The 45,378-nt window shown below is 44.4% G+C and carries 43 protein-coding genes, 1 tRNA gene and 1 pseudogene (1 of these 45 cut by a window edge); 9 read left to right on the forward strand and 36 right to left on the reverse strand.

Going from position 1 to position 45,378, the window contains the following annotated elements; all coding sequences use genetic code 11:
- Positions 1-2,022 carry the 5' portion of a carboxy terminal-processing peptidase gene (locus KN811_RS09415; protein ID WP_187966862.1) on the reverse strand. Its footprint begins 111 nt before the window's first position, so only the first 2,022 of its 2,133 coding nucleotides appear in the window; its start codon is at positions 2,020-2,022; the stop codon falls past the left edge of the window.
- A gap of 463 nt (positions 2,023-2,485) precedes the next feature.
- On the opposite strand from KN811_RS09415, the gene surE reads away from it, so the two are divergent.
- From surE to KN811_RS09440, 5 genes are all read left to right on the forward strand, one after another.
- Positions 2,486-3,262, forward strand: coding sequence for a 5'/3'-nucleotidase SurE (surE, locus tag KN811_RS09420; RefSeq protein ID WP_187966863.1), 777 nt, complete (start codon positions 2,486-2,488; stop codon positions 3,260-3,262).
- Positions 3,255-3,542 (forward strand): hypothetical protein, encoded by a 288-nt coding sequence (locus tag KN811_RS09425; protein WP_187966864.1) that lies wholly within the window; start codon positions 3,255-3,257, stop codon positions 3,540-3,542. Before surE ends, KN811_RS09425 begins: the two co-directional genes overlap by 8 nt.
- Before the next feature lie 80 nt (positions 3,543-3,622).
- A complete protein-coding gene (gene lpxB / locus KN811_RS09430; RefSeq protein ID WP_187966865.1) occupies positions 3,623-4,765 on the forward strand; it encodes a lipid-A-disaccharide synthase in 1,143 nt (380 codons plus the stop codon).
- Positions 4,766-4,845: 80 nt separating this feature from the next.
- Positions 4,846-5,409 (forward strand): C40 family peptidase, encoded by a 564-nt coding sequence (locus KN811_RS09435; RefSeq protein WP_187966866.1) that lies wholly within the window; start codon positions 4,846-4,848, stop codon positions 5,407-5,409.
- Positions 5,410-5,562: 153 nt separating this feature from the next.
- Complete coding sequence (locus KN811_RS09440; protein ID WP_187966867.1) at positions 5,563-7,575, forward strand: ComEC/Rec2 family competence protein; 2,013 nt, start codon at positions 5,563-5,565, stop codon at positions 7,573-7,575.
- Between the two features lie 7 nt (positions 7,576-7,582).
- Here KN811_RS09440 and KN811_RS09445 read toward each other — a convergent pair whose 3' ends face one another.
- Both KN811_RS09445 and KN811_RS09450 read right to left on the reverse strand, forming a co-directional pair.
- Positions 7,583-8,944 carry a peptide MFS transporter gene (locus KN811_RS09445; RefSeq protein WP_187966868.1) on the reverse strand — a complete coding sequence of 454 codons (1,362 nt, stop codon included), beginning with the start codon at positions 8,942-8,944 and terminating at the stop codon, positions 7,583-7,585.
- 18 nt (positions 8,945-8,962) lie between these two features.
- Positions 8,963-11,128, reverse strand: coding sequence for a S9 family peptidase (locus KN811_RS09450; protein ID WP_187966869.1), 2,166 nt, complete (start codon positions 11,126-11,128; stop codon positions 8,963-8,965).
- A 254-nt stretch (positions 11,129-11,382) separates the two neighbouring features.
- Here KN811_RS09450 and KN811_RS09455 point away from each other — a divergent pair, with 254 nt between their 5' ends.
- Together KN811_RS09455 and KN811_RS09460 are read left to right on the forward strand one after the other, a co-directional pair.
- The gene (locus KN811_RS09455; protein ID WP_187966870.1) at positions 11,383-12,702 is read left to right on the forward strand and encodes a hydroxymethylglutaryl-CoA reductase, degradative; all 1,320 of its coding nucleotides are present in this window, start codon (positions 11,383-11,385) and stop codon (positions 12,700-12,702) included.
- A gap of 113 nt (positions 12,703-12,815) precedes the next feature.
- On the forward strand, positions 12,816-13,742 hold the full coding sequence (locus KN811_RS09460) for a GYDIA family GHMP kinase (RefSeq protein ID WP_187966871.1): 927 nt from the start codon (positions 12,816-12,818) through the stop codon (positions 13,740-13,742).
- Positions 13,743-13,760: 18 nt separating this feature from the next.
- On the opposite strand, the gene KN811_RS09465 is transcribed toward KN811_RS09460, so the two are convergent.
- The 11 genes from KN811_RS09465 to KN811_RS09515 form a co-directional block, all read right to left on the reverse strand.
- Positions 13,761-13,913 carry an SsrA-binding protein gene (locus tag KN811_RS09465; protein ID WP_187966872.1) on the reverse strand — a complete coding sequence of 51 codons (153 nt, stop codon included), beginning with the start codon at positions 13,911-13,913 and terminating at the stop codon, positions 13,761-13,763.
- Positions 13,914-13,984: 71 nt separating this feature from the next.
- Positions 13,985-15,421 (reverse strand): M56 family metallopeptidase, encoded by a 1,437-nt coding sequence (locus KN811_RS09470; RefSeq protein ID WP_187966873.1) that lies wholly within the window; start codon positions 15,419-15,421, stop codon positions 13,985-13,987.
- Positions 15,421-15,780 carry a BlaI/MecI/CopY family transcriptional regulator gene (locus KN811_RS09475; RefSeq protein ID WP_187966874.1) on the reverse strand — a complete coding sequence of 120 codons (360 nt, stop codon included), beginning with the start codon at positions 15,778-15,780 and terminating at the stop codon, positions 15,421-15,423. The genes KN811_RS09470 and KN811_RS09475 overlap by 1 nt, the downstream gene beginning before the upstream one ends.
- Before the next feature lie 165 nt (positions 15,781-15,945).
- Complete coding sequence (locus KN811_RS09480) at positions 15,946-16,425, reverse strand: GNAT family N-acetyltransferase (protein WP_187966702.1); 480 nt, start codon at positions 16,423-16,425, stop codon at positions 15,946-15,948.
- A gap of 129 nt (positions 16,426-16,554) precedes the next feature.
- Complete coding sequence (locus KN811_RS09485; protein ID WP_187966703.1) at positions 16,555-18,666, reverse strand: peptidylprolyl isomerase; 2,112 nt, start codon at positions 18,664-18,666, stop codon at positions 16,555-16,557.
- A 186-nt stretch (positions 18,667-18,852) separates the two neighbouring features.
- The gene (locus KN811_RS09490) at positions 18,853-20,127 is read right to left on the reverse strand and encodes a hemolysin family protein (protein WP_187966704.1); all 1,275 of its coding nucleotides are present in this window, start codon (positions 20,125-20,127) and stop codon (positions 18,853-18,855) included.
- Positions 20,128-20,163: 36 nt separating this feature from the next.
- Complete coding sequence (locus KN811_RS09495) at positions 20,164-20,367, reverse strand: hypothetical protein (protein WP_187966705.1); 204 nt, start codon at positions 20,365-20,367, stop codon at positions 20,164-20,166.
- Between the two features lie 177 nt (positions 20,368-20,544).
- Positions 20,545-21,168, reverse strand: coding sequence for an LPS export ABC transporter periplasmic protein LptC (lptC, locus tag KN811_RS09500; protein ID WP_187966706.1), 624 nt, complete (start codon positions 21,166-21,168; stop codon positions 20,545-20,547).
- Positions 21,169-21,179: 11 nt separating this feature from the next.
- Complete coding sequence (locus KN811_RS09505; protein WP_247716444.1) at positions 21,180-22,472, reverse strand: tetratricopeptide repeat protein; 1,293 nt, start codon at positions 22,470-22,472, stop codon at positions 21,180-21,182.
- A 104-nt stretch (positions 22,473-22,576) separates the two neighbouring features.
- Positions 22,577-23,875: a BamG family beta-barrel-assembly machinery protein gene (gene bamG, locus KN811_RS09510; protein ID WP_187966708.1), complete on the reverse strand. Its 1,299-nt coding sequence runs from the start codon at positions 23,873-23,875 to the stop codon at positions 22,577-22,579.
- Positions 23,872-24,603, reverse strand: coding sequence for a type III pantothenate kinase (locus KN811_RS09515; RefSeq protein WP_187966709.1), 732 nt, complete (start codon positions 24,601-24,603; stop codon positions 23,872-23,874). The genes bamG and KN811_RS09515 overlap by 4 nt, the downstream gene beginning before the upstream one ends.
- 100 nt (positions 24,604-24,703) lie before the next feature.
- Here KN811_RS09515 and KN811_RS09520 point away from each other — a divergent pair.
- Positions 24,704-24,776, forward strand: a tRNA-Phe gene (locus KN811_RS09520).
- Positions 24,777-25,365: 589 nt separating this feature from the next.
- Here the strand turns inward: KN811_RS09520 and KN811_RS21830 are convergent.
- From KN811_RS21830 to KN811_RS09630, 22 genes and pseudogenes are all read right to left on the reverse strand, one after another.
- Positions 25,366-26,292 (reverse strand): annotated as a pseudogene (locus KN811_RS21830) (recombinase family protein); the annotation flags it as partial.
- 223 nt (positions 26,293-26,515) lie between these two features.
- Positions 26,516-26,677, reverse strand: coding sequence for a hypothetical protein (locus tag KN811_RS09530; protein ID WP_187966710.1), 162 nt, complete (start codon positions 26,675-26,677; stop codon positions 26,516-26,518).
- 83 nt (positions 26,678-26,760) lie between these two features.
- Entirely contained in the window at positions 26,761-27,819 is a 1,059-nt protein-coding gene (locus tag KN811_RS09535; protein ID WP_187966711.1) for a hypothetical protein, read from the reverse strand.
- Between the two features lie 32 nt (positions 27,820-27,851).
- Complete coding sequence (locus tag KN811_RS09540) at positions 27,852-28,637, reverse strand: hypothetical protein (protein ID WP_187966712.1); 786 nt, start codon at positions 28,635-28,637, stop codon at positions 27,852-27,854.
- Between the two features lie 35 nt (positions 28,638-28,672).
- Entirely contained in the window at positions 28,673-29,500 is an 828-nt protein-coding gene (traN, locus tag KN811_RS09545) for a conjugative transposon protein TraN (protein ID WP_247716445.1), read from the reverse strand.
- A gap of 11 nt (positions 29,501-29,511) precedes the next feature.
- The gene (gene traM, locus KN811_RS09550; RefSeq protein WP_187966713.1) at positions 29,512-30,780 is read right to left on the reverse strand and encodes a conjugative transposon protein TraM; all 1,269 of its coding nucleotides are present in this window, start codon (positions 30,778-30,780) and stop codon (positions 29,512-29,514) included.
- A complete protein-coding gene (locus tag KN811_RS09555) occupies positions 30,777-31,139 on the reverse strand; it encodes a hypothetical protein (protein WP_187966714.1) in 363 nt (120 codons plus the stop codon). Before KN811_RS09555 ends, traM begins: the two co-directional genes overlap by 4 nt.
- 16 nt (positions 31,140-31,155) lie before the next feature.
- Positions 31,156-31,776 carry a conjugative transposon protein TraK gene (traK, locus tag KN811_RS09560; protein ID WP_187966715.1) on the reverse strand — a complete coding sequence of 207 codons (621 nt, stop codon included), beginning with the start codon at positions 31,774-31,776 and terminating at the stop codon, positions 31,156-31,158.
- A 65-nt stretch (positions 31,777-31,841) separates the two neighbouring features.
- Positions 31,842-33,050: a conjugative transposon protein TraJ gene (gene traJ, locus KN811_RS09565; protein ID WP_187966716.1), complete on the reverse strand. Its 1,209-nt coding sequence runs from the start codon at positions 33,048-33,050 to the stop codon at positions 31,842-31,844.
- 19 nt (positions 33,051-33,069) lie between these two features.
- Positions 33,070-33,717, reverse strand: a complete 648-nt coding sequence (locus tag KN811_RS09570) for a TerB family tellurite resistance protein (RefSeq protein WP_187966731.1) — start codon at positions 33,715-33,717, stop codon at positions 33,070-33,072.
- A gap of 4 nt (positions 33,718-33,721) precedes the next feature.
- Positions 33,722-34,378: a hypothetical protein gene (locus KN811_RS09575; protein ID WP_187966717.1), complete on the reverse strand. Its 657-nt coding sequence runs from the start codon at positions 34,376-34,378 to the stop codon at positions 33,722-33,724.
- A 16-nt stretch (positions 34,379-34,394) separates the two neighbouring features.
- Positions 34,395-35,093, reverse strand: coding sequence for a conjugal transfer protein TraI (locus KN811_RS09580; protein WP_187966718.1), 699 nt, complete (start codon positions 35,091-35,093; stop codon positions 34,395-34,397).
- Between the two features lie 98 nt (positions 35,094-35,191).
- Positions 35,192-37,672 (reverse strand): TraG family conjugative transposon ATPase, encoded by a 2,481-nt coding sequence (locus KN811_RS09585; protein ID WP_187966719.1) that lies wholly within the window; start codon positions 37,670-37,672, stop codon positions 35,192-35,194.
- 33 nt (positions 37,673-37,705) lie between these two features.
- A complete protein-coding gene (locus KN811_RS09590) occupies positions 37,706-38,035 on the reverse strand; it encodes a DUF4133 domain-containing protein (protein ID WP_187966720.1) in 330 nt (109 codons plus the stop codon).
- 18 nt (positions 38,036-38,053) lie between these two features.
- The gene (locus tag KN811_RS09595) at positions 38,054-38,551 is read right to left on the reverse strand and encodes a hypothetical protein (RefSeq protein ID WP_187966721.1); all 498 of its coding nucleotides are present in this window, start codon (positions 38,549-38,551) and stop codon (positions 38,054-38,056) included.
- 37 nt (positions 38,552-38,588) lie between these two features.
- Positions 38,589-39,032, reverse strand: coding sequence for a hypothetical protein (locus KN811_RS09600; RefSeq protein WP_187966722.1), 444 nt, complete (start codon positions 39,030-39,032; stop codon positions 38,589-38,591).
- 84 nt (positions 39,033-39,116) lie between these two features.
- Positions 39,117-39,434: a DUF4134 domain-containing protein gene (locus tag KN811_RS09605; protein ID WP_187966723.1), complete on the reverse strand. Its 318-nt coding sequence runs from the start codon at positions 39,432-39,434 to the stop codon at positions 39,117-39,119.
- A gap of 151 nt (positions 39,435-39,585) precedes the next feature.
- On the reverse strand, positions 39,586-40,038 hold the full coding sequence (locus tag KN811_RS09610) for a hypothetical protein (protein WP_187966724.1): 453 nt from the start codon (positions 40,036-40,038) through the stop codon (positions 39,586-39,588).
- Positions 40,039-40,387: 349 nt separating this feature from the next.
- Positions 40,388-41,059 (reverse strand): hypothetical protein, encoded by a 672-nt coding sequence (locus KN811_RS09615; RefSeq protein ID WP_187966725.1) that lies wholly within the window; start codon positions 41,057-41,059, stop codon positions 40,388-40,390.
- Between the two features lie 98 nt (positions 41,060-41,157).
- Positions 41,158-42,027 carry a helix-turn-helix domain-containing protein gene (locus KN811_RS09620; protein WP_187966726.1) on the reverse strand — a complete coding sequence of 290 codons (870 nt, stop codon included), beginning with the start codon at positions 42,025-42,027 and terminating at the stop codon, positions 41,158-41,160.
- 10 nt (positions 42,028-42,037) lie between these two features.
- Positions 42,038-42,289: a hypothetical protein gene (locus KN811_RS09625; protein ID WP_187966727.1), complete on the reverse strand. Its 252-nt coding sequence runs from the start codon at positions 42,287-42,289 to the stop codon at positions 42,038-42,040.
- Positions 42,290-42,295: 6 nt separating this feature from the next.
- Complete coding sequence (locus tag KN811_RS09630; protein ID WP_187966728.1) at positions 42,296-42,973, reverse strand: hypothetical protein; 678 nt, start codon at positions 42,971-42,973, stop codon at positions 42,296-42,298.
- 347 nt (positions 42,974-43,320) lie between these two features.
- Here KN811_RS09630 and KN811_RS09635 point away from each other — a divergent pair, with 347 nt between their 5' ends.
- Entirely contained in the window at positions 43,321-44,856 is a 1,536-nt protein-coding gene (locus tag KN811_RS09635; protein ID WP_187966729.1) for an AraC family transcriptional regulator, read from the forward strand.
- Positions 44,857-45,378 lie beyond the last annotated feature (522 nt).

Consider the following 45,378-nt stretch of genomic DNA (forward strand, 5'->3'; position numbering starts at 1 on the left):
ACTTTTTCGTCTATCCCGGAGTACCGTATCTTTTTCCATCAGGGCTTCCTCATACGGCAGTGAACGGTAGGTCAGATCGGTCTTGTAATCAGACAACGCGTCAAAGCGTTTTGCCCTTTTCTCGTCCTGGTCTATCGCTTTCCTGTAACTTTCGTAATTCAGGGAATATTGGTTTTCGTCCTGTTTTTCCTTTACCCATTGCGCATTTTCATCGATCAGGGCCAGTTGTGGATTTCCAGCCATTCTTTCCTTGCTTTTGGCCACGGTATAATCGTAGTTCACATAACCGTCCCAGGCCTGGTAACTGGCCGGATCTATCTTATCCCATGGCAGTGGGTTTTCCTGATCTTTTTCTCCTATGTTTATATAGCTGTACCTGTCGGGGATCGGGATATCGCTTTTTACACCTTCCAACTGCGTGGAACCTCCGTTGATCCGGTAGAATTTCTGCGTGGTCAGTTTCAGGGCGCCTACATCGCCAAAATCGTTTTTCTGGCTGAGGAACTGGTTCAGGTCTATGACGTTCTGTACCGTTCCTTTTCCATAGGTCTGTTTACTTCCTATCACTACTGCCCGTTTGTAATCCTGCATAGCAGCGGCCAGTATTTCGGAAGCGGAAGCAGACAGTTCGTTGACCAGTATCACCAGCGGGCCGTCCCACTGCACGCGTTTATCGGTATCGGAAAGGACCTCTTTTCGCTTCCCGGACGATTTTACCTGTACGATAGGCCCGTCTTTAATAAAGAAACCGGCCATGTCCACAACGGTCTTGAGCGAACCTCCGCCGTTACCTCTCAGGTCGAGTACCAGGCCTTCCATTCCCTCTTTTTTCAGTCTCTCTATTTCTTGCTCTACATCCGATGCCGCGTTACGGTCATTGTAATTGTCGAAATCTATATAAAACTTGGGCAGGTTGATCACTCCAAATACCTTTGCACCCTTTTTCACTATGGACGACTTGGCATAAGATTCTTCCAGTTCCACCACATCACGGACAATGGAAATTACCTCGGTAGTACCATCTACCTTTTTCAGTGTAAGTTTCACCTCCGAACCTTTCGGGCCCTTGATGAGTTTTACGGCATCGTCGAGGCGCATGCCTATAATATCCACAGGTTCTTCATCGCCCTGGCCTACGCGGAGTATCTCATCTCCTACCTCAACTTCATTTCCCCGCCATGCAGGGCCTCCCGAAATGATCTCTACGATCTTTATCCTGTCGTTCTTTCTTTGTAACCTCGCCCCTATTCCTTCGAATTTTCCGGACATGCTGGTATCGAAGCGGTCTTTTTCTTCAGGAGCAAAATAATAAGTATGCGGGTCAAATTCCGATACTATGGCATTGAGGTACATTACAAACCAGTCTTTGCGCTCCAGGTCGTCTACCAGGTCGAAGAAGTCGTCCTGATTTTTAAGTGTAGACTCCCGGGCTTCCTTTTCTACTTCTTCGGGAGATTTCATGGTATAGCCGGCATCCTCTTCTTTCTTACCCTCTTCTTCCTCTATCCGGCTCACATAACTGGAGAGTGCGGAAAATTTGAGATATTTTCTCCACCTGTCCTTCAGCTCCTTTTTGGAAGAGACATAAGACAGGTTGTCATAATCCATGTCTATGTTTTCGTTTTTCGAAAAATCAAACGGTTTTTCGAGTATCTCCTTGTATACTTCCCGGCCTTCTCCCATTCGTTTCACAAAACGGGTATATACCAGCTCGAAAAAAGTAATATCCGACTCTTTGATCTGGTCGTCTATCTGATCGCGATAGACCTCGAACTCCTCCATATCCGATTGCAGGAAATAGCGTTTGGAAGGGTCCAGCATACGGATATATTGATCAAATACCTTTTCTGAAAAACTATCGTCCATTTCAGAAGGGTTAAAGTGCCCTTTTTCAAGCACATAAGAGATAAGCTGTATGAGCAGTTTGTCTTTATCCGGGTTATCAAATGTCTTGTTCGTAAAACTACAGGAGGCTGCCGATATGAGCAGCGCTGCCAGTAAATACACAAAATTCCTTTTCATCTGTTTAATTTTTTTGCTTTGGATCATGTGCCCCGTTTTTTACACATAAAAAACAAGGTTACACATTGGCGGAGTACTTCATTTCATAAAAACCACCCCTCATTTCTGAAACATGCCGGCAAGGATAAGTACATTTCCTTGTTCCGGCACATTTTCGAAACCTCTAAATTACTGAAAAAATTATGCCACTATGATACAATGATACTAAATTTTTTGTTAAACAAGTGCTTCGGCTTTAGTTTATCCTGAGCTTGTCTGTACTGAGCCCTTCGGTAAACTCAGGATAAACTAAAGTCGAAGTGTGACATGCTAAGCCTGTCGAAATATCGAAGGGCTCAGTAACCAAAACCAGCAATCTACAACTTGTAACATGCAACCTGAAACCTTGAACTTTGAACTTTGAACCTGAAACCTTGAACCAAAAATGTGTATTTTAGCAACACAATTTAAGCGAAAGACTTCTATGAAAAAGAAACCCCTTATACTGGTAACGAATGACGACGGCATCGCAGCGCCGGGCATACGGGCCCTGATCGAAGTAATGAAGACCCTGGGCGATGTGATCGTCGTGGCACCCGACAGTCCGCAATCGGGCAAAGGGCATGCCGTTACCATCGATGCCACCCTGTTCTGCAACAAGATAAATATCGACGATCAGGTCACCGAAGAGTATAGCTGCTCCGGTACCCCGGCAGACTGTGTAAAGCTCGCCGTGAACGAGATCCTGAAAAAGAAGCCGGATATTTGTGTGAGCGGCATTAATCACGGTTCCAATTCTTCTGTAAATGTCATTTACTCCGGGACCATGAGCGCCGCAGTAGAAGCTGGTATAGAAGGTATTCCCGCTATCGGCTTTTCTCTTTGCGATTTTTCGTGGGATGCCGATTTCGAAGCCATCAAGGCCTATGTAAAAAACATAACGGCCAATGCACTGAACAACGGGATACCCAAGGGGGTAGTACTCAATGTCAATTTCCCGAAGCTGGAAAAAGAAAACATCAAAGGCATTAAGATATGCCGCCAGGCCAATGCGAGGTGGGTGGAAGAATTTGACAAACGAACCAATCCGCAGGGCCGGGAATATTACTGGCTTACGGGTAAGTTCGTCAATCAGGACAAAGGAGAGGACACCGATGAGTGGGCACTGGCCAATGGATACATTTCCGTGGTCCCCGTACAGTTCGACCTCACCGCCCATCATGCCATACAAACTCTCAACACCTGGAACCTGAATGATTAAAAAAGAGATCGCCATAGGATTTGCCGTAGGGGTCATTGCCAATATTTTTGGCTCCCTGCTTTACATTCTGCTATTTTTCGGTCTCGGGATCGTGGAAACCCTGAAAGAAGCCCATAAAGCAGGTCATTTTGGCAGTATACTGGCGCTCGGTGCACTGCTCAACCTCTTTGCCTTTTTCGGTTTCCTGAAGATCAAACGCGACCACAGGGCCAAAGGGGTATTGCTGGCCACCATATGTACGGCGATTATTATTCTCATATACAAGGTATTTTTGGTATAAAAACTGACAGATAACAGGTGACGGATGAGAGGTGTATGCATCGGTCACCGGTCATCAGTCTTCCGTCTAAAAATAAATACATGAAATATTACATCATAGCAGGAGAGGCTTCCGGGGACCTTCATGCCTCCAATCTCATGAAAGCCCTGAAAGCGCAGGACAAAGAGGCCGTTTTCCGTTTTTGGGGAGGAGACCTCATGCAGGCCGTGGGCGGCACCCTGGTGAAACATTACAGGGACCTCGCTTTTATGGGATTTGCAGAAGTACTGATGAATATAAAGACCATCTTTAAAAACATTGCTTTCTGCAAAAAAGACATTACCTCTTTTGCACCCGATGTGATCATTTTTGTGGACTATCCCGGATTTAATATGCGTATTGCCAAATGGGCCAGGACCGAAGGGTACAGAACGCACTATTACATCTCCCCACAGTTGTGGGCCTGGAAGGAGAACAGGATAAAAGCCATCAAAAAGGATATTGACGAAATGTATGTCATCCTTCCTTTTGAAAAGGACTTTTACGAAAAAAAACACGATTTTCCTGTCCATTTTGTAGGGCACCCCCTGATCGATGCCATTGCGCAGTATCCCAGGGTAGACGAATCCCAGTTCCGGGAAACCCATAAGCTCGACCCTGAAAAGCCCATCATCGCCCTGCTCCCGGGAAGCCGGAAACAGGAAATACGAAAAATGCTCTCCGTAATGCTCGAAATGGCTCCGCTCTTCAAGGCCTACCAGTTTGTCATTGCCGGGGCACCGGGACAGGATGCTGAATTTTACCGGCCTTTTATCACCGATGCCAACATCGGTTTTGTAAACAACAGGACCTACGACCTCCTCAGCGTTTCTTTTGCTGCCCTGGTCACCAGTGGCACCGCCACTCTGGAAACCGCCCTGTTCAAGGTTCCGGAGATCGTTTGTTATCGCGGCAACTGGTTTTCTTATCAGATCGCCAAGCGGATCATTACCCTGAAATACATTTCCCTGGTCAACCTGGTCATGGACAAGGAAGTGGTGACCGAACTCATACAGGGCGACCTCAACCGGGACCGCCTCCGCGAAGAACTCAACAAGATCCTGGACGATAAAAAACGCAGGCAGATCTTCAGTGATTACCACGAACTGGAAAAGAAACTGGGCGGAAGGGGAGCAAGTGAGCAAACAGCCAGGCTTATTATCTCCGGGGCCGGTAATCGGTATTCGGTGAACGGGGGTCGGTAGATGTGTTGATCCCGGTTTAACACACCTCCTTTTAAAAAAACACGTAATTTTTATTACTTTAGCCCAAATTAGTTCTGCACATGCGGCGAATTTGTTTTATTTTATGTCTCCTCTTGTCTTTTGGTGCCTGTAAGTCCAGGAAAAAGGCGCTTTCGAAAAAACCGAGGATAGTGACTGTTGAGGGTAGCCCGGCAACGAAGGCCGTGCACGTAGAAGTCTGGCCGTCAGACAGGGCTGAAGAAGACAACAAATCCGCAAATAATACCCAGGTCAACCAGATCATAAAAACAGCTATTTCCTACAATGGTACGAAATACAGGTACGGAGGCACTACCCGGAAAGGAATGGACTGCTCCGGGCTGGTATATACATCCTTCAAGGAACACAATATAGCCCTTCAACGCGCTTCGTATATGATGGCCACCCAGGGAGAGAGAATAAAGTTGAAGAAGGTCCAAAAAGGAGACCTCCTCTTCTTTAAAACGGGAAGAAGAAACCGGATAAACCACGTAGGATTGGTCGTTGAAGTCAAAGGCAATAATATTCGTTTTATCCACTCCACCACCTCCCGAGGTGTTTTGGTCTCTTCTCTTCGGGAAGGTTACTGGAACCACGCATTTATCGAAGCCCGGAGGATTTTGTAGATACTCGGTGATCGGTGATCAGAGGTCGGTAAACGGTAATCGGTATCGTTTGACCACCGATTACTGAATACCGATCACCGAATACCGAATACCTCCCTTCGGAAGTTCCGTATATTTTCTTTAAATTTAGGCATGCTATCCGGGAATTTAAACATGCTTAAATTGCTTGTCTTTCTCGTCGCCGGGATCGTTTTCGGGTTTTATACCGATATTCCGAAGGCTGTTGTTATTACGGGGTTTTTGTCCCTGCTCCTGCTCCTTGGATTTTTGCATTTTTATATTTCCCGGACACTTTCGCAAGCCAATTATTATTTCGGCCTTACCGCATTCGCCCTTGTTTTTTGTATCGGTGTATTTGCTGTTAACATTAAAAAACCGGGATACAGTTCCCGTCATTACAGCCACTACATCCGGGGAGGGGACCATATTGTTTTTGTCCCGATAAAACAGCTAAAACCCGGAATATACCATCATCGTTATGAAGCTGAGATCAGGAAAGCCAACGGGCACAAGGCTTCCGGAAAGGTACTCGTACATATTGCCAGGGACAGCAGCTCAAAAACACCGGCCATCGGGTATGAATACCAGGCCCGGACCACATTACACAAGATCTCCCCGCCACGGAATCCGCATCAGTTCAATTACAAGGAATACCTTCGAAAACAGCACATCTACCATCAGCTATCCCTGAGGAGCAAAGACCTGTTCCTGCTTCCCGGAACGGGGCAAACCCCTTACACCTATGCGGCTTCCATAAGGCTACGCGTGCTTACGGCCCTGAAAGCACATGGCTTTGGCGGGGATACCCTGGCGGTTATCAACGCTCTTTTACTGGGACAGCGACAGGATATTTCAGAAAAGGTATACCAGGATTACGCGTCGGCCGGCGCCATACATATCCTTGCTATTTCCGGACTTCATGTAGGGATTTTGCTTCTTTTTCTCCATTTCCTGTTAAAACCACTGGAACAGCTACGGTATGGAAAAAACCTTAAGTTAGTCTTTATCCTGCTGATATTATGGAGCTTTGCATTTATCGCCGGATTGCCGGCTTCTGCGGTAAGGGCGGTAAGCATGTTCTCGTTCGTGGCCCTCGCACTTCGATCGGGGCGTACGGCAGATATTCGCAATGTATTACTGGTATCTATGTTCTTTCTACTCCTGGCAAGACCCGCTTTTTTATTCGACGCCGGTTTTCAGCTCAGTTACACTGCCGTATTTTCCATCGTCTGGTTTCAACCCGTATTTTATGGTTGCTGGAAACCGAAATGGAAGGCGGCCGATTGGTTCTGGAAGCTGACAACAGTCTCTATTGCAGCTCAGTTGGGCGTTTTACCATTAAGCCTGTATTATTTTCATCAGTTCCCGGGCCTGTTCTTCCTGTCCAACCTGGTTATTGTTCCCCTGCTGGGCATTATTCTGGGGGCAGGTATCCTGGTCATTGCACTGGCCTTATTACAGCTTCTCCCCTCTTTTCTGGCCGAAGGGTACGCCCTGGTTATCACTTCCATGAACCACCTGGTGTCCTGGATCGCCAAGCAGGAAAGTTTTATTTTCAGGGATATTCCTTTTGACTGGCGGTTGCTTGTGTCGTTTTACCTGCTCCTGCCCGCCCTGTTCTTCACACTTCAGAAAGTAACATTCCGGAGGGCCTCTATGCTTCTAATGGCCATTCTCTGTATACAAGTTGCTTTTGTTTACCATCGCTACGCAGCGTCAGTTACGGATAAATTTGTTATTTTTCACAGGAACAGAGATACCCGAATGGCCTGGCAACAGGGAGAACATCTTACGATATATACCCGGGAAAAGGACCTCGATCCGGACGATGCCGTGCTGCAAAACTATACGGTATCGGAAAGGATACAAAGTATACAAACAAAAATCCCGGGCAACCTATACGAATTTAACGGGCAACAGCTACTTTACATCGACAGCCTGGGCATATACGAGGTAAAAGGATTACAGGCCGACTACATCCTCCTGGGGGGTTCCCCGGAAATAAACCTGGAAAGAGTGTTATACCTCTACCACCCGAAAATGGTCATTGCGGATGGCAGCAATTATCCCTCTCTGATCAAACGGTGGAAAGCCAGTTGTAAAAAAGAAAAACTCCCTTTTCACAGTACTTATGAAAAGGGAGCTTTTATCCTTAATAAAAAGTAATTTTATATCAATCCCGGGCCACGGCGCCTTCTCCTTCTTCAGCTCCATGAGTAAGCCTTTTCAGGGGTTTTAACAGCAGGATCACCACCAGGCCTATGAGCGTCCAGATCACAGCAATCCCGGTAAATACTTCAAAATCTCCGAGGTCTTGCGCCAGTTTGCCGATTTCCCCGGCCACCTTGTTGCCGAGCCCTGTTGCCGCCCAGTACAGCCCCATGATCATGGATGCATATTTGAGGGGGGCCAGTTTGGTAATGAACGAAAGCGATACCGGCGAAGCACACAGCTCCCCGACCGTGTGAAAGAGATATGCCAGGATCAGCCAGTACATGGCGGAAGACCCGGTAGTTTCGTACTGCACGGAAGCCGCACTCATAAACCCGAAACCCAGGGCCATGACAATGATTCCTACGGCCATTTTAAAAAGCGAGGAAGCCTCCTTGCCCATATGTTTCCATTTTAACCAAAGCGTCCCCACAACCGTTGCCAGTGTAATAATAAAGAAGGAATTCACCGACTGGAACACGGAAGCAGGTATCTCTCCCAGACCGAAGAACATTCTGTTGGTTTTTTCCTTGGCATACAGGTTCATCAATCCGCCGGCCTGTTCAAAGGCTGCCCAGAAGAGTATAATGAGAACGAAAGACAACAGCAATACTTTTACCCTGTCCTTTTCTATACTGGTGAGGGGTTTTTCCAGTATTTTCCGGTCCTTTTCATTTTTGACGGATATGAGGTCACCTACATTTTTCAGGTACTTTTGCCCCCAAATGTAGACGATCTGCCCCAGGAACATCCCTATGGCCGCCAGCCCGAAACCGTAATGCCAGTTGATCTGTTCTCCGACATAACCACAAATGATAGGTGCGGCAAACCCTCCTATGTTTATCCCCATATAGAAAATATAGAACCCGAGGTCCCTTCTTTCGTCTTTCGGTTTATACAGTCCGCCCACCATGGAGGAGATATTGGGTTTGAGCCCTCCTACCCCGAGTATGATGAAGAAACATCCTATGTAGAAAGATATTTCTGAATTAAGGGCCAGGATCGAATGTCCTATACACAACAATACACCACCCACCATTACTGTTTTTTTCTGGCCCAGCACTCTGTCTGCCAGCCAGCCGCCGGGAATGGAGGCTACATACACCAGCATGGTATACCATCCGTAGAGCGAAAGCGCCTCTTCATTTGTCCAGCCAAAACCAGGGTTTTTGGAAGTGGTTTCCGAAACCAGAAACAGGGTAAACAGCGCCCGCATCCCGTAGTAACTGAAGCGCTCCCACATTTCCGTAAAAAATAAGATATACAATCCTGCCGGATGTCCGAACAGTTCCCTCTTGTGCGCTGGTTTCGATATGTTAGTCATGTAAATATATTTGTGTTCCTATAAATTTTTCTTGATGAAGTTTGTCATTTTGGTATAAAGGTGAAGTCGTGTATTACCACCGAAAATGCCGTGATTTTTATCGGGGTAAATGGCCCAGTCGAATTGTTTGTTGGCCTGTACCAGGGCTTCTACCATCCGCATGGTGTTCTGCACATGCACATTGTCATCTGCCGTGCCATGCACCAGGAGGTAGGCTCCTTTCAGCTTTTCGACATGGTTTATCGGGGAATTTTCGTCATAGCCCGAGGCATTTTCCTGCGGGGTCTGCATATACCTTTCGGTGTAGATGGTGTCGTAAAACCTCCAGTTGGTTACCGGGGCCACGGCAATGGCCATCTTAAAGACATCGTTACCCTTGAGAATACAGTTAGAAGACATAAAACCGCCATAGCTCCATCCCCAGATACCGATCCTGTCGGCATCGATATAAGGTCTTTTACCAAACTCGCGGGCTGCTTCTATCTGGTCTTCCACTTCGTATTTTCCGAGTTCCTTATAGGTCATCTTTTTAAAGGCAGCGCCTTTGAAACCGGTACCCCTTCCATCTACACAGGCCACGATATATCCCTGCTGGGCCAGCATTTGGTACCAGTAGTCATTCAATGATCCCCATCTGTTGGCCACCTGCTGCGAACCCGGGCCGCTGTATTGCCACATCAGTAAAGGGTATTTTTTATCAGGGTCAAAATCGGCCGGTTTTATCATCCACATGTTCAGGTCATAGCCATTGATATGTATAGTAGAAAATTCCTTTTCGGGTAACCCGTATGCTTTCACTTTTTGCACCAGCGCATCGTTGTTTACAATTTCCTTCAGCTCCTTGCCGTTTTTGGCATTGTTCAGGGTATACCTCGGAGGTGTATTGACATTGGAAAACGAATTGATAAAATAGCTAAAATCCGCACTGAAAGTAGCGCTGTTGGTCCCTTGCCGGGAAGACAGGCGCTGTTTTTTACGCCCGTTCAGCTTAATGGCATAGACATCCCTGTTTATGGAGCCGTTCTCTACGGACTGGTAGAATATTCTTCCGGTCCTGGCATCATAACCGTAGTAATTGGTCACTTCCCACGGCCCACTGGTGACCTGGCGGATGAGTTTGCCGTCTTTGGCATAGTGATAGATGTGGTTATATCCGTCTTTCTCGCTGGTCCAGATAAAGCTGTTGTCTTTCAGGAAGGTGAGATTGTCTGTAATATCGATATATGCATCGTCCGTTTCGTGGAGGACCACTTCGGAAGCCTTGTCCTTTACATTATAAAACACCAGGTCCAGAGCGTTCTGGTGACGGTTTATCACCTGTGCGCTCAATATGTCCTTGTCATTCGTCCATTTTATCCGGGGAATGTAATGGGCGTTGTTCAGCTCAACCTCTTCGGTCCCTTCATTCTCCAGGTCGTAAACAAAAAGTGAGACTTCGGCATTCTTTTCGCCTGCCTTGGGGTATTTGAATTCCTGTTCTGACGGATACAGCTCGGTGCCGTAAATATCCATGGTAAATTGCGGCACTTCACTTTCATCAAACTTAATATAGGCGATATGGGTCCCGGAAGCATTCCATTGAAATGCACGTACAAAGCTAAATTCTTCTTCGTATACCCAGTCTGCAATACCGTTGATGATCTTGTTCTTTTCACCGTCGTTAGTGATCTGGTCGGTCTTTCCGGTTTCCAGGTCCTTGATATAGATGTCGTTCTTATAAACAAAAGCCACTTTTTTACCATCCGGCGAAAAAGTGGGCTCCTGTATTTTGTGATCTGCTATTTTCTGCGTTTTCCCGCTTTTAATATCATACATATAATATATTCCCAGCCTCGAATGGCGGTATACAGGCTCTATATCGGTAGCCAGTAACATCCTGGATTCGTCGGCACTAAAGGTATAAGAGGTAAAATGGGAAATGCCGTCCAGATCTTCCGTAGAGACTATTGTTTCTACCTTCTCCAGGGTACTGTAGTCATATTTATCTACGGTTATGGTCTTCGACTCGCGGTCCATGTTGAGAATGGAATACTGCTTGCCGTTTTTCATGGAATGGAGAACGTCCATGCCTTTCGTACTGAAAGTTCCGTTCCAGATCTCTTCTAACGTGATTTGCTTGTCCTGTGCGGTAAGAGAAGTTGCCAGTCCTGTGAACAGTAAGGATAAGATGAAATATTTTCTCATTTAGGTTCGGGTTATTATCAATACACAAAAAAATATGCCAAGTATACTATTTTTTTTGCGAAAATATAAACTTTTTCAGTTAAACCGTGATATTTCGGATTTTTTCGTGCCAGAGGGGTAAATATTAACATACAACATACCCGAAATTCTTTAGTATCTTTGCCGGGACGAACTTCTGATTTACGAATTACGAGTGACGAATTTACGATTTATGGCATTCGTAAATCGTAAATCTAAAACCGTAATTCACCAAGATGAAGCAACCCGTAGAAGGATTTTCCAAACTCACCAAAGACCAGAAAATAGACTGGCTGTCCAAGGCCTATTTTGCCAACCCCGGAAAGGCGGTGACCATTTTCAAGAAGTATTGGAACGACGACGAAAAACTCCAGAAGCTGCACGATGAATTTATAGAGAATACTATTACCAACTACTACCTGCCACTGGGTATAGCCCCCAACTTCCTGATCAACGAAAAACTCTATACCATTCCGATGGCCATAGAGGAAAGTTCGGTAGTTGCTGCGGCAGGAAAAGCGGCCAAGTTCTGGTCTAAACGGGGCGGGTTCCGGGCAGAAGTGATCGCTACGGAAAAAATAGGACAGGTCCATTTTATATACAAGGGCCGTCCGGATACGCTCCGGGATTATTTTGAGCATATAAAACCCAAATTGCTCAGCGACACTGCTTCTCTCAGTGAAAACATGGAAAAGAGGGGCGGCGGTATTAACAAGATAGAATTACGGGACAAGACCGATGAACTGAAAGACTATTACCAACTCCACTGCACTTTCGAGACCCTGGACGCCATGGGAGCGAATTTTATCAATTCCTGCCTGGAACAGTTTGCCAAAACCTTTAAGGACGGAGCATTGGAGTATACGGCTTTCAGTGAGGAAGAAAAACAGATACAGGTAGTGATGAGCATTTTGTCTAACTACGTCCCCGATTGCCGTGTAAGGGCTGAAGTTTCCTGCAAGATAGTGGAGCTGAACGAAGACCATATGCCGCCACAGGAATTTGCCGATAAATTTGTCCGCGCCGTAGAAATTGCCAGGATAGAGCCCTACCGGGCGGTAACCCACAATAAAGGGGTAATGAACGGCATCGATGCCGTAGTCCTGGCTACGGGAAACGATTTCCGCGCCGTAGAAGCCGGTATACATGCTTATGCATCTAAAGACGGAAGGTACACCAGCCTCACCCGAGCTTCTATTGAAGGCGATACCTTCCGGCTCGAAATAGAGATCCCCCTGGCACTGGGCACGGTGGGCGGGCTCACCAGCCTGCACCCCCTGGTAAAACTCTCCCTCGAAATGCTGGGCAACCCTTCCGCGCCGGAGCTGATGCAAATTGTTGCGGTAGCAGGACTGGCCCAGAATTTTGCCGCCATCCGCTCGCTGGTCACTACGGGTATCCAAAAGGGGCACATGAAAATGCACCTGCTCAATATTCTCAACCAACTCCATGCTACTGAGGAAGAAAAAGAACATTTTGTTCACTATTTCAAAGACAAAACAGCAACACACCGTTCAGTCACGGAGGCATTTTACAAACTGCGGGAAAAAGCGTAGAAGAAAGTTAGAAGTCGGAGGTCCGAAGTCTGAAGTTGAGGGTCGGGAGACCGATGTATCTTTGGTCACTGATCAGCAATCATCCTTCATCGGACATCAATCATCCATCAAATATGAGAAAACACTTTTACAGCAACGGAAAATTACTGCTCACCGGGGAATACGCAGTCCTCGACGGTGCCTTGTGCCTTGCTGTTCCTACCTCCTACGGACAATCGCTCACCATAGAAGCGGGAGAAAAAGGGAAACTCTCCTGGACCAGTACCGATGAAAAAAGACATCCCTGGTTTGCACATACTTTTGATCTCCGGCAAGACCTCTTACATTCAGATCTATTAACAGAAAAGGACGCAACAGCCCAAAGGCTCAGGGAACTCTTCCGCGCTGCACAACAACTGAATCCCGACTTTCTGGTTGGCGCAGAAGGCTATGAGGCCACTGCCAAACTCGGCTTTCCCCGTAACTGGGGCCTGGGTTCCTCCTCCACCCTGGTCAGCAATATTGCGGAATGGGCAGGGGTTGATCCTTATGAATTACTGTGGCGTACTTTTTCGGGAAGCGGGTATGATATTGCCTGTGCCCGGCACAACACTCCGGTGCTCTACCGGGTCCTTGACCGGAAACCGGATGCCGAACCCGTAAATTTCAACCCTCCGTTCAGGGAACACTTGTTCTTTGTGCACCTCAACCAGAAACAGGACAGCCGGGAAGGCATAAAAAGATATAAAAGCATTGCTACGGATAAAAAAGAAGCCCTAAAAGAAATTTCCGGGATCACCGGGCAGATCACGGTGTGTTCCACATTGGAAGCATTCGAATCGCTCCTGGAACGCCACGAACAGATCATCTCTTCGCTTATACAACTTCCCACAGCCGGGGAAAAGCTGTTTCCGGATTATCCCGGACAAATAAAGAGCCTGGGCGCCTGGGGCGGCGATTTTGTCCTGGCCACGGCACGAAGCAACCCGGAAGCCTATTTTAAAAGTAAGGGATACACCACCGTAATACCCTACGGGAACATGGTCCTGGAAACTACTTAAGTTATTCCCGAAACCGGTTCAATCCAGGGCATTTTTAGTGACATAGGCCCGCCATCCTATGATGGCCAACTGCCATTTTTTGGCCTTTGCAATATCCAGTTGTCTTTTGCTGAAAGACGGGAGTATGACCTTGTTCAGCCGGGCTAAGAATTTGAAAAACTGCTTTTTCATATGTACAAGGTATTAAAAAAACTGCTTTGGTGTGTTTTTTTTAATATCTTATCCCTTCGGGAACCGGATTGTTATTCTTCTTTAATCGTGATCTCGACAACTCCGTCGGCACCATCTTCCCCATACTTCTCTATCGCTTCTTTATCCTTAAAAAGGGTAGTCTTCTCAGTCCTGGACAGATCAAGGGTATTAATGTCGAAACCCTTTTTCATCAGTTTGCCATTCACAGCTATCCGTGGTTGTTTACCATCTACGGATTGCACCCCTACCTTCACTTTCCAGGGACTTGAAGTTTTTATATCTGTTACCACATCATCACCTGAAGAACTTTTTATTTTGTCATATTTGACGGGGTATTGCTCTTCCGATTTCATGTATTCCATCTCAGGATTCTTTTTCAGGTATTCTTCCGTAAAAATCTCTATAACCCCGTTCTTTCCTTTTGCTCCATACTTTTCAACAGCCACCTTCTTATTTTCTATAACCCTCATCAAACGCCCCTTTATAGAATTTATATCAAAATCTTCCCCCGCGAACTTGCCATCAACTATTATTGGCAGTTTACCATCTTTAGACACATGAACGGTGTCAGTGACGGTAATAGTCTCCTCAACGGCACTTACTTTCCAGGGGGTTTTCTTTTCCTGCGCTTCTATTTTTGTATTTACAATAAGCAGGAATACAGTCAATACCGGGATCACGACCCCGTATTTCCACAATTGTTTTCGGCTTGAATTGTTCTTGTTTAACATCACTACTCGTTTTTTGATGGATGAATTAAAAAATGTGTTAGTTAAAGCTATATAATTTTTATACGCTTCCGTCTGGCCTAACAACAGGTACTGATAGTCCTTTTTATTTATGCCTTTCCGTACGGCATCACGGTCTGCCAGGTATTCCAGGTTTGCGGAGACCATTCTTTTATACAGCCATACCACAGGATTACACCACTGGAACACCATAAACAGCTGCAAAAGGATCATATCCAGGGAATGTTTTTGCCATGCATGGACTTTTTCATGTTCCAGGATGGCGTTCAGTTCTTTTTTATCGGTATACATGGACGGATTATATACGATAAGGTTAAAAAAGGAAAACGGCATGGTATTACGGGTGGTCTCGGCCAGTACAAAACCCTCCTGCCGGTCTTTTTCACATCCCGAAAGAAATCGTTTCAGGGACCATAATTGCAACAGGAGCCTGCCTGCAAAGAAAGCTGCTCCGGATATATAGATCCAGAAGATCACACTCCATATATCCGGCATGGCAGTGATATCCCGGACATCCGGGTTACCTGTTGGTCCTGCGGGGATATAGTTTACAGGAGCCCCTTCTACCATTCTTGTAATAGTTAAAAAGGGAAGCATTACGGACAGGGCCATTCCGGTGAGCAGGAAATAACGGTTGAGTTTGAAAAAGGTCTCCCGGTGCAGGAATATCCGGTAGCACAGGTAAAACAAGGTGATGAACCCGGCACTCTTAAACGTGTAAATAAGAAAATCTTCCATTATTTTTTGTTTTCGATCCGTCGAATGATCTCCCTGAGCTCTTCGGCACTTATTTTTTCTTCTTCGGCAAAAAAGGAAACCAGGCTTTTATAGGAGTTATTAAAATAATCGGTCATAGCACTGTGGATAAATTTTTTGCGGTACTCCTCTTTCTGCACTATGGGATGGTACTGATAGGTATTGCCATAAGCTACATGCCCCACATACCCCTTTTCCTCCAGGTTACGGATTATGGTAGAGAGCGTGTTATAGTGTGGCTTATTATCCCCGAATTCGGCCAGGATATCTTTTACAAAGGCCTTTTCGAGCTTCCAAAGCATTTTCATTACTTCTTCTTCTTTATTGGTCAGTTTCTGCATGACTTGTTCTTTAATTGGATTTTACAGGATGATCAAAGCACTATACAAACATATAACTATTTTTTTAGTTATACAACTATAAAAATAGTTAATAAACGATAAAAACAGGATTTTGTTCTTTACCAGGGCCCGTACGGAGTCTTTATCTGAACAACCAGTTGTTGTTTACAGGCTTTTTTCCATCACCACGGTGTCCTCGCCTTTATAAGGGACCCTGGCCAACGGTTTCCATCCGGACCCGGCATAGAGAGATTCAGCTGTAAAAGTATAGGTATAGATCGAGGAAAATCCTTCTTTTTTGGCGAGGCGTTCTATTTCATCCAACAGTATTTGCCCCATGCCCCTGTAGCTCTTTTCGGTATACAGCAGGGCCACCCACGGGCTATACGCCTTAAACCTTTCATGGACCTTCAGCAGGTTCACTTTACGGGCAAGCCCGCCCGTAGCGATCACCCTGCCTTTAATTTCCAGGACCAGCTGAAAAAGTACATCCTCTCCGGGTTTAGCAGTAAGCCTCCTTAAAGTTTTCTCTACCGGAGTACTCCACTCCGCCGCATACCAGTCTGCAATCCTGGATATCAATTGTTTTTCCGTAGCGTGCAGCTTCCTGACGGTGATATGCTGTTGTTCGGGACGATCATCCATTTTTAGCTTTATTTTCCCGGGCTTGTGGGACATCACTATAAAAATAGATGATTTTCTGTATTTTATCCAAATAAAAAAACCTTCCGCCATTGTTGACGGAAGGTTTTTATCATTTTATCTGTTTTTTTTCTAATAGAACATGGCCCTGTTGTCTTCTATATCGGCAGACTCCTTGAGCGCATTGAACACTCTGACATCTGCCGAACTTCTGTTCGTAGATTTCAGGGTATTCGCATAAGTGCCATAGTTATCCAGGGGAGATGCATTGGTCTTTTTAGTAACCCTGACCATATAGGCACCATCACGTCCTTCTATAACCCCGGAGGTAACTCCTTCTTCAAGGGCAAAAGCAGCTCCTACCACTTTCGGCTCCCTTCCTGCACCGCTGATAGACGGGCTCTTCATATTAACACCGGTTGCGGAGGCTACATTCACTTTGTTGGATTTGGCAAATTCCTCCAGGGATGAAGTATTGCTGTTTTCTTCGATCCACCTGGCCTTCTTTTGTTTCCGGATAATAGGGGTTACCACAGCAGATACGTCTTTTGCCTTGGCCACACCTTTTTTTCGTTTATTGGTAAGCTGTGCGATGATATATCCGGACGCCACATCAAAACGCTTGATATCTCCATCTTCGGTCTCATCTTTGAAGGCCCATTGTACCACCGATCTCTGATTTCCAATACCGATCAGTTGTTCATCCATGGCCTTGAGGTTCTTTACCGGGCGTATCTGCAAGCTCTTTTCCTTAGCCACTTCGGTAAAGTTGCCGTCCGTGGCTTCCATTTCGAACTTTGTCGCCTCGGTAAAGAGATCGTTCATCGTTTTTTCAGAAGGTTCTATCTCCCGGGCTATCGTAGCGATCTGTACCACATCTCTTTTATCCTCTACTTTTATTACATGAAAGCCAAAATCTGTCTCAACCATTCCTATTTTTCCTGTGGGATTGGCAAATACAAAATCGTTAAAGGGCTTTGCCATCTGGCCTGCGGTAAAGTATCCGAGGTCTCCTCCCCTGGGTCCTGTGGGGCCATCTGAGTTTTCCCTCGCCAGGGCGGCAAAATCGGCATCGCTTTTCTGCACCTCGGCTAAAACTTCTTTTGCTTTGGCTCCGGCTTCTTCTTTACTTCTGGTTACATCGGGATTGGCCCTTGCAGAACCCACATACTGTATTAGTATATGACTCGCTTTAGCACTTCCGTTGGCTTTTCTGTTCAGCATCCTTGACAATTTGTAGTAACCATTGTCTTTATACGGACCGTATACCTCACCTGCACCCAGGTTAAAAAGGGTATCGGCTACTGAAGCCGGCAGACTGGCCTTGGCCACATAAGTGGAATCGAACTTAATATCGGAATTGGCATTTACAAACCCTTCTACATCCGTAGTGGTCCGGAAGCCGGGAACGGTATCGTTCTTTTCTGTGGTATTGTTGTATTCTACCCTGTTATCGAGAAGGCCGGCAACGCCTTCCCTGATCTCAGTTTCGTCTTCTTCAGAGGGCTTTTCTGCGAAATACACATATTGAATATCCCGGGATGCCTCATCCTTGTATTCTTCCTTGTGCCCGTCTATATATTTTTGCACCTCACTTGTTGAAACTGTTACCAGGCTATCTGCGACAGTGCTGTATGGAACTTTTACATACTTTATGTCTACTTTGTCGTTTTCGAGTTTATAGGCGAGTTCTCCTTCTTTCTGCGTCGCTCCCACCCCGGCCTTGATAAGGTTGAGATAGGTTTGTTCCATAGCCGATTTTATAAGGGCATCTTCCTGGAGTTTCCATTGCTCATAGGCGGCAGGATTGTTCAGCCTGAGGTCAGCTATAAACTCTATGAACTTCTGATCGTCAAATACTCCGGCTTCGTTCTGAAAAGTAGTGTCCTGTGCAAAGGCCGGATTGCTTTTTACAACATTGATAATCTGGTCTTTTTCTATGTTTATCCCCAGTTCCTCACATTGCTGGTCGAGCAACTTGCTGCGTAGCTGTCTTTCCCATACCTGGTTTACCACCTGAACCGTAGAGGCCCTTTCTCCGTATTGGCGTGAAAAATATTCCACCTCATCCGCAAATTCCGCCCTGGGCAATGTTTCTCCATTTACCTCCCCAACCGAAGAAGTATTACTTCCGATACCTCCTCCATTCCGGAACAGGTCGGAAATAACAAAGGAAAATAATGCCAGGCCGATAACCAGGATAAGTATCAGCGAACGCTTTCTTATGTTTTCAAGAACTGCCATTTGTCGTTAAAGTTATAAAATTCAGTTCGCGAAAATACCATTTTTTTGCAATAATTAAAACCCGGTGTCCTTTTTTATCAGGGCAGATGCATCATTTTACAGAAAAGATCATACTACGACTGCATGGTTCTGCGGGGTAAGGGTAGTAATCGGTATTTGATAATCTGGGAAAGGACTGGTATGAGGCTATTCTTCTTCGACGATTTCCAGTTGTACGAGGTCTATTTTGGTATTGCCTACTTCCAGGATGGTAAAGTGGTAGTCTCCTATAACCACTTCCTCGCCTTTTCCGGGGATCTCCCCGATATAGTTAACGATAAGTCCTCCCAGTGTTTCGTAATTCTCGTTTTCGGGGAGTTCCAGCTTGTACTCTTCATTGATATAATCCACTTCGAGCCGGGCAGAAAACTTAAATTCCTTTTCGCCGATCTGTTCTTCATACAACGCCACGGTATCGTGTTCATCTTCGATCTCCCCGAACAGCTCTTCAACGATGTCCTCCACGGTGAGTATACCGGAAGTCCCCCCGTATTCATCCAGCACCACGGCTATACTTTTTCGCTTTTTGGTAAGACTGCCGAGTATATCGTTAATAAGCATGGTTTCCGGTACAAATTCCACGGGAAGCATCACATTTTTTATACTTCTCGGTTTTTTGAACAGCTCAAAGGAATGCACATATCCTATAATATTGTCTATGGTATCCTTGTATATCAGTATTTTGGAATATCCGGTTTCGGTAAACAATTTTACCAGGCTTTTCGGCGATTCGTGCAGTTCCACCGCTACAATCTCCGTCCGGGGGACCATCACTTCCCGGGCTTTTACATCGGAGAACTCGAGGGCATTCTGAAAAATCTGTATCTCGGAGTCGATCTCGTCTTCGTCTTCTACTGCCTCCATCTGTTCGGAAATGTAATCGCCCAGTTCCACTTTGCTGAAGGTAAGCTGTACTTCGTCGCCTTTGGTCTTAAAAAAGGCCTTCAGGATAAAGTCGGATATGCGGATCACCAGTTCGGAGATAAAAGAGAACAGCATATAAAAAATATATGCAGGAAAGGCAAATACCCGCAATAGTTTATTGGCATATACCTGGAAGAACACCTTGGGCAGAAATTCGCCGGTAATGAGAATGACAAATGTAGAGATCAGGGTCTGTACAAGGATGATCCGCAGCGGAAGTTCGCCCGCACCCATATAACCCGGGTATATTCTGCTTACAATAAGTTCGCCCATATAAAAACCATACACCACCAGGGCAATATTATTACCCACAAGCATGGTGGCGATGAACTTGGAGGGCTTTACCGTAAGTTTTGTGAGTACTTTGGCCAGCCAGCCTTCCTGCTTCTTTTCTATTTCTATATGTATTTTATTGGAAGATACGTAGGCGATCTCCATTCCGGAAAAAAAAGCGGAAAACAGCAGTGAAACGACGATGATTATGATGGTATAGTCCATAGTTAGCAAAAGCATTCTGTTCTCGGGCCGGTTCTTTTACCGGCGATCATCGTTATTTTTCCTTTGCTCGAACCTCTTTCGGTAGTACCTGCGAAAAAAATACATAAGAATGGATACCACGGCAAAAAAAAGAAAGAGGTAGGCCCTGCTCCTGTCCACATCCCACTTTCTGATCACTTCCACAACAGATAGTACGGCAACCACCAGGTAAACGATTTCGGTAATTCTAAATAACTTCATTCGATCCAAAATTTTCGTATTGCTAAAATGTATAAAAAATACACAGTTGTTACACAAAGATATACAAAGCGGTGGGAAATCGGTATTCGGTGATCGGTATTCAGTAATCAGTATTTGGTGGTCAGGGGTTAATATTCTGTGATCTATACCGATCATCGAATACCAACAGTCCCGGTTTTACCCTTCGTTCTCTCCGGAAGGCTCAATGTTTTCCAGACTATCTTCTTCAGACACTTCTATGTCCTTTACCCCGTCTACCTTATAGGCTCTTACCTGGCCCTTCCCTTCGTCAAAATCCTGACTGAACTCTATACCTTCTCCATTCATTATAGTCCCGTCTTCGGGATTGGTGTAGATAAACCTTTCTTTGGTAAACACCCATTTATTTTTCTGATCCCAGTAGAGTTGTGATGTTTCCAGTTTTTTTCCGTCATGGGTATGAAGTATTACATTACCGCGAAGGTCGGTCATATCGGTAGCCTGGTAAATGATACCGTAATCGGCGGTGACGGTGCTTTTGTTTTTGTCTTTGTCAAAAAAATCCACTTTAAGGCCTTCGGGAAATTCCTGGTACGGAAATTCCTGGTTGGAAAAGTCTTTACTCAGCGAACTGGTCAATGTGGCTTTGATACGGGCGGAATCGGTGTAGATTAGACGAAAGTTCTCTGCAACACCTACGGGGAAGCGTTGGGGTTCGTCTATTTTGCGGATATCCTCAAAACTGGAATTGCATGAAAAAAACATTGCCACAGCAAAAGCTGTGACAATGCGTTTTAAAATATGATTCAACCTTTGTTTCACTTTCCGGTTTACTAGATGCTGGGAACTTTTACACTTCCACCTATCCAGCAATTGAATTGAATTGTCTTACCGCTCATTCCTGAGCTAAAGATATCCTGTTTGCTGGGCGCTCTTCCTTCGTAGCTGGCTGCAGTCTGTGACGCATGCGATTTTACTGAAGGGTCTACCTGAGCGGCTTTCCTGGCCATTTGTGCTGCTTTCCAGTAAACTGCTCTTTTTTCGAAAGCAGTACTACCACATTGGTTGGCGCTGTTGGCATACAGGTTAGCGATCTGTAAATAGGCTTTTCCGTTGGAAGGCTGAACATCCAGTACTTGCTTAAAGTACTTGTAGGCTGTGGTACCTTTTCCTGCCTGTTTATATTTTACTCCGATCTTGAAAAGGATATCGGCTTTTTTGTAAGAATCTTTTTCCAGGCTTACGGCTTCGTTATAATATTTGATCGCGTCTGAAGAACTTCCTTTCTTATCATTGAGCACCCCGAGGTAATAAGCAGACTTGGAAGACGGCTCTATGGCGTGCAGTGCTTCTACGAGTTTGATAAACATAGGATCGTCTGAACACTCTTTGGCGTCCATCCTTCCGGCAGATCGCTTAAGCCATTGCGCATCGTTCTTCTTGGCTTCGAAATTCTTTTGCAACAGGGGGATCAGGTTTTCACAATCTGCCAGGCTACCCAGCTTGGAATCTATACTACCACCGATCTTGCCGTAAGATTCGGTATTGATCTTGGCATTATTAAACTTTTGCTTGTCTTTGGCGCCAAGCGTTTCTCCGGCTTCTTCTTTGGCCACATACTGGTCGAGTACTTTGGAAAGGCCTGCCAGCTCGCCGTCAATTCGTTCGTTCACTGCATCGTAAGTATCAAATACTTCCTGCAGGTCTTTATTCCCGGCCTCATACTCGTCTACAACGAGAGAAAAGTAGAGGTAAAGCGCTTTAGGATTGCTAAAGTTCTCACGATCGTTCTGGAAAGCATCGTCGAGCAGCCCCAGGATCTCTTTACTATTTCCTGTTTTTTCGTCGTACATCAATAAGGCTTTTTTGGCAAGCACATCGGCCTTGCTGTATCGTTTCGGGAAGTATTTCAACTCACCGTCGTAAACGGACATCAGCGTATTGATATATCCTTTTTGCTCCTCTCCGGAAGTCTTTTTTATCTTATCTTTTAAGATACGTTCTCCATATATATAAGTTGCCGGGTGTATCTCCGGGCAATTGTCAAACACCATTTTCCAAGGCTCATATGCTGCGTCGTAATTCTTCACCTTAGCGTGTTCTCCGAATACGGACAAGTTTGTCATACATTCCGGGTTTTGCGCCTGTGCGAAAGCAAAACCAACGCCCCCAACCAAACCAAATAAAAATAATGTACCCTTCTTTTTCATTTTTTTAGAATTTATTGTGGTTAATCATACTTTCTCTTTACAAACCATTTGTCATTGAGAGACAAACTGATGTTCACTTTTAAATAGTCTTCCTGTATCCTGCCATACGTGGTGGTCCCTCTTCGTCCGAGTTCGACACCTACGTTGATATTGGAAAACATTCCTGCATATTGTAATGAGTTCGTGGTAGGGATTGGGGCTCCTAACGGTAAACCCAGACCAAAAGATATGCCAAAGTCGTTCAGCGGTACATTTTTCACACGCAGACCGGTCTCTTCATAACGTACACCGAGCCTGTAAACAATTCGTTTCCAGTAGTTACTAAAGGAACTGTAATCCGGTATAAAAAAACCTCCGGCCGAAAACCTGGTGGCATCGTCATAGCTTACACCGTCTACCGAAATAAACGGGTTGTCAAATTTACTACTTTTTTTCCATTCGTACTCGGCACCTGCAAACCATTTCCTTTCCTGTCCTATTCCGACACCTACCGTAAATTTTTCAGGCATGTTGAGATCCACCTTCCTAAGGCCCAACGAATCCAGATTGACATTTTCGGTCCTCCCTATGATCCGTCCGTTATTCGGATTCACAGTCGTTACCGAAATGATCCGTGTATTCTCGGAAGTCAGCGTGGTTTCCGGCGCGTACATTACAGATGAACGCAGTGTCAGCTTATCATTGAGTCGGGTCTTGTAGTTCAGTGCCAAGTTGAAGTCGAACCCGCTCAGTTGCGAGGTATTGCTCTCTGTTGTAGGGCGCTGGATATCCTGCACTACCCGGTGATATTCGTTTGTGATCTTCCCGAAGTTATAATTGGCAGTGGCCCCCAGGCTGAAATTATTGGTGATCTTGTATCCTGCTGAGAGGAAGGCCCTGTTGGCCCCTCCTTCTCCTTTAAACTGGTCCAGTGTGGTCTCTGTTCTGTTTTCCAGGTTATACCCTACTGAGGTATAAGGCATTAAACCAAATCCTGCCCCGAGTTTCCCCCGGATCAAAGGAAATCCCAGCGCCAGGTAATCCAAATAGACCGTAGAAGCATTTTCCTTTTGCGTTTTACTTTTGAGGGTTTTGTTGGTATAGGCTCCCCCGACGGAATATACTGTGAGATGCAGGTCGCTGTATGCCGCGGGGTTATTGAGGTTGAGGTGAATACTATCGGAATAAATGCTTATGCCCCCCATGGCCTGGTTTTCTGCCGTCCCTTTGAATCTCTGGTCCCCGATACCGTAAAATGAGTAGGGTGAAGACGATCCTCTCTGCGCATAACCGCTGGTGGCAATACATGCAACTAAAACAATAAATATCTTTCTGATCATTGGTTCTTATTGAGTTCCATAATAAAATTCAACCCCTCCAGGAGGAAATTCGGATTGGCAAATATGCTACTTTTTAATTGTTTTGACAAAAAATCCAGGTCCCCGCCCGTTAAAATAACTGTTAAATGTTGAAATCGTTGCCGGTATTGTGCAATAATCCCATCTATTTCATTTACAACACCATTCAGCACTCCGGATGAGATACTTGTGGCCGTGGAATTGCCTATAACATCTCCCAGCCGGTCAGCATCTATTAACGGTAATTTAGCGGTAAACGTATGCAAGGCCTTATACCTCATCCGGATACCGGGAGAAATGGCCCCGCCGAGATATTCGTTCTTTTCGTTCAGAAAATCATAGGTTATACAGGTCCCGGAATCGATGACCAGAACATTCCTCCCCGGGTATGTCCTGGATGCGGCACTGACAAGTGCCACCCGGTCCGCTCCCAAAGTTTCCGGAGTGGCATACCTGTTACTGAAAGGGAGTACGGGCAAGTTTCCCAGGATATGTAAACGTACTTTTTTTGCCAGGGCCCGAAGGTCATTTTCGGCAATATCAGCTACGGAGGCGACGATCATATCGGTCACCGAAGGATATTTTTCCAGAATCTCCGAATTTTTTTTCAGGAAGTCTCCGGCAGGAAACTTTTCGGCATACAAAACGTCATCTGACTGAAAAACAGCAATTTTTACCAGGGTATTTCCGGCGTCTACAGCTAAGGTCATAATCAAAATTAAGGATGTAAATTTACAAAAGAGTTTTTTTTGCGTTTTTGTTTTGCAATATTTAATTTTGCCCCTATATTTGCAGCCGCAATTAACAGCCGGTACCTTAGCTCAGTTGGTAGAGCAATGGACTGAAAATCCATGTGTCCCTGGTTCGATTCCTGGAGGTACCACGTACCGGGAAAGACGCTCAAAATGAGCGTCTTTTTCTTTTTTACAACCTTTTAAGTTATTGTTTATCAAACACATAAGCTCAATCGCTTTATTGAGCCGGGCGGTTCGACAACCAGTTTCTGAAATCACTAGATTTTCAGGGTATATCGAACCAATAATTTTGCGTTTGACCTCTATATCCTCATTTTCATAGAGCTCGTCGAGGTTACAGAGACTATGTACTGCTTTATCTATAATTGTTTCCATGTCCTTTTCAGGCGCTGATCCCAAAGCAGATAACCGCTTTTCCATTTCATCGATTTTTCGATTGCTTTCTGTTTTAATTTCCTTGTAATCTTCTCCATCAATACTTCCTTTTATAAGAAGTTCTCTTGCCTTGCTTAACCTGTCAGTTTCTTTATTTATCCGATCTAATAGGTTCCTCCTATCTATTTTAATATGATCAGTTTGTGAATTATACAGGTTCTTTAATACCTTTTTAAATACCTCCACTCGTCCCGGCTTTGGTTTCATTTTTTTTAGTTCATTAAGGAAAAGCTGATTGGCATTATCGGCTTTAAAACGTGCACGACAAGGAGCCGCACAATGATAGTAATAGTAATATCCCGAACGCCCTTTAGAAGCACTTCCAGTTAATATTTTCCCACAATCCGGGCAGATCAAAAACCCTCGTAAAGGCAACCGATCATGAGACACTCTCTTGGTACAGGTTTTCCTTCCCCATCCCTTTAATCTATCCTGGACCTGCCAAAAAATGTGTTCAGAGATAATCGGTTGGTGTTGCCCTTCTGCCCATCTACTCTCCTCATCCTTATAGGCCGGGACAATGACTTTGCCACAATATACTGGATTACGAACCATTTCATGGAAACGTGATCGGGAAATCTTTAGTCCTTTTTCCTGGGCCATTCTCCATAATTCGTTGGTTACATACCTGCCTTTTACGATCATTTCAAATACCCATTCGATTATACTGGCATCAGGCTCCTTTAGATCAATATATTTTCGGGAACCTTCTTGACGGTTAATATACCCGGGTGGGGCTATTCCTGTCCATCGACCTTCTTTCTTAGCCCGACGAATACCGTGAAAAATATTTAATCCCCTACGGTCATTTTCTACCTCGGGTGTTGCAAGATAAATAGCCAACATCAATTTGTTTTCAGGAATAGAAGTATCCAAAGGTTGTTCAATGGCCTGTGGTTCCACTTCCATTCTCCTTAGCCAGTTTATCATCTGGTAAGCATCGCCTGTGTTCCTACTAAATCTATCCCACTTAGTAAACAATACCAGATCAGACCCCTTACCTCTATGCCTTCTAAGAAAATCCAGGTAATTCTGCCAAATGGGACGATTGAAGGTTTTTGCCGAATGATCTTCAAACATTATCTTTCCTACCTTGAAACCATTGATCTGACAGTACTTTTTCAGACGCTCTTCCTGGTCACGTTGCGAATACCCTTTGTCTGCTTGTTCATCTGTACTCACCCTAATATATAAATCTGCTGTTTTCATTGGTAATGTTCTTCGTTTTACACTTCATAACCATATTCCATAAATGTTAATACAAACAATACAACCCCAATAATGGGGTTAAAACAGTGTATAGATTCGATTTTCCCTAACAAATTAAAGGGCTGCGGAATAAATTACAATTTAGTGATTTCCAATTTTAAAAACAATGAATTTCCATTATATTTCTGGGAATTTTCATGAATAGATATATTGTAGATTATCATTAATTCCCTTGTGCTTCTTTCCTTTTGAACAAAGATTGTCTTAGGGCAATAGAGGCCAATTCGTATAAAAAATCTAACAATGTTTCCGCTTCCTCCAGGGTAATATCCTCTCCATAACTCGAAAGTATGCTTACAACTTTTTCCGGTGACATCCTCTTCATATATCGTTCTTTTATTGCTCACCTGTGATTTAAACATCAAAAGCCCAAATTCCGGGCTTTGTTTTAAATGTTTTACGCTTTGATTACTTTCTTCTAACCCGAATACGGTCTTTCCCAGGAAGTCCTTTTTGCAGCCGTTTCCCTTTTCTCAACCCTGTTTTTCTTGAAACCTTATCCTTTAGAGCCTGGGGCAGGGAAACCTTTTCTCCTTTTTGATTAAACAGGTTTAGCGATTTAAACCGGGGATTAACCTCCAGAACTATCCTTTGCTGTTTGTTCCCCTGGATAAAGGTTACTTCTTTCTGCTCTCCATTTTGCAGGGCTTTTATAAGTTTCCGGGTTTCTTCCGGAGTTCTGAGTTCTTTTAAAGGCAATTCTCGAAGCTTTTTTTCAAGATCAAAACCATATCCGGTATAAAATCGTCGTATACAATAATTAAAAGAAGAATCCCTGTCATTAATATCCAGCTGAACCCAGTGCCTGTTCTCTTTGGTTCCTGTCATTACAGGACGACCAGAAAGCAGGTTGTAGGCTTGTTTTGCAGTAATGATATTTTCTTTATTAATCTCAAAATGTTGCTTTACAGTAAGAGGAGTGTTTCCTTCTCGTTGCAAGTATGCCGTATACCCTACCAGGTGAAATTGACCTTTATCCCCCTTCTCCAAGTTTAGCTCGAAGGCCATTCTCTGGTTTTCCCCCACCTCATAGGCAACCGGAATCATCATTTTTTGATGGTCCCTCAATTTTTGCCTGTCCAGGGGAACTTCAGGGAATCCCAACTTCCGGAAGGATTCCTTTAAGTCCTGTATATGGGCTGCCTGTCTTTTTTGTTCCCGGTCGGCTGATGCTCCTTGTACGATACCGGATAACACTTTATATCCCAATCGTATCCATAGGTTAGGATACAGCTGCTTTTCAATGGCCCGTTGTTCCTCTCGCATCATACGCAGGGTCAACTGTTCCTTTGGTCCGGCCCTGGCCTTGTATTTAGCCTGGAGGGTACGGTAATACCGTAGCTTTTCCCTTAAAAACGCCCGGTTGCGATCCACGGAAAAAGAAAACAGTTTTTGAAACCGCTGTTCCCTGACCAGCCATTCGTTCAGCTCTTTTTCCACCCTATTTTCTATAACAGCGTTTTTCATACCTGCTTCTTCATGGATGAGTCAGGACAGTATTATACCGCCCTGGCCCTTTTCCAAGGTTTCTTTTTAGCCGATGAAGAGGATTCATCCCCCTCCACGGCCTGGTTTTGTTTTTGGTTCTGCTTCTTTGAAGCATCTAGTTTTTCCCTTCTCCTACGGCCCAAACGTTGCATATTGCTGTCATACAGGGTCACGGATTTAAACTTAGGGTTAGCCACCACATAGACCTTCTGATCTTCCATTCCCTCCTTGACCAGGGTAGCCGAAGCCGGGTTTCCCTTTTTAAGAGATTCTACCAGGTTGGCCTTATAGGTATCATTTTCCAGTTCTTTCAAGGGATATTTTTGCAAGGCGGCATCCAGATCATAGCCGTAATTTTCATTAAAGTATTTGAGCCCGTAGTTTCCTTTGTCATTGGTCTGCTTAAAATCCATCTGGAGCCAGGTATTATACAATTCCCCGGTCTTGTTCCATAGATTTTTATTGACGGACCGGCCACACATCAGGTTATAAGCTTCTTTCAGGGTAATGCTTCCCCCTTTATTGATATAGAACTGTTGTTCCATATCCGGCTGACCTTCCCGTTCCAACTTTACCTTATAGGAATTAAAAAAATACATATCCTTATATTCTTCCTTATTGGACTGGCTGAAATGAAGTTCCGCTTCTACCTTATCCTTACCGTACTCCGTTTGATACTCCAAAGCAAATGTTTCCGGTTGCTGTGCAATTTTTTCCTTTAAATCGTTGTCCAGGGTATCTCCGAACCCGGCATACATGACTTGTTCTTGTAAGAAACTTAAATTTTCCTCGTTCATCACTTTTCATTTTATAGTTCAACATTCATCATTTACTACAATACGGTGGCTCGTATGAGCTTGCTGTTTTTTATTTTGAGCTCTAAATGCCTGCCCCCGTTTTCTTCCATCAACTGTACCGCGAGATACTTTTGGTTAGGCATGGTTCGTTTGGGTAAGGCCACTACCAAGGTTTGTTCCGACTGTCCTTCGACCTTGTCCGTATCTTTATAAGTGTATAGCGGCTCGACTTCCAGTTCTTGATAAGTGGTACGTTTGGCCTTTTTCCGGTCCCGGACAAAAAATCGAAGTTGATCGATATCATAGCGGATATCGGAATTGTTTTCGATATGAAAACGGTAATACATGACATTGTCCTTGACATAAAGCCCACTTAATCTCAATTTAATCCCGTGGCCTTTATCCTTTATCCCTTTGAGCCTTTTCTTTTTCCCAAAAGCGATTTCCGAGTATTTTGTTAGGATGCTCTCGTTATTTTTTTCGGAGGAAAAAGCCACCTCGGAAATATCCCGTTTTCCAAAGGAGTAATTAAGCGCCACAGGGTTGGGGTTATAGTTGAGTAAAAAAGAATACAATTTGCCATCGGTGGTAATCACGGTGAGATTGGTTTCTTTCATGTCCTCTTTGGCAGCTTTGAGTTGTAAAATGTTTTCTACCCCTTTGGCCTTTTGCACCAACACCTCCCGGCTACCCCGGTCTACACTTTGTATTTCATAGGGGAAGATCAGGTTGGTGGTTTTGTTCGTGGTAATGGCTATGGGAAAGGCATCAATGGTATGAATGGTTCCTGTATGGGCAAAGCCCAATAATGAGGAAAGCACCAGGGCCATTCCTATGTATACATCTCGATAATTTGCTTTCATGATTTCTGATTTTAATAGTTCTTTTGTTTTTTATCCTTGAGTAGTACCCGGTCCCCGGCCTTGACGGTGACCTTAATAAGTTTCGCTTTATTACTGAGCAGGTTACGTGTCGCTTCGATCCCAACACTGGCGGCCTGAGCTTCCAGGGAAGTATCAAAAGAGGTCAGGCCAAAACCTTGAACCGCCTGCCCGGCGGATTCCTTGGCCACCTTGCGGGTGATAGCCCCGGGGATATGCAAGCCCTGTATACCATCCATGCTATACACGATCAACTCTACCGGGAATAAGGAGTTTTGATAGCGGATACCATCTACAGCAATATCCAGGCGTTCCCCGGAGATCTCGGCTGTTCCAAATACAAAATGCCCTTTGGGAATACGGACCCCTTCGATATAGATATCCTGGGTCAGGCGTAGTTTGACGGTGGACCCCGCCATCAAGGACTGGGTTTCATGGATCACAGCAGCCACGGCATTTTGCTGAACATCTTCTCGCGGAAAATCTTCCAGTCCGTAAAAGGAGGTACCACCTTCAAGGAGGGTATCCTGCTGATCCAAGAGGGATACAGGATTTTCTTCAGGCACAGAAGATACTGCAAAAACCTGTCCCTTGTTTTCCCGGGAAGCCTGTTCAAGTTTTTGTTGTACCCGCCCAGGGTGCTGGATGTCCAAAATGGTCTCCAGCATCTGATTGAGTTGTTGCAATTCCGGGTCTTCGGTTTCCGGGGTGGTCATTTGTTCCATCATCTGCTCCAATCGCTCTATATCCTTCACCCCCGCCGCCGGGGAAACCCCGGCCGGAGAGGCTCCGGTCCCTAGTATAACCAGGGGTTGTGCTTCTGCTGGGGTGGCCAATGAATCCGGCCTATCCAGGATTTGTTCCAGTTCGGCCAGCTTTTGATAGACCTTTTCTTCATTCGGATCGCGGTGGCTGGTCATCACAGCAGGTTTTAAACCTGTTTCTTTTTCCCATTCTTCGGGCAAAATGGGTTCACCTTTAGGCATGCTCTCATCGAGAACCTGCTTATAGTACGGATCGTTTTTGGCCTGCTCCTTCCATTTGGCAGAATCGGAAGCCGCCTGTTTGTAATAGCTCATTTTGTCCTTTGGATCGTCCTGGTCCCGACTCACTTCAGGCAGTTTCAGGTTTAACCCCTGCCATTTTTCCATGGGAGTGGGGCCTCCGCCACCGCCCATGGTCCAGAACAGCAGGGTGACAAACGGCAGGGCCAATAGTGGCAAAACCACCAGGAGTTTCTGTTTTTTCTTCAGTTTCATCATTTTCTATCATTTTGTCGTTCGTTATTATTGTTCCTCAAAAGACTATCCTTCACCAAACTGTCGAGGACCTCATTTCCCGGCCTGGTGATATATCCGGGTTTCTGTACAGGAGTCACGGAAATCTCTTGCCGATCCTTGCCTGAGATGCTATACCAGATCAACCAGGCATTAAATCCAACAGACACCATAACAAACCCAGTCAACAAAACGGCCCACATCTTAGGGGAAATGTTTTCCGTTTTCCGCTCCATCCAGTCTGCCCACCGGGATTGCAGGCGAAGTAATCCCCGGATGCCCCATAAGACCAGCCCGTCCCGACGTAGTCCTTTTTCCTTTCCTGTCCTTTTTCCTTTTGTCATTCTTTTCTTTTGAGGATTATCGACGGTTTTTTACTTTGATATCCCGGTTTTCGAGTATCCGCCAACGTTCAATCAAAAACCCGTGCGGGTTGTTATCACTCCGGGACACATTGCGTAAGACCCCTTCCGTGACCAGGCTCCGGGTGACAATGCTGGTCCTTCGGATAAGCTCCTGCGTGGCATAACAACGAAAGCCATAGGGATGGTTCCCGGTATCTACCCTAACACTGTCCACTTTAATGGTTTGGCTGACATTTCCGGCCATGATCTGGGCGTAATACCCCTTTTCTTCTAAGTTGTCGTATTGCCTTTTGGCTGAAGCGTCAGCCAGGTACAAGGCTTTGGTGATATTTTCCCGGATCAACTTATCGTCCGGGTCCAGGGTAAAGAACCAATAATGGAAAGTCTTCACATGATCCCTGGCTTCCACTGGGATATTCTCCTTCCGGCTGGAGGAAAAAGCTTCCAGGACCTTTTCACCGGAGAGGACATAGATTCGCTGTTGCATCCCGGATGCCAGGGCATAACTTTGGTATATCACAAAACCACAGATCAGTAGACAGCCTGTAATAACGACCATAGCGACCAATCGAACCTGCTTAAAGGCTGTATCAATATTTTTTGCTTTTTGAAACATTTTTCACTCATCATTTTCTATCTTCATTAGGTTTCAAATCATCTTAATACTAAATCCCTTGGGCGTCAGCTGTTACCTCGCAACTTATCTTTCATATATTTATCGGAAGCATTGGAATTATCCCCAAAATAGTTGGAAGATACCCCGTGCCCGGCCATACTCTGGGACATTTTGCCATAGGCATCTCCCATCACATCCACGACCATTCCGGCCCCGGATGTGGTAGAGGAAACCACTTTTCGTGAAGAAGCGTATAAGAGATTGGTCACCTTTTGGGTAAAGGCACTGCCACCCCCGGCATGGATGATGTAATTGGCCATGCTCGGCACAGTAAAGTAACCTACAATACCAATGATCAGGAATATCAAATACGCCACATCGTATTGGTTAAAAAAGGTGTTGCCGGTTTCCTGTATCCGGGTAAAGTCCAGCTCGATCATTTTCTCCTGGATTTTTCCCAAAAGGCTGCCAAAGATGTTGGCGATGGGAAGCCAGAGGAACACATTGAGATAGCGGGCAATCCATACGGCCAGGGTATGCTGGAACCCATCAAAGACTGCGATCCCAAAGACCAGGGGGCCGAGGATGGCCAAAACAATAAGCTGAAAGGTGCGAAGGGTATCGATACATAAGGCTGCCGCTTCAAAGACCACCTGGAGAATTTCGCTCATCCACTGTTTAGCAGAATGTTTGAGATGATAGAAATCCTTCATAAAGTCAAATTTGATATCATTACCGACACCTTCCCAAAACCCTTCTTCGGAAGGATCGGCATCGTCATGGGTATAGCGATACCACGCATCACGGTCGCCTTCTCCTGAAACACCTACATAGGCTTTCCAGGCATCGGTCTTTCGCATGGCCTCTTCTTTCTTTTCCAATAGCACGGCAATAGCCTGATCGGAATTCTGCACCATAGCAGAAGTAGCTGTCACAGTAGGTTGCATCACCCCGTTGATCAGGCCAATCACCGAAGGAAAAACAGCAATACACAATCCTATGGCAAAGGGCCGGAACAAGGGATAAAAATCAATGGATTCGGCATTAGCCAAGTGCCGCCATACCCGGGAGGCGATATACCAAAGGGCCGCAAAACCGGCAATGCCTCTTCCTACGCCGATCAGCTGGCTGCACAAAGGCATCATCTCGGAATAAAGGTCCTGCAATACCCCGTGTAATCCACTGATCTTTCCACTGCCTTGGGCCACCACGCTAAATGTGGGCATAAACATGGCTACTACAGGTAATCCTGATATTCGAATCAATCTTTTCATAAGGGTTTTGTATTAAGGCCTAATGTCCAGGCTCTGGTAATCCATAGATAAGTTCCAGTGTCTTGGTGTCCTGGTATTCCCGGGCCCTTTGAATGGCCAGTACGGTGGTCTTGTTGTTAAAATATCGGAGGAATTCCAGTTTATCTTCCATATCAGCAAAGATGCCGTCAATGGCTTTCAATCGTTCATCATCCGACATCCGGAGCTTGTTAGCGGTGAGGACCGTGGCCAGGTCATCCAGGTTTTGCAGGCTTTCCTTAAAGAGCCGGTCATAAACCTTTTTTAAATAAGCCAATTTTTCCGGGTTAAAGTTGCCATCTTTTTGAAACCGGGAAAAAGCGGCTTTGTATTCCTTTACCAACAATCCCTGGTACCGGATAATATCGGCGACCCGTTTGTAATTCCGGACCGTCGGACTGACCTGTAGGAGTCCATCCAGGAACACCTGGTGTAGCGTAAAATTCCCTTGGGAGAGGTCGCGGATGGTGTTGTATCCTTTGCTGAGGATCTCATAGCCCTTTTTCATATCACTAAGGATCTGCTTAAACTGGGTGAGTTTTTCCACGTTAAGTAGTAGTTGCGCCACCTCGTTGGATTGGCCAGTGCTTTTTATCGGGGCCAAAAAGCTAAAAAATAGCAGCCCGGCACCTATCATCTTTCGTAGCATCATATCATTGTTTTAAGTTATACAACAGGCGGCTGGTCCGGGTATCCTCTTCTTCCCGGAGACGGGCCATAGCCAGCAGGGTACATTCCATTCGGAACACCCGAAAGAAGGTATAATGTTCCGTCATGCGCTTATACAGCAGATCAATTCGTTCCAGCCGGGCATCATCGGTCATTTCCAAATGGCCATCAGTACTGACTGCGATAAGTTCATCCAGGGTATCTGAAAAGAAGTCCAGGGTTTTGCCGAAGACCCGGACAAAATAATCCAGTTCATCCTTATTAAAAGCATCGCTTTGCCGGAGCTGTTTTAAGATTTGGCTATAATCCCCGGCCATTCGGTATTCCAAAGCGATGATATCGCCAATTTTGGCATACTCCCGGATATGGGGATTCACTTTCCCCAGGGAACGGAAATAATCCGCATGAAGATTCATTTCCCCGTTTTTAAGGTCACCGATAAAATTGAGTCCATCTTTGGCAATGGAATAGCCCTTACGGGCATAGCCGATATAAACCTGCAAAGCGGCGATTTGCTGAAGGAGGTATTTCTTTTGGGCTTTCTTTTGGCGCCACCATTCGGAAAAAGTCTGGGCCCGAGCAGTGTTTATTGCAAAGAAGCCTACAAGCAGGAATACCCATAGTGTTTTTGTCCTTTTCATAACTTGTCCTTTTCTATCATTCTTCAATACCATAAAGCTGCCTTACGGCTTCTGCCTCACTTTCACTTTTAGCCCTTTGCAGGCTTAGCAGGATATTCTGGCGATTAAATCGCTTTAAGTCAAAATAGGTCTGTTCTCCCCGGTCCGCAGCCTGATTTATAATTTCCAGACGTTTAGCATCGCTCATCCGGGTGGCAAAGGCTTCGATAATCAAAAAGATCTGGTCCAGGTTTTGCAGGCTGGCATCCAGCATCCCGGAATACACTTTTTCCATATAGTCCAGCTCTTCTGGGCTAAAGCGGTTATCCTGCTGAAGCAGGCGCCAAACCCGCCCATATTCGTCTACCATTGCAGCCTGCATGTTGGTGATGTCCCGGATACGCTGGTAATAAGAGATCACTGATTTAACCTTGACCAATTCCTCGTAATAGCCTTTATATAAATCTCGTTGACGTTCGGTCCATTCGGATATCTCGGTCAGCTTGAGCTTGGACAACGTATTTTCAATGGTCTTTTGGGCATTTTGCAGCCAGATGGTCTTGTTCTGTAAGCGTTGAATTTTCAGGTCAATCGCTTTAATCACCTTTTTGATCCCGGCCTTGATGACCTGTATGATGCCAATAGGAGCTGGTGGTTCTTCAGCCCGAGCCGGGGTTGTACTTAACAGGGTTATACATAGCATCCCTACGGTCATTTTTAGCAATAGTTGTTTCATCTCTTTTCTTTTTTTCTTGAGTCATGGATACACGAATATTTTTTGTCCTTTTAGTATTAGTGAACCTGCCTGCCGGCTTAGACAGGTTCGTGGCTCTGCTAATTCTTACCTCTTATATCCGCCGCAAGGGCAGCAATACCTTTTTGAATGTTTCCTCCAAATTTTTCAGCATATGCCATCACCTTGACTTTTTCACTTTGTTCGGTGGTGTAGGCCAGGTATTCTTCCAGGGAAACCTCAGTGCGATATACTTTCCCCGGGGGATAGATATAGACTTCTTTGTATTTTTTGGTAGGATCGTTAGCCTTATTTATAGAGAGGATTTGTGCCTTGTCCTTGTCAGTTAGTCCCAGGAGTTCCTGTATCTGATCAAACTTGTTCTGGTACTTAGACTGGTCCAACAGGATCTTACAGTCGCTGTTATTGATAATCGCCTGTTTGACAATGGGAGAGGAAATAATGTCCTCGACTTCCTGGGTTACGACAATAGCTTCCCCAAAGAATTTCCGGACCGTTTTAAAAAGGTATTTAATATATTCTGCCATCCCTTCCCGGGCAATGGCCTTCCATGCCTCTTCAATAAGGATCATCTTACGGATACCTTTCAGCTTCCGCATCTTATTGATAAACACCTCCATGATAATAATGGTGACTACCGGGAATAAAATGGGATGGTCTTTAATATTATCCAGCTCAAAGACAATAAATTGCTGCCCAAGCAGGTCAAGGTTTTCCCGGGCATTAAGCAGGTAGTCAAATTCCCCACCTTTATAGTAAGGGCGTAAGACATACAGGAAATTGTTGACATCAAAATCCCTGTCCTTCACATTGTCACCTTCTAGTTCCTTGACAAACGTATCTTTGAGATACTCATAAAAACTATCAAAACACGCAAAGTCGCCGGGCGACTGCCTAAGATGCTCATAATACCCGGTCAAGGCATTGGAAAGGGCCACATACTCACTCCGTTTAAAGGTTTCGTTATCCTTTTTCCAAAGGGCCAGCAGCAGGGTTTTGATACTCTCTTTTTTCTCGGTATCTAAACGGTCCCCTTCCCCGATGTAAAAAGGGTTAAAGCGGATGGGATTTTCTTCAGAATAGGTAAAATAATACCCCCCGACCATATCACATAGCCCTTTATAGCTATGTCCGACATCCACGAGGATAATATGAGTACCCTGTTCATAATAGCTACGAACCATATGATTGGTAAAGAAGGATTTTCCCGATCCACTGGGCCCCAGGATAAACTTGTTCCGGTTGGTACAAATCCCCTTTTGCATGGGTTCATCGGAGATATCCACATGGATGGGCTTTCCGGTAAGCCGGTCCCCCAGGCGAAGCCCTACGGGACTTAGGGAAGAACGATAGCCCGTTTCCAGGTTTAAAAAACAGGTGGCCTGTTCCACAAAAGTGTCAAAGGTGTCATTTATGGGAAAGTCGGCCCCGTTACCGGGAATCCCGGCCCAGAAAATCTGCCCGGCCCCGGCGGTCTCGATCTTGGCTACGGCATCCATCTGGGCCAGGGCGGAAAACACCTTGTTTTTGAGTTCCTGGAGTTCTTCCCTGCTGCTTCCCCAGGTGAGCAGGTTAAAATGGGCTTTGACCGGTAACCGTTGTTCGCTGATGGCTTCGTTTAAAAAATCGTTCACGGCATCCCGGGCAATAGCGTTTTCCCGACTGTAAGCTGCCAAAGATTGTAACCGGAGGCGTTTGCTTTCCAGCTTTTTAATGGTTTTCTGAGCATCCTCAACAAAAATATACTGGCTGAGGATATGGTTACAGGGCAAAAGTTGTCCCAGGGAAGAAACAAACCCTACGCTAAAGCGGGTTTTATCCGTACTGTATTTGTCATAGTCGATCCGGGAGCCGCACAGGGTGGGCAGGTCGGCGGCATCGCCCAAGGTATAAAGTTGGGCATAGGTATCACCGATACATAAGGTATCCCCAGCCAATTCCATGTCTTTTATTAAATGGGGCTTAGCCCCCTTAGCCATCTCGCCTTCAAGAAAACAATAGCGTTCTATAAAACCTGCTTGGTCCGGGCCACTGAGAAGTTCTTTTTCCTTTAACCGTTTGAGCTGTACAAAGCCGCTATCTTCCAGGATACGCTGGAATTGCCCGCAGCTATCCATAAAATCCTGGAATTTTTGAGCATCCAGGATATCGGAAGGAACCAGGGACGGACGGATCAGGTTGGAAAAAATGGAGGAGGAAACTTTCCTTCCCGAAGGTTTTTTGGTCAGCAGGATATAGCAGGAATGTTCTAAAAACGGTCGTTCGTTAAAAAACCGTTCACTGCTCCGGCTTAAAAAGCTAAGGCCCTCTTTGGTAAAATCCGGCCGATGCCCGCTTTCCAGGAACCAATCCTGCTTAGCAAAAACCGTATGGTTGAGCAATACCTTAATAGCCTTGACCCACGCTTGATGAAAGGCTTCGTATTCCCGGTTACTCAGTGTAAAGATCTCTGGGAGCTCCGCTTTAAACACTACGGTAATGTCCCCTTTTTTGGAAAGGATACTATCGTGTTCCACATCCATAATGGGAAACAGGTCCCCCAACATTTTTTCCGTCCTCATTTTCCTGTTTTTTAATCAATCTCTTTAGAGCTATTAGCCCTTTTGTCTTTTCTGCTTGTAAAAAATGCTCCGGCTATGGCTTTTGATGACTTTGGGAATTTGCCGTTGGGCCAGCTTCTTCATAAGGCCATATTCCCCATAGGCTTTACTCATTTTATAAACCTTGACTACAAGGAATACTCCCAGGGCAAGAATAATCCCGGCACAGATCAGGGGAGGTAGTCCGAGTATATACATCCCGGCAAAAAGGATCAGTAGTATGACTATGCCGCCTCCCAAATACCAGATGTACTGGGCTTTTAAACCGCGAAACTCTATGGTCTGATTGATCCCCTTATGGTTTTGATAAACGCTGTTAATCATAGGTTTATACTTTATCATTTACAGACCAGACCTGTACCTTTCCACCGAAGCGATCGTATCATGGATGGTCCCACCATGACTAAAAATCCCAATCTTTTCCACCACAAATGCCCTGTTCTTTCCCATCACCACACTGTGGTACCCAAAAGTGATCACTTTGCCTCCTATCTCCAAGTGACTGGGAATAGTATCTTTTAACCTCCGGAAAGGACTACATCGGATTCCTTTATACAGTTCCATGCTTTTCCGATAAGAATAGGGTGGGTCCAGCAGCATGGTGTTAAACTTTTCACCTGGCCAACTTCGCAGAAATTCCAAGGCATCCCTATGGTAATCGGCAGGGGCATCCGGATCAAGGTCATTACGGACTTCATCCACTTGGAGCAGGGTCTTCCCGGCAAAAAGGTTTAACACCCTGCCTTCGCACTGTTGCTCCACCCACTCCCTTAGGGCTTTGCCCCGGAAGGTATAGCGATGCAAAGGACATTTGATATGGGTAAATATTATAGGGCGCATTTTCTGGTCCTGGTTTTTCCTGATTACACCGGCCGGTTTACTCTTTCTTATGTTGTTCCAAGTATTCCGAGATGGTTCTTATAACCGCATACCTGAGCCTGCGGCTTTTCCTGTTTTCTTCGGAGAAACCGATAGCTTCAAAAATTTCTTTACAAGTCCCGATCAGGTTGACCACTTCGTGGGTAAGCACTCCCGCTTCCCGGAACCTTAAAAAGTCGGGAAGAAATTCCTTTTCCAAAATGTCTCGGATATAATGGAACCTGGAAGGCCTTAAATCGGCTGTTAGTTCTAACATAGCCTGTTCTTCGATGATATAAGGCGGGAGGCTATCCTTTTTCCATTGCCTAAGCCGGGGGCGCAAGGCTTCGATCTTTCGGTCCAGGTACTGCTGTACCGAGTAATCTTCCTGTAAATTGAACATCAGTTCAGGGTTGTTCTCAATGATATATGCCCACAGTTTTTCTTTTAAGGATTGTTCCATTTTTGTCAATGATTTACAAATAATTGATCGTAGTTGTTAAACCTACTTGGTAGGCAGGTGCCCATTATGATCCGGACTGGGTGACTATACACCGAAGAAGGATTTGATCACCGTGGCTACCACTACCAAAAAGACACAGCTGCCAAACCAGGCCGCGGCGACCTTCCCGGTATCTGGGTCGCCGGCATTCCATTTCTGGTAGACTTTTACAGCCCCTATGAGGCCGAGTAAAGCCCCTACGGCGTACATGAGGTTGGTTCCGGCATCGAAATAGCTTCGTACCTTTTGATTGGCTTCGTTGATCCCGGCAATTCCATCCTGGGCAAGAGTTACTAAATGAGTTAACCATATGATTCCTGTGATGGCCAACTGTCTACGGTTTTTCCTACTGCATGTTTTCATTCGACATTCTGCATTAAAAGTTGATTCTCTTTAGAAAAGTGAAAAAACCTGCTGCCGTCACTTTACCCGGTATTCCCATGTCTGTTTGCGGCTTTCCACCCCAAGAGGGCAGAACAGGAACAGGTCTTTTCACATTAAAACAATACCCCACTCAGGTTTTCGTTCCCCATAACAATTTCATTTCCCGATCACGCAAACCTACGGGGGCATGTTTATAACATTCTTGCTTAATAAATTCCTGGATTCCCTGTTGAAAAGGGGTACCGACAATCTCCGGATGCTTTTGTAATGTCCTCCCAAGACTATTCAAAAGCTGTTTGCGGTTATATTTTTTATTAAAAGCCTCCGCTATGACATCTTTTAGTGTTGTCATAATAGCTTCCGTCTGCTCAAAAGTTTCATTGGGAGTTTCCTCAAAAGAAGCTGGAGAAACTGTTTCTTTAATATAGTTTCCTCTTTGTGCTGTATGAGTAGCTAATTGTATTCCGGAAACAGGTGTTCTTAATTTCAAGATGTAAAACCACAAACCGAGAGCGGCATAATAAGCGGTTAAAACCAGTATTATCATAAGGGCATATTCACCCCAGGAAAATTCATTAAACATACCTCTTCATTTTATCATTCAACATCTGCTTATTACTTCCCAGGGGAATACACCCATAGGTAACAAATAACAGGACAAAGGAACAGTACAATACCATACACCACAAGTACAACTTTAAAGTTGTACCCCCGTTGTACCCATGTACCCCTGAGCAAAATCAAGCGTTCTTGAAAGGTGTTTTTTAGTGTTAACAAAGAAACTGTATACCGAAAAGCCTGATTCTGATCCGTAATGACCTTAGTCAACTACCCCGAACCCCAAGAAGCATAAGTCTCAAAACTTTGAAAAGACATTTCGACACAAGCGCCGAAATATTTTAAATTTCACTTAGTGAGCAAAATGAAAGAAATTAATATTCTTTGATCTTTTTGATCATTCGTTGTAGTTGGTTGATAGTCGCTTCTTTATCCTTTTCTTCTGGTGTATAAGCCTTTACACGAAGGGAATCATAGGACAGATCTTTTTTATGTGGTGTAGAAAGATAGGGAACGATGGTTCTAAATACATGACGCATGGATTTGGCCTTAAGAATCCGAAGTTCATCTGCTGCCCGAAGTACCAGAGCCGTTTGATCCGTAGATAGATTACACAGGATTTTTTCCTGGTCTTTAATTTGAGAGAAATAGGTTCTTTTTTTTATAACATTATCGGGTTTCAGGTAATGGGTAAACCAGGTTTCAAGAAAAGATATTAATTCCTGCAGGCTACATTGAAGGGTATCCATCACTTGTAATAAATCTTCCCTTTGAAAGATGTCATTTTTTTGTTGTTCTGAAACCTGGTCCAGTAAAATAAGAAGGGAAGTATGGTAATTTTCTACCACCAGGCGGATGTGTTTTTCCCGGGTCAGGGAAAACACCTGATGTTTGAGTTTGGATTTGACGGAGGCAGATTCCCTTCGTATATTCCTAACAATAAATTCTACCTGTTCTTCCGTGATTTTCTGAACAAGGGTCTTTTCCGGGTTCAGTGTCACACTGACCAGGATATCCAGCCATTCTAACAGATATTTTCGTCCCATGCTTTTCAACATTTACCCGGCAACATCCAGGACATTTTACTACTAACATGATAGAATTTATAAAACTTTATAAACTCCTTCCATAAGCATAAGAGGGGCTACAATATGGATTTATCATTCAGGCTTTCACGAAAGGCTGTTGGAGAGATCGTTGTATGTCTTTTGAAAAAATTGCTAAAATGTTGGACAGAATTAAACCCAAGAGCGTGACTGATGGCTTTAACGGATACAGGGTCATGTAACAACATTTTGGCTTCTTGTAAAAGAAAGTCTCTTAAGAATCTTTTGGCTGTTTTTCCCGAAACCTCTTTAACCGTTTTGGAAAGATACCGTGTACTTACGTGAAGCTTATCCGCGTAAAATTGTATCCGGTGTTGCTCTTTATAATGTATCTGTATGGTATCAAAAAAACGCATGAACCATATATGTTTCATGGTATAAAGAAAGGATTCATCCCGGTTGTAATGACGATAAAGGTTTCTTAATTCCCATAACAACATATAAAATCCAAGTTCCAGCACCTGATTATGAGGTTGCTGATATTTATGGCCTTTGCTTTTTATATCTAACAGGGTCATTAACAGGTATAAAAGGGAAACCTCATGAGTATTCAGTTGTAACCTGGAGAAACACCCAAGCGTTGGGAAAATAAGAAAGGTGGGGAATATTGTTTTCGTGATGGCGCCGAAAGCAAACCTCCGGGAAAAAAGGACTATCCCTATTAAGGTTTGGTCATGAATTGCAGTTATTGTAGAAGAGGTTTCTTCGGATAGGAATATCAATTCTCCAGGCTGCAATAACACCGTATCGCTCTTCATTTTTAAGTCTATTTTTCCTTTTCTTACAAGCAGCAGGGCAAAGCGGTTTTCCTGTAAAAACGGATTGACTTTCTTTACCTGCTTCTTGTTTTTCAGGAAGGATACCTGCAAGCCCGGAAAATAATCTTTATGATTATGGGGGTGTTTCAAAACAAATATTTTAATTCTTATCAGGGTTCATAAGCCTGGCCATGAGTACAACCACGACATAGAGCAGGTTGCACATTCCGTTAATAAACAGCAGCCAGGCTAACCCCTTTGGAGATTCCCTTTCTATGGAGCCATCAGCGGGATAATTCAGGATCTCGTCATAGCCCAACAACTGTATGACCAGGTAAATGCTCAACACATTAAAACCAATAAGCCCTATGGACAAGACAATGGTCCGCTTTTCTTCGTTATTAACACGCATACTAACTTATGGTTTACTGGCAAACTGATTCTTCTGTACAAAATGGTTCGCGGTGCTTATAGTTTCTTCCGGGTTTTCATCCAGGGCTACAAGAATAAAGTCGATCATGTTAGCCACCATATTATCCCAATCATCATCCGGCTCCTCTTCTTCTGTGTTGGTATCTACTGTAGAATATGAATAGAAACTATGCCTGACCAATGAAGTAAAGGTGAGTATGACCCGTTTGTCTTCTGCAGAAAAACGGGGATGGTCTGTCATCAGGGATTCATACCGTGTAATGGTTGTGTATAACACCTCATAAGGATCATGTGGTAAGGTCAGAATGGTTTCAATAAAATCCACCAGGCTGGTCTTTGCCGCAAGTGTTAAATGAGAATTGGTAATGATTTCTTTGAGGGCCAGTAAAGGATCATCGGTAATGGTATAGGGTTTATTCCCCAGGTCGGCAAGTCGAACGGTATGTTTGCCCGAAAGTTCGATATTGTTCATGTCAATGTACCTGTCAAGCGCTTCTCTATACCTCTCTCCTACACCATCGTAAGGATTGGTATTATTCCAGGGAATAACAGAGGTACGATGATGGATATCCTGGGTATTAAGGTCATGGTAAAGGGCATCATCCGTAGTGCAAGCACAAAACATCAGGATAACACTTGCGAGAGCATATTTAAAATTTTTCATCTTGTGAGTATTTGGTTAACTGAAGTTGTTTTATCAGTTCCTACTCACCCGGGTGATCAGAACTCGCTATCCGGAAAATACCGGCAGTTGTGATCGTTGAATTCACAGACAAAACTACGGGGGATTACAGCACTTTTGCAACCACATGTTCGGGGATTTCCGGAAATCTTCCGTTGTATTTCCGGAAATCCCCGTATTGCTCTAATGTTAAAAAATCATTAATAATAAATGGTTTGTGTTATATTTAAGTTAATTTTTATCTTCCAGGAATAAGTCTCCTAGAAAAGTGAGGAAAAAAGCATAAAACTGGTGCTTTAAGGACATATTGTACTTAAATATGTAGTATCATGATCTATAAACAAATACTTGTCATATCCTTTTTTGCTACCCATGTTGTTTTTCCACAAGTAACACCCCCCACCCGAATAACAAATGACTCACTTCGAAAAGAGGATTATCGTTCTCTTTACGATCATATCACAAGTTCAAAAAATGACAGTATCACTCAATCTCTCTACCTGAAAGCCTATCTCAATAAGGCACAAATGGAGAGTAACCGGGAGAAAATGATCCAGGGTTATAAACACTACCTGCATTATTCTCATGGAAATTTAAAGCTGATTTACGGGGATAGTATGATCCTTATGGCTAAAAAAACTGATGATCCTATCCTTTTGGGGTCGGCTTATCTTTCTGTAGGCGGGGAATACTATAACCTTAAAAGGTATAAAGAGGCTTTGGACCATTACCTGGAGTCCGATCGATACCTTGTAAAAACGGATGATAACTACCTGAAATACAAATTAAAATACAACATGGCCCTTGTCAAATATTACACCCGGTATTATGACGAAGCTATTTCCCTACTTACGGAATGTCTGGAATATTTTAAAACAGAGGCTCCGAGGGGCTATTTGAATACCTTACATTTTTTAAGCCGGTGCCACAGCAGCATGGAAAATTATGGTTCGAGTTCAAGGGTCAACCAGTTAGGGATTACAGAAGGCAGAAAGATTGGAAATACCAGTATGGAAGTATATTTTATCCAATCGGAAGGGATCAATGACTGCATAAGATCTGATTATCATCTTGCCATACATAAACTGGATAGTACCCTGAAAGTGATCCGGGAGGAGAAAGATGATTTTGCCAATGAGGTATTGGGGCTTTTTTACCTGGGAAAAAGTTATTGGGGACTGGATGAACGTAAAAAAGCTGTAGAATATTTTAAAGCGGTGGATACCTGTTTTAAAACCAGGGGGTATATGAAACGTGAATATCTCGAAGGATATAAGTTATTAGATGCCTATCATAAGTCAAGGGGAGAATTGAAACTTCAGCTTCACTATCTTGGAAGACAGCTTCAGGCGATGGAGTTTTTGGATACCCAGGAGAAATACCTGGACGATAAGGTCAAGAATGAATATGATGTAAAAAGGGTCAGGCGTGAAAAAGAAAAGGTTGAAGCACTTTTACAGACCAGGAACAAGCAGAAAACCTGGGGAATCATAGCAGGCATTTTTTTGTTTATCCTTATCTTATCCTTAGTCTATAGGAGCTACAGGATTAAAAAAATCTATAAGCAACGCTTTGAAGCCTTTATGAAAGGACATAGACCACAAAACCAGGCCACAAAAAAGAAAAGGCCTCCCTCCCAAAAACCGGATATTAGTCAGAAAGTAATTGATATGGTCCTAAAGAAGCTGGATACCTTTGAAAAAGGGAAAAAATTCCTGGATAAAAAGATGTCCGTGAGTAAATTTGCCGCTACCCTGGAGGTAAACAACAAATACCTTTCCCAGATTATTTCTCATTTTAAAAAGAAAGGAGTAACGGAATATCTCAATGATTTACGGATCGACTATATTGTAGACCGGATGTAGAAGGACCCAAAATTATTACATTATAATTACAATAGCCTTGCCGGAGATGCGGGATTTAACAGTGAAAGGACTTTTTCTGATGCCTTTCAGTCACGTACGGGTATAAAACCCACATTTTTCATACAAGAATTAAAAAAGAATGATCATTATAAATGAAAAGAGGTATCTTCATCCTTCAAACGGCTCAAAATTAAACTATATAGCCTTTCAAGTAAAATAGCTGAATGATTAATAATATTAACAAAGTTTAATTCAAACTTGATCAACTTTTTTAAGTCTTATTATGATTTAGGTTGGCCTATTCGACTATTTCATTTCTTCTAGTTAAATTGACATCTTTCCCTCAATATATTTGCGAGTAAACGATTTTTTTTGTAATATTATTACATATAACTTGTAGGCTTACCCAATCTAAGACACCTCTAAATTCAATAAATTTTCATTAATATCATTAGATTGGGGGAAGAATTCTTCCCCCAATCTGGGTTTGTACTCTCTTGGAGATTTATTCCCCAGAGATTG

Source organism: Sinomicrobium weinanense, assembly GCF_018863395.1.
GTDB classification, from domain to species: domain Bacteria; phylum Bacteroidota; class Bacteroidia; order Flavobacteriales; family Flavobacteriaceae; genus Sinomicrobium; species Sinomicrobium weinanense.

Bases quoted from the DNA above. Each gene is read 5' to 3' on its own strand.
- KN811_RS09505 (WP_247716444.1), bottom strand. From the start codon at position 22,472: ATGACAAACTTGTCCGTATTCGGAGAACACGCTAAGGTGAAGAATTAC.
- KN811_RS09485 (WP_187966703.1), bottom strand. From the start codon at position 18,666: ATGGCAGTTCTTGAAAACATAAGAAAGCGTTCGCTGATACTTATCCTG.
- KN811_RS09540 (WP_187966712.1), bottom strand. From the start codon at position 28,637: ATGAACGAGGAAAATTTAAGTTTCTTACAAGAACAAGTCATGTATGCC.
- KN811_RS09490 (WP_187966704.1), bottom strand. From the start codon at position 20,127: ATGGACTATACCATCATAATCATCGTCGTTTCACTGCTGTTTTCCGCT.
- KN811_RS09600 (WP_187966722.1), bottom strand. From the start codon at position 39,032: ATGGAACAATCCTTAAAAGAAAAACTGTGGGCATATATCATTGAGAAC.
- traK (WP_187966715.1), bottom strand. From the start codon at position 31,776: ATGTTTCAAAAAGCAAAAAATATTGATACAGCCTTTAAGCAGGTTCGA.
- traM (WP_187966713.1), bottom strand. From the start codon at position 30,780: ATGATGAAACTGAAGAAAAAACAGAAACTCCTGGTGGTTTTGCCACTA.
- KN811_RS09590 (WP_187966720.1), bottom strand. From the start codon at position 38,035: ATGATTAACAGCGTTTATCAAAACCATAAGGGGATCAATCAGACCATA.
- surE (WP_187966863.1), top strand. From the start codon at position 2,486: ATGAAAAAGAAACCCCTTATACTGGTAACGAATGACGACGGCATCGCA.
- KN811_RS09470 (WP_187966873.1), bottom strand. From the start codon at position 15,421: ATGGAAGATTTTCTTATTTACACGTTTAAGAGTGCCGGGTTCATCACC.
- KN811_RS09460 (WP_187966871.1), top strand. From the start codon at position 12,816: ATGAGAAAACACTTTTACAGCAACGGAAAATTACTGCTCACCGGGGAA.
- KN811_RS09605 (WP_187966723.1), bottom strand. From the start codon at position 39,434: ATGAAAACATGCAGTAGGAAAAACCGTAGACAGTTGGCCATCACAGGA.
- KN811_RS09580 (WP_187966718.1), bottom strand. From the start codon at position 35,093: ATGAAACAACTATTGCTAAAAATGACCGTAGGGATGCTATGTATAACC.
- KN811_RS09455 (WP_187966870.1), top strand. From the start codon at position 11,383: ATGAAGCAACCCGTAGAAGGATTTTCCAAACTCACCAAAGACCAGAAA.
- KN811_RS09475 (WP_187966874.1), bottom strand. From the start codon at position 15,780: ATGCAGAAACTGACCAATAAAGAAGAAGAAGTAATGAAAATGCTTTGG.
- traJ (WP_187966716.1), bottom strand. From the start codon at position 33,050: ATGAAAAGATTGATTCGAATATCAGGATTACCTGTAGTAGCCATGTTT.
- KN811_RS09610 (WP_187966724.1), bottom strand. From the start codon at position 40,038: ATGTTTAATGAATTTTCCTGGGGTGAATATGCCCTTATGATAATACTG.
- KN811_RS09535 (WP_187966711.1), bottom strand. From the start codon at position 27,819: ATGAAAAACGCTGTTATAGAAAATAGGGTGGAAAAAGAGCTGAACGAA.
- KN811_RS09435 (WP_187966866.1), top strand. From the start codon at position 4,846: ATGCGGCGAATTTGTTTTATTTTATGTCTCCTCTTGTCTTTTGGTGCC.
- KN811_RS09465 (WP_187966872.1), bottom strand. From the start codon at position 13,913: ATGAAAAAGCAGTTTTTCAAATTCTTAGCCCGGCTGAACAAGGTCATA.
- KN811_RS09570 (WP_187966731.1), bottom strand. From the start codon at position 33,717: ATGCTACGAAAGATGATAGGTGCCGGGCTGCTATTTTTTAGCTTTTTG.
- KN811_RS09530 (WP_187966710.1), bottom strand. From the start codon at position 26,677: ATGAAGAGGATGTCACCGGAAAAAGTTGTAAGCATACTTTCGAGTTAT.
- KN811_RS09480 (WP_187966702.1), bottom strand. From the start codon at position 16,425: ATGGATGATCGTCCCGAACAACAGCATATCACCGTCAGGAAGCTGCAC.
- KN811_RS09445 (WP_187966868.1), bottom strand. From the start codon at position 8,944: ATGACTAACATATCGAAACCAGCGCACAAGAGGGAACTGTTCGGACAT.
- KN811_RS09630 (WP_187966728.1), bottom strand. From the start codon at position 42,973: ATGAAAAATTTTAAATATGCTCTCGCAAGTGTTATCCTGATGTTTTGT.
- KN811_RS09450 (WP_187966869.1), bottom strand. From the start codon at position 11,128: ATGAGAAAATATTTCATCTTATCCTTACTGTTCACAGGACTGGCAACT.
- KN811_RS09425 (WP_187966864.1), top strand. From the start codon at position 3,255: ATGATTAAAAAAGAGATCGCCATAGGATTTGCCGTAGGGGTCATTGCC.
- traN (WP_247716445.1), bottom strand. From the start codon at position 29,500: ATGAAAGCAAATTATCGAGATGTATACATAGGAATGGCCCTGGTGCTT.
- KN811_RS09555 (WP_187966714.1), bottom strand. From the start codon at position 31,139: ATGACAAAAGGAAAAAGGACAGGAAAGGAAAAAGGACTACGTCGGGAC.
- lpxB (WP_187966865.1), top strand. From the start codon at position 3,623: ATGAAATATTACATCATAGCAGGAGAGGCTTCCGGGGACCTTCATGCC.
- KN811_RS09515 (WP_187966709.1), bottom strand. From the start codon at position 24,603: ATGACCTTAGCTGTAGACGCCGGAAATACCCTGGTAAAAATTGCTGTT.
- KN811_RS09585 (WP_187966719.1), bottom strand. From the start codon at position 37,672: ATGAGGACGGAAAAAATGTTGGGGGACCTGTTTCCCATTATGGATGTG.
- KN811_RS09495 (WP_187966705.1), bottom strand. From the start codon at position 20,367: ATGAAGTTATTTAGAATTACCGAAATCGTTTACCTGGTGGTTGCCGTA.
- KN811_RS09440 (WP_187966867.1), top strand. From the start codon at position 5,563: ATGCTTAAATTGCTTGTCTTTCTCGTCGCCGGGATCGTTTTCGGGTTT.
- KN811_RS09615 (WP_187966725.1), bottom strand. From the start codon at position 41,059: ATGGGACGAAAATATCTGTTAGAATGGCTGGATATCCTGGTCAGTGTG.
- KN811_RS09625 (WP_187966727.1), bottom strand. From the start codon at position 42,289: ATGCGTGTTAATAACGAAGAAAAGCGGACCATTGTCTTGTCCATAGGG.
- bamG (WP_187966708.1), bottom strand. From the start codon at position 23,875: ATGATCAGAAAGATATTTATTGTTTTAGTTGCATGTATTGCCACCAGC.
- KN811_RS09575 (WP_187966717.1), bottom strand. From the start codon at position 34,378: ATGAAAAGGACAAAAACACTATGGGTATTCCTGCTTGTAGGCTTCTTT.
- KN811_RS09595 (WP_187966721.1), bottom strand. From the start codon at position 38,551: ATGCGCCCTATAATATTTACCCATATCAAATGTCCTTTGCATCGCTAT.
- KN811_RS09635 (WP_187966729.1), top strand. From the start codon at position 43,321: ATGATCTATAAACAAATACTTGTCATATCCTTTTTTGCTACCCATGTT.